Annotated in this window: 49 protein-coding genes and 1 tRNA gene (1 of these 50 running past the window's edge); 24 read left to right on the top strand and 26 right to left on the bottom strand. The window is 62.4% G+C overall.

Translation table 11 applies throughout. The features are described from left to right. Positions 1-76 precede the first annotated feature (76 nt). Complete coding sequence (locus FJ527_RS17605) at positions 77-307, top strand: hypothetical protein (protein WP_246677732.1); 231 nt, start codon at positions 77-79, stop codon at positions 305-307. Positions 308-337: 30 nt separating this feature from the next. Here FJ527_RS17605 and FJ527_RS17600 read toward each other — a convergent pair whose 3' ends face one another. Both FJ527_RS17600 and FJ527_RS17595 read right to left on the bottom strand, forming a co-directional pair. Further along, positions 338-2,023 carry a hypothetical protein gene (locus FJ527_RS17600; protein WP_140823693.1) on the bottom strand — a complete coding sequence of 562 codons (1,686 nt, stop codon included), beginning with the start codon at positions 2,021-2,023 and terminating at the stop codon, positions 338-340. A gap of 134 nt (positions 2,024-2,157) precedes the next feature. After that, entirely contained in the window at positions 2,158-2,790 is a 633-nt protein-coding gene (locus tag FJ527_RS17595) for a hypothetical protein (protein ID WP_140823692.1), read from the bottom strand. A 515-nt stretch (positions 2,791-3,305) separates the two neighbouring features. Between FJ527_RS17595 and FJ527_RS17590 the strand changes: the two genes are divergently transcribed. The 3 genes from FJ527_RS17590 (at position 3,306) to FJ527_RS17580 (ending at position 5,058) form a co-directional block, all read left to right on the top strand. Then, positions 3,306-3,788 (top strand): YidB family protein, encoded by a 483-nt coding sequence (locus tag FJ527_RS17590; RefSeq protein WP_140823691.1) that lies wholly within the window; start codon positions 3,306-3,308, stop codon positions 3,786-3,788. A 9-nt stretch (positions 3,789-3,797) separates the two neighbouring features. Next, a complete protein-coding gene (locus FJ527_RS17585; protein ID WP_140823690.1) occupies positions 3,798-4,274 on the top strand; it encodes a hypothetical protein in 477 nt (158 codons plus the stop codon). Positions 4,275-4,791: 517 nt separating this feature from the next. Then, the gene (locus FJ527_RS17580) at positions 4,792-5,058 is read left to right on the top strand and encodes a hypothetical protein (RefSeq protein ID WP_140823689.1); all 267 of its coding nucleotides are present in this window, start codon (positions 4,792-4,794) and stop codon (positions 5,056-5,058) included. Between the two features lie 325 nt (positions 5,059-5,383). On the opposite strand, the gene FJ527_RS17575 is transcribed toward FJ527_RS17580, so the two are convergent. From FJ527_RS17575 to FJ527_RS17555, 4 genes are all read right to left on the bottom strand, one after another. Next, the gene (locus tag FJ527_RS17575) at positions 5,384-5,944 is read right to left on the bottom strand and encodes an EF-hand domain-containing protein (RefSeq protein WP_140823688.1); all 561 of its coding nucleotides are present in this window, start codon (positions 5,942-5,944) and stop codon (positions 5,384-5,386) included. A 380-nt stretch (positions 5,945-6,324) separates the two neighbouring features. Then, positions 6,325-6,398: transfer RNA gene (locus FJ527_RS17565), tRNA-Gln, on the bottom strand. After that, on the bottom strand, positions 6,384-6,572 hold the full coding sequence (locus FJ527_RS17560; protein ID WP_140823687.1) for a hypothetical protein: 189 nt from the start codon (positions 6,570-6,572) through the stop codon (positions 6,384-6,386). Before FJ527_RS17560 ends, FJ527_RS17565 begins: the two co-directional genes overlap by 15 nt. Before the next feature lie 3 nt (positions 6,573-6,575). Then, positions 6,576-7,508, bottom strand: coding sequence for a lysylphosphatidylglycerol synthase domain-containing protein (locus FJ527_RS17555; RefSeq protein ID WP_140823686.1), 933 nt, complete (start codon positions 7,506-7,508; stop codon positions 6,576-6,578). Positions 7,509-7,860: 352 nt separating this feature from the next. Between FJ527_RS17555 and FJ527_RS17550 the strand changes: the two genes are divergently transcribed. Beyond that, the gene (locus tag FJ527_RS17550; protein WP_140823702.1) at positions 7,861-9,222 is read left to right on the top strand and encodes a Ppx/GppA phosphatase family protein; all 1,362 of its coding nucleotides are present in this window, start codon (positions 7,861-7,863) and stop codon (positions 9,220-9,222) included. 25 nt (positions 9,223-9,247) lie between these two features. After that, positions 9,248-10,045 (top strand): RlmE family RNA methyltransferase, encoded by a 798-nt coding sequence (locus FJ527_RS17545; protein WP_140720818.1) that lies wholly within the window; start codon positions 9,248-9,250, stop codon positions 10,043-10,045. A gap of 112 nt (positions 10,046-10,157) precedes the next feature. On the opposite strand, the gene FJ527_RS17540 is transcribed toward FJ527_RS17545, so the two are convergent. Continuing rightward, the gene (locus FJ527_RS17540; RefSeq protein WP_140823685.1) at positions 10,158-11,579 is read right to left on the bottom strand and encodes an MFS transporter; all 1,422 of its coding nucleotides are present in this window, start codon (positions 11,577-11,579) and stop codon (positions 10,158-10,160) included. 239 nt (positions 11,580-11,818) lie between these two features. Between FJ527_RS17540 and FJ527_RS17535 the strand changes: the two genes are divergently transcribed. The 5 genes from FJ527_RS17535 (at position 11,819) to FJ527_RS17515 (ending at position 15,172) form a co-directional block, all read left to right on the top strand. Next, on the top strand, positions 11,819-12,064 hold the full coding sequence (locus FJ527_RS17535) for a type II toxin-antitoxin system prevent-host-death family antitoxin (RefSeq protein WP_140823684.1): 246 nt from the start codon (positions 11,819-11,821) through the stop codon (positions 12,062-12,064). Next, on the top strand, positions 12,061-12,516 hold the full coding sequence (locus FJ527_RS17530) for a PIN domain-containing protein (protein WP_140823683.1): 456 nt from the start codon (positions 12,061-12,063) through the stop codon (positions 12,514-12,516). Before FJ527_RS17535 ends, FJ527_RS17530 begins: the two co-directional genes overlap by 4 nt. A 134-nt stretch (positions 12,517-12,650) precedes the next feature. After that, entirely contained in the window at positions 12,651-14,153 is a 1,503-nt protein-coding gene (gene guaB / locus FJ527_RS17525; protein WP_015318286.1) for an IMP dehydrogenase, read from the top strand. Between the two features lie 31 nt (positions 14,154-14,184). After that, positions 14,185-14,727 carry a hypothetical protein gene (locus FJ527_RS17520; protein WP_181166380.1) on the top strand — a complete coding sequence of 181 codons (543 nt, stop codon included), beginning with the start codon at positions 14,185-14,187 and terminating at the stop codon, positions 14,725-14,727. A gap of 25 nt (positions 14,728-14,752) precedes the next feature. Next, positions 14,753-15,172 (top strand): MAPEG family protein, encoded by a 420-nt coding sequence (locus tag FJ527_RS17515; protein ID WP_140617086.1) that lies wholly within the window; start codon positions 14,753-14,755, stop codon positions 15,170-15,172. 45 nt (positions 15,173-15,217) lie between these two features. On the opposite strand, the gene rnd is transcribed toward FJ527_RS17515, so the two are convergent. The 3 genes from rnd to FJ527_RS17500 form a co-directional block, all read right to left on the bottom strand. Next, complete coding sequence (gene rnd / locus FJ527_RS17510; RefSeq protein WP_140823682.1) at positions 15,218-16,369, bottom strand: ribonuclease D; 1,152 nt, start codon at positions 16,367-16,369, stop codon at positions 15,218-15,220. 75 nt (positions 16,370-16,444) lie between these two features. Beyond that, positions 16,445-17,689, bottom strand: coding sequence for an MFS transporter (locus FJ527_RS17505; protein WP_140718265.1), 1,245 nt, complete (start codon positions 17,687-17,689; stop codon positions 16,445-16,447). 162 nt (positions 17,690-17,851) lie between these two features. Continuing rightward, positions 17,852-18,226 carry an avidin/streptavidin family protein gene (locus FJ527_RS17500; protein WP_140823681.1) on the bottom strand — a complete coding sequence of 125 codons (375 nt, stop codon included), beginning with the start codon at positions 18,224-18,226 and terminating at the stop codon, positions 17,852-17,854. A 222-nt stretch (positions 18,227-18,448) separates the two neighbouring features. On the opposite strand from FJ527_RS17500, the gene aspS reads away from it, so the two are divergent. Further along, entirely contained in the window at positions 18,449-20,236 is a 1,788-nt protein-coding gene (gene aspS / locus FJ527_RS17495; protein WP_041163861.1) for an aspartate--tRNA ligase, read from the top strand. A 228-nt stretch (positions 20,237-20,464) separates the two neighbouring features. On the opposite strand, the gene FJ527_RS17490 is transcribed toward aspS, so the two are convergent. After that, complete coding sequence (locus tag FJ527_RS17490) at positions 20,465-21,655, bottom strand: hypothetical protein (RefSeq protein ID WP_140823680.1); 1,191 nt, start codon at positions 21,653-21,655, stop codon at positions 20,465-20,467. A gap of 331 nt (positions 21,656-21,986) precedes the next feature. Here FJ527_RS17490 and parC point away from each other — a divergent pair, with 331 nt between their 5' ends. Next, positions 21,987-24,239, top strand: coding sequence for a DNA topoisomerase IV subunit A (parC, locus tag FJ527_RS17485; RefSeq protein ID WP_140617081.1), 2,253 nt, complete (start codon positions 21,987-21,989; stop codon positions 24,237-24,239). Positions 24,240-24,504: 265 nt separating this feature from the next. After that, positions 24,505-25,713 (top strand): AI-2E family transporter, encoded by a 1,209-nt coding sequence (locus tag FJ527_RS17480; RefSeq protein WP_015318277.1) that lies wholly within the window; start codon positions 24,505-24,507, stop codon positions 25,711-25,713. 9 nt (positions 25,714-25,722) lie between these two features. Here the strand turns inward: FJ527_RS17480 and FJ527_RS17475 are convergent, their stop codons facing one another. From FJ527_RS17475 to FJ527_RS17465, 3 genes are all read right to left on the bottom strand, one after another. Beyond that, positions 25,723-26,619, bottom strand: a complete 897-nt coding sequence (locus FJ527_RS17475; protein WP_041163860.1) for a DMT family transporter — start codon at positions 26,617-26,619, stop codon at positions 25,723-25,725. A gap of 131 nt (positions 26,620-26,750) precedes the next feature. Beyond that, on the bottom strand, positions 26,751-27,509 hold the full coding sequence (locus FJ527_RS17470; protein WP_015318275.1) for an arginyltransferase: 759 nt from the start codon (positions 27,507-27,509) through the stop codon (positions 26,751-26,753). 139 nt (positions 27,510-27,648) lie between these two features. Continuing rightward, entirely contained in the window at positions 27,649-28,119 is a 471-nt protein-coding gene (locus FJ527_RS17465) for an RDD family protein (RefSeq protein WP_015318274.1), read from the bottom strand. A 202-nt stretch (positions 28,120-28,321) separates the two neighbouring features. Between FJ527_RS17465 and sthA the strand changes: the two genes are divergently transcribed. Beyond that, positions 28,322-29,710 (top strand): Si-specific NAD(P)(+) transhydrogenase, encoded by a 1,389-nt coding sequence (sthA, locus tag FJ527_RS17460; protein ID WP_015318273.1) that lies wholly within the window; start codon positions 28,322-28,324, stop codon positions 29,708-29,710. Between the two features lies 1 nt (position 29,711). Here the strand turns inward: sthA and FJ527_RS17455 are convergent, their stop codons facing one another. The 5 genes from FJ527_RS17455 to FJ527_RS17435 form a co-directional block, all read right to left on the bottom strand. Next, positions 29,712-30,821: a hypothetical protein gene (locus FJ527_RS17455; protein WP_140823679.1), complete on the bottom strand. Its 1,110-nt coding sequence runs from the start codon at positions 30,819-30,821 to the stop codon at positions 29,712-29,714. Then, positions 30,821-31,438, bottom strand: coding sequence for a 5-bromo-4-chloroindolyl phosphate hydrolysis family protein (locus FJ527_RS17450; RefSeq protein WP_140823678.1), 618 nt, complete (start codon positions 31,436-31,438; stop codon positions 30,821-30,823). Before FJ527_RS17450 ends, FJ527_RS17455 begins: the two co-directional genes overlap by 1 nt. 11 nt (positions 31,439-31,449) lie before the next feature. Beyond that, positions 31,450-32,979 carry a substrate-binding domain-containing protein gene (locus FJ527_RS17445; RefSeq protein ID WP_246677733.1) on the bottom strand — a complete coding sequence of 510 codons (1,530 nt, stop codon included), beginning with the start codon at positions 32,977-32,979 and terminating at the stop codon, positions 31,450-31,452. 53 nt (positions 32,980-33,032) lie between these two features. Beyond that, a complete protein-coding gene (locus FJ527_RS17440) occupies positions 33,033-34,112 on the bottom strand; it encodes a toxic anion resistance protein (protein WP_140617075.1) in 1,080 nt (359 codons plus the stop codon). 134 nt (positions 34,113-34,246) lie between these two features. Beyond that, the gene (locus FJ527_RS17435) at positions 34,247-35,410 is read right to left on the bottom strand and encodes a TCR/Tet family MFS transporter (protein ID WP_140787701.1); all 1,164 of its coding nucleotides are present in this window, start codon (positions 35,408-35,410) and stop codon (positions 34,247-34,249) included. A 112-nt stretch (positions 35,411-35,522) separates the two neighbouring features. On the opposite strand from FJ527_RS17435, the gene FJ527_RS17430 reads away from it, so the two are divergent. Beyond that, entirely contained in the window at positions 35,523-36,143 is a 621-nt protein-coding gene (locus FJ527_RS17430; RefSeq protein WP_140617074.1) for a TetR/AcrR family transcriptional regulator C-terminal domain-containing protein, read from the top strand. 27 nt (positions 36,144-36,170) lie between these two features. On the opposite strand, the gene FJ527_RS17425 is transcribed toward FJ527_RS17430, so the two are convergent. Next, entirely contained in the window at positions 36,171-36,830 is a 660-nt protein-coding gene (locus FJ527_RS17425; RefSeq protein ID WP_140823676.1) for an alpha/beta hydrolase, read from the bottom strand. Between the two features lie 201 nt (positions 36,831-37,031). On the opposite strand from FJ527_RS17425, the gene FJ527_RS17420 reads away from it, so the two are divergent. After that, positions 37,032-38,228, top strand: coding sequence for an OpgC family protein (locus tag FJ527_RS17420; protein ID WP_140823675.1), 1,197 nt, complete (start codon positions 37,032-37,034; stop codon positions 38,226-38,228). Between the two features lie 18 nt (positions 38,229-38,246). Here FJ527_RS17420 and FJ527_RS17415 read toward each other — a convergent pair whose 3' ends face one another. After that, complete coding sequence (locus FJ527_RS17415) at positions 38,247-39,323, bottom strand: substrate-binding domain-containing protein (RefSeq protein ID WP_015318270.1); 1,077 nt, start codon at positions 39,321-39,323, stop codon at positions 38,247-38,249. Positions 39,324-39,487: 164 nt separating this feature from the next. On the opposite strand from FJ527_RS17415, the gene FJ527_RS29320 reads away from it, so the two are divergent. Both FJ527_RS29320 and FJ527_RS29315 read left to right on the top strand, forming a co-directional pair. After that, on the top strand, positions 39,488-39,631 hold the full coding sequence (locus FJ527_RS29320; RefSeq protein ID WP_015318269.1) for a hypothetical protein: 144 nt from the start codon (positions 39,488-39,490) through the stop codon (positions 39,629-39,631). 59 nt (positions 39,632-39,690) lie between these two features. After that, a complete protein-coding gene (locus FJ527_RS29315; protein ID WP_015318268.1) occupies positions 39,691-39,840 on the top strand; it encodes a hypothetical protein in 150 nt (49 codons plus the stop codon). Positions 39,841-39,855: 15 nt separating this feature from the next. On the opposite strand, the gene FJ527_RS17410 is transcribed toward FJ527_RS29315, so the two are convergent. Continuing rightward, complete coding sequence (locus tag FJ527_RS17410; RefSeq protein ID WP_015318267.1) at positions 39,856-40,218, bottom strand: DUF423 domain-containing protein; 363 nt, start codon at positions 40,216-40,218, stop codon at positions 39,856-39,858. A 32-nt stretch (positions 40,219-40,250) separates the two neighbouring features. Then, positions 40,251-41,504, bottom strand: a complete 1,254-nt coding sequence (locus FJ527_RS17405) for an MFS transporter (protein ID WP_140823674.1) — start codon at positions 41,502-41,504, stop codon at positions 40,251-40,253. Positions 41,505-41,618: 114 nt separating this feature from the next. On the opposite strand from FJ527_RS17405, the gene FJ527_RS17400 reads away from it, so the two are divergent. Both FJ527_RS17400 and FJ527_RS17395 read left to right on the top strand, forming a co-directional pair. Continuing rightward, positions 41,619-42,284 carry a GntR family transcriptional regulator gene (locus FJ527_RS17400; protein WP_015318265.1) on the top strand — a complete coding sequence of 222 codons (666 nt, stop codon included), beginning with the start codon at positions 41,619-41,621 and terminating at the stop codon, positions 42,282-42,284. A 103-nt stretch (positions 42,285-42,387) separates the two neighbouring features. Further along, entirely contained in the window at positions 42,388-42,648 is a 261-nt protein-coding gene (locus FJ527_RS17395; RefSeq protein ID WP_015318264.1) for a DUF982 domain-containing protein, read from the top strand. 67 nt (positions 42,649-42,715) lie between these two features. On the opposite strand, the gene FJ527_RS17390 is transcribed toward FJ527_RS17395, so the two are convergent. Further along, positions 42,716-42,856, bottom strand: coding sequence for a hypothetical protein (locus tag FJ527_RS17390; protein WP_140823673.1), 141 nt, complete (start codon positions 42,854-42,856; stop codon positions 42,716-42,718). A 198-nt stretch (positions 42,857-43,054) separates the two neighbouring features. On the opposite strand from FJ527_RS17390, the gene FJ527_RS17385 reads away from it, so the two are divergent. Together FJ527_RS17385 and FJ527_RS17380 are read left to right on the top strand one after the other, a co-directional pair. Continuing rightward, entirely contained in the window at positions 43,055-44,026 is a 972-nt protein-coding gene (locus tag FJ527_RS17385; RefSeq protein ID WP_140617068.1) for a glycosyl transferase family 90, read from the top strand. Positions 44,027-44,163: 137 nt separating this feature from the next. Then, positions 44,164-45,135, top strand: a complete 972-nt coding sequence (locus tag FJ527_RS17380) for a glycosyl transferase family 90 (RefSeq protein WP_140823672.1) — start codon at positions 44,164-44,166, stop codon at positions 45,133-45,135. 24 nt (positions 45,136-45,159) lie between these two features. Here FJ527_RS17380 and FJ527_RS17375 read toward each other — a convergent pair whose 3' ends face one another. Next, positions 45,160-46,203, bottom strand: a complete 1,044-nt coding sequence (locus FJ527_RS17375) for an aldo/keto reductase (protein WP_140823671.1) — start codon at positions 46,201-46,203, stop codon at positions 45,160-45,162. Positions 46,204-46,485: 282 nt separating this feature from the next. Between FJ527_RS17375 and ppk2 the strand changes: the two genes are divergently transcribed. Further along, the gene (gene ppk2, locus FJ527_RS17370; RefSeq protein ID WP_015318259.1) at positions 46,486-47,406 is read left to right on the top strand and encodes a polyphosphate kinase 2; all 921 of its coding nucleotides are present in this window, start codon (positions 46,486-46,488) and stop codon (positions 47,404-47,406) included. Between the two features lie 69 nt (positions 47,407-47,475). On the opposite strand, the gene FJ527_RS17365 is transcribed toward ppk2, so the two are convergent. Next, on the bottom strand, positions 47,476-47,982 hold the 3' portion of the coding sequence (locus FJ527_RS17365; protein WP_140661936.1) for a dihydrofolate reductase family protein. The gene runs 138 nt beyond the window's last position; the window shows 507 of its 645 coding nt (coding positions 139-645); the start codon falls outside the window, past its right edge; the stop codon is at positions 47,476-47,478.

Genomic DNA, 47,982 nt, shown 5'->3' with positions numbered 1-47,982 from the left:
AACGATCGAGCCTGAAGAATGCGGCAACTACTTCGCGAATGCTGGATACGCTGCCATCAAAACATGAAAGACTCTAGTGGATATCGCGCCAACCTCGAAAATCACATTCTCCTGGGTCTCGGTTGATTCCCACGGTGCCGCGCCGGAAAACTATACGATCGACAAGGTCGACCTCGACGTAGGAGCCAACAATCAGGCTGATTCACAGCTCAGCAAACCCACGGCGGGATGGCCGGAGGGCACCTATCGGGTTGATTTGGCCATTGATGGAACGGTTGCTGAATCGGTGCCCTTCAGCATTCCATGATTGAACTGCCCGGGAAGGGTGCGATGGGCATCAAGGACAACAGCTGAGTGCCGATTGCACGCCCGTCCGGCACAGGCACGATGAGCTGATCGGCACATCGGCCTTGGCCAGCGCCGTGGCGAGTTTTGCCTGCAGTGCAGGCAGCTCTTGGCTCTCGCCGCGCCGCCCCAAACATTCCACCAGCCCGTGCAGCGCCCAGACATTGTCCGGGTGCCGGGCGCAGCGCTGCACATTGCCGCTCAGGCCGAGATCGTCGCGATAGACCTGCTCGGCCTCTTGCGCGTGGCCCTGGTCGAGAAGCAGCGCCGCCAGCGCATGGCGCGGCGGGTGCATCCATGCCCAGGGCTCGGTGTAGGACAGATTGTCGTCCAGCTCGACCGCTTGCCTGAGATGGCCATAGGCCTGCTCGTGCCGGCCCTGATGGTAGGCAAGCTCGCCGTCGAGCAAGGCGGCACCGACGGCGAGCGAGGCGCGGGCCGGGTTGCTGAGAAAACGCCGCTCGGCTGGAATGCCTTCGAGATGCTGGTGGAAGCGTTCACGCTCGCGCTCGGCGTCGGTGAATTGCCTCAGCGTCGCATGCGCCACGCCCTTGGCGTAATGCTGCATGGCCGCCGTCAGCACATAGAGGCCGGGCTCTTCGGTTGCCGGCTCGTCGATGATTTCCCGCCAGCGACCGAAGCGCACCAGCACGTGCGATTTCATCGCATGATAACCTTCCACGGTCCGGGTGAGTTTGGGCCGATCCTGGATGGCGACCACGTCACGCGTCACCAGGCTGCGCACCTTGTCGGCGGCCCACAGCGCCGGCTGGTACTGGCCCGACAACATGCAGGTGAACATCATCAGGTGCAGATCGTGGCAGCAGCCGAGCAGATAATAGGTCGGCTCATTGGCGTAGGCGATATAAAGGTCGTTGGCCCGAACCGCCTTTTCGCTGGCGAGCTTCGCCTTCTCATACTCGCCGCACAGCACATAGATATGCCCCGGCATGTGGTTCATGTGCCCGGCATCGGGGCACATCTCGCCGAGCAGATCGGCCGAGCGCATGCCGCGCTCCGGCTGGGTCGACATTTCCAGCAGATGGATGTGCAGGTGGACGATCGCCGGATGCTGGGCGGTGCCGGCCTCGTCTGCGAGCAGGATTGACCGCTCGCAAACCTCCAGCGCTTCGACGACGTCGGAATTCGGCGCCGGTTCACCGGTCTTGAGATTCCACAGGCGCCGCACCGTGCGCATCATCAGCGCCTCGACGAGAAGCGCCATCACATCGTGATCGTCGGGAAAGTTTTCATGGACCCGCCGCATTGCGGCGGCATAGGCGTCGTCCCATTGCTCGAATTCCTGTGGCATCACCCGGTGCGGTTTCTGGAAACGGCAGGCCAATGCCCCGATCAATTGTCTTTCGACCTCGCTGGCTGCAACCGCACTGGCGCGCGCGAGCTGGACATGCTCGAAGCAACGCTTCGTCGCGCTGTTTGCCTCGGCCTCGCCATGCTCCTTCCAGGTCAGATTGTAGAAGGGTCCGGCTGCATAGGCGATTCCCCAATGAACCATCGGGCAGTCCGGATCGGTCTCCAGTGCCTTCTCAAAGCACTTGATGCCTTCCTCATGGTTGAAGCCGTAGCACCAGTTAAGACCGATATCGAACCAGCGCTGGGTCTCGGTGGAGCGGGTGGAGATCGGGCGGCGGTAGGCGCCGAGATTGAAGCGATCCATGGGGTCTCATTCAAGTCTGGTTCGCCACGAGCCAAGCCCTGGCCAGATTCTTCGCGATCAATGTGTTCCGAAATTCGGAGCCGTGGCAAACACCATGGCTTTGGGGTGAATGTGAAGAGCGGCAGCGCGCCGTTCTAGTCGGTTGCCTCGGGAGCCGCTTCGTCTTGCCAGCCGCCTAACTCCGGCAGGTCGTCAAGCCAACTTTTCTCGGTCATTACGGCATCGCCGGCCCGCGGGGCGGCCTCGGTGGCGTTTTGAATCAGCCAGTCCACCCACTTCCGATAGGCAACCGGGTCCATCCGGGGCGGCAGCACCTTGGCCTTGAGCAGCATCCTCTTGCGGAAGCTGGTTTGCCTGCGCAGTTTGGTCGTCGTGAACTTGATAGCCTTGCCTTGGTATTCAACCGTCCAGCGGTCGCCCCCATAACCGACAAGCCTTTCTACGGCGAAACCGGCATCGACCGGTCTCTCCCGCCAGGGAAGCTCGATGGCGTTCCTCCTCAGATCGATGGCCCATCGCCTGTAGTTGGCCCCGGGACGCTGGGGCGGCAGCACGCCGGCCTGTTCGAGCATCTTCCGTCGGAAGGTAGGCTGCTTCTTGAGCTGGCCGGTCGTCAGCTCGATGCGATGTCCACGGAATTCGACATGCCAGCGGATCCTCCCATTGCCGACATACTTCACCAGCCTGTCGATAAAGAACTCGCCATCGGCAAGCATCACGCAGCCTTGGCTGATGCTTTCGACGATGAACTCGGTGTCAGTGACCATCAGGCGGCCTTATGCAGGATTCGTTCGCGAAGCGTAGCGACAGCGATGTGCCGGATTTATGCACCAGAAAAGTGTTCCGGTTCCGATTTTCGCTAAGTGACCATTTTCATTGAAAAATGCTTGGCTGGGGTTCCTGGAAGCTTTTCAAACTTTCTGGGTCGCGCCTCAGCCTGAATTGCGGGTGCTTATGGACAAAGTAGGATACTAGATTCGGGTTTGTGAGGCATCGACTTCCTGGCGCGTTTGCCCACCTCATGTGCACGTCCGGAGATATCCAAATGTGATTGGCAGCTTTGCGCCTCATCGGCCACTCAGCATCCCGTCGCACTGCCTGAAAGCGGACGTAGTCCGCAACAGCTTGTAAGTCGCCTGCTCGACAGAGATCTGACCTATCAGTGTCCGCACTGCGAAGCCAAGCTCGGTCGATTTCCAAGCTCTGCCTAAGGTTTGGTGGCCAATGCGGAACTTTTGGCAGGCCGAGAGCTTCTCCAAGCTCGAGACCACAGGAGGAACGAGTGGCCAATCTTGGAAGACTTGCGATCGCTATGCTGGGGGTCTTGGCTTATCAAAACCGCGACAAGATCGCAGAGATGATCCGTGGAGCGGGAGAGCGCGATGCAAACAATCCGCAAGGGGGGATACTGGACCAGGTGTCCAGGGGCGTTGCCGGCACCGCGGTTGGCGATATTCTCGACCGTTTTAAAAATGCAGGTGCTGGCCCGAAGGTGGACTCATGGGTTGGCACCGGGCCGAACGAGCCGATCGAGCCTCATGAGGTGGAAAAGGCTATTGACGCGCAGACGCTGGAGGCACTTTCAACGCAGACTGGCCTCTCGCGCGAGGAGCTCATTGCGAGGATCACCAGGGATCTGCCGGACGCCGTTAACCAGATGACCCCAAACGGCAAGCTGCCAGCAGATCACCGAACGAACGACTCGGTCGAGCCGACCCTACTAGACGACGTGCCACGGACCGGGAGCGGGACGCCGAAGCAATAGGAACAGGCTATGAGATATGGTCCCCATATTCTGCTGAGTTTACTTGTCACCATGGTGCCCACGTCGCTGCTCGGTGCTCAGGGATGGCAGGGCTTCGGGATCAAACATCTCGGCTTCGTGTTCGATGTCCCCCCGGGGTTTGTACTTACCCAGCGCTCCGACCAAGGGGCAGCCTTCGAGGGCAAAAACAAAGCGTTTCTCGCAGTATGGGGGGCGCAACTCGGCAAGGCGAGTTTTCGCACCGAGATAGAGCATCGCATGGCAGTGAATGAGCACGACGGCTGGAGGTTGACCTATAAGCGAGTGACGCCGCAATGGGCCAGCTATTCTGGGCTGAAGGACGGTCAGATACTGTATGTCCGGGCCGTCAAAGTCTGCGGCGGCCGCGCGGCATTGTTTACGGCCACCTATAGTCGTGACGAAAAGCTCCCCTACGATCCGATTGTCGTTCGCATGGTAAGATCGCTGAAGGCCGATGGTTGTTAACCAAGCAGTATACGACACGGCTGGATGGCGCTGCTTGCATGTCCTGCTGGTAGGGCATCGCATCGATCTCCAGAGGCCAGTCCGATCAAAGCAACGTCAACGGTTCGACGCCTCCTGGTTGTCCACTTGAGAGTCACGGCCCTGCACGCGACCGCTCGCCGGCGAGGCCCTTCGCTGCCGGCATCCGTCGAGACGGGTACACGTAAGCACGGCATCGAAGCTCTAGGAACAAAGTGGTTCCGCTAATGTTGGGAGAAAAATTAGCGGAGACTAATATGAAATTCTTACCCGTTCTGGAACCCTGCGACACCTGGGCGGTATTCGACACTACGACCGACGAACCGGCCGAGTTTGCAGGTGAGTGCCTCATTGGTCTGACAAAGGCCGCCGCTATTTGGCTCGCGGCAAGAGCCAGCGATGATGAAAGAAGAAACCGTTGCCGGCATGCATCGAGCATCAGCGTACTGGGTAGCGGTAGGTTTCTTCATCAGCAACCGCGTGAACAGTCGTGGGGGTGATGAGTGATGAGGCCATGGCCGCCGTATTGGCCTCACGTGATGATGAAGTGCAGGTCCTCGGTGTATTCGACGCAGCGAACAAGAAAGAAGCCTCCCTTGAACTTCGCCGTCTTGGAGAGGCAGTTCACTTTTTGGCAAACGCGTCGGTATTGGGCTACGACGTTCGTTCTGCGATAATCTTTCATGAAGTTGCGGGAGCACCATGCTTGAGGGCGAAGCAATGTGAGCAACTTTGGGCGAAACACGGCGCGCTACTGGTAAAGTAACACTGCAGTTCTTGATGGAAGGCTTGTCGGTGACGGGCTGGTCCGACTGTGTCTGCGAGTCCTAACGGCTGGCCCGGCCTCGCTCGATCCGGCTGCTTTACGGATGACCGCCTTGAACGGATCCATGTGAGGACATCTGGCCGGATGCCCCGATCAACTTGACCTCAGGTCACTGGATGGGCGATCGGGAACCGGCAGCGGCTCGGGGGAGAACGCGCCGACGGCGGTATTGCCTCTCCCCAAAGCGCCTCATGGCGCCTGTGGCGTTCGCCAAACTCCGAGCCGCTTTTTGACTAGCCGGATTTCAAGCTAAGACACTAGCCAATCACCGCATTTCTTCACGACCGCCAGAGCCATGCGAGAAGGACTGGATTTCATCCATGTCGATCTTCCCGTCACCGTTCTGGTCGATTGCAGAGAAGATTCTGCCGACAGCCTCCTGGACCTCGTTCTCGGACAGCGATCCGTCACCATCCGTGTCCAGAAGCGCCAGTACAAGTCGCATCCCGGTGCCGCGCATCATGCGAGGACCATGATTTCCGACCATTCCATGCTCACCGGCCGGGCCGCCATTGCGGTGCCGCTGCCAACCGTCTCCATGACGGGAAGCTTCCTCTTGACGGTTGTCACCCTCCTCTTGCCGATTGTTACCTTCGTTAGAGCTCCGATCCTGTTGCATTCTCTCCTGGACGGCTTGCTCAATCATCTGGCGAATCATTTCATGCGTCGGCCCACCCGTCTGTCCGCTCACATCCGGCAGTTGCCCAGTTCCGGGCTGTTGGGTCGCCGGGGTTGGTGCAGGTGTTCCGTTCGTCTGGGCGAGCGCGGGGAAGGCCGCGAACATCAAAGCGGCGGCCGCGGTGGTCGTGCAGCGTGGAAATCTCATGACATGCTCCATTGGTTGGTCGTGGTCTGCCTCAAGCTGATTGGCTGGCCCCCAACTTGGAGTTCATTCCGATTGTTCCTCCCTGGAGATCGGGTCACGATGAAGTTACACGACCATGGAGTACGGGCTTCAACATACTGTGCCGACAGCAGCCGCACGTCATGGCCACGTGCAGTCAATTCTCGCCCAACAACGCAATGAGCTGCAGGCTTCGATCCCGACCAGGTAGCGTGGCAGGCCCTCGAAGAATGGCAGCACGCGCCCACGCGTCAGCTTCCTGCGAACGACAATCTCACCTCGTGGACTTGCAGGATCGGCAGCTGCGGCGGCCTCATGCGAGCCGGCCGGGGCGAAACTGAAAAACAACGATTAAAGAGGTGTGGCTGGGGAACCTGGATTCGAACCAGGACTAACGGAGTCAGAGTCCGTGGGTCTACCGTTAACCTATTCCCCAGCAGGCGTGACAATCACCGCAAAAGTGAAAACCGCGCGGGCCGAACGGCTGAGCCGCTTGAGCGCTGCCTTGTAGCCGCCAGTGGAAAATAGTCAAGTCTGCTTTGCGGTTCAATTGCCAGGTTTCATCACCGGTTCCGAACACCAGCTTTTCCGGTGGCGTGCGAACCTCCAAGCCTCAGCTCTCCTTGCGGCTGAACTGCGAGCGTTCGAAGAACAGCACGATGCCCAGGCCCAGAAACAGCGGGACGATGAGATAAAACAGCCGGAACACCAGCAGCGCCGCCACCACGCCGACCGGATCCATCTCGGAAAGCCCGGCCAGGAACACCACCTCGAACACACCGAGGCCGCCTGGCGCGTGCGAGATCTGGGCGACCGAGAAGGAGACCAGGAAGACGCCCAGCACGACGAAATAGCCGGGATTGTGCACCTCGGGCAGGGCGAAGAAGATGATCGCCGCGGCCGCGAGCAGCTCGATTGGGCCGATCAGCAACTGCCTGGCGACGATCGGCAGCGCCGGATAGTGCAACTGAAACCCGGCGATCCTCAGCGGGCGCAGGTGCAGCCAACTGCCGAATACATAGGCTGCGATGAGGACCAGCATCGCAATGCCTGCCGCCTCCGACAGGCCGTGATGGGCAATGCCGGAAAAGCGGTCGATGATCCGCGGCTCGAACACCAGCACAAGGCCGGAGGCCAGTAACGTCGACAGCACGAAGGTTATCCAGCAGATCGCCACCAGCACGCCGACTTCCTGGCCGGTCAGCCCCCTTGTGCCGTAGGCACGGTAGCGGATGACGGCGCCGGAGAACACCGAGCCGCCGATATTGTGCGACAGCGCGTAGGTGGTGAAGGAGCAGAGTGTCACGAACAGCCATGACACTTTCTTGCCAATATGCAGCAGCGCGACGTGATCGTAGCCGGCGAGCGCGGCATAGGCGACGACCGAGCTCAAGCCTGCCAGCATCCAGCCACGAGTTGGAATGGCCGCCAGCCCGTCCCAGACGTCGTCGAGCGAGATGCCGCGCAATTCATGCCAGAGCAGCAGCAGGGAGAAGATCACCGCGCCGATGCCGACGACCGGCCAGAAATAGCGTTTCCAGTTCATTGCCCGACTGCCATGCGTTGCGTATCCGCTTCCTTTCCGTCGAGAGGCCGTCCGCCCCGGATTCCCCATTCATTTCAGAAATGCCTCATTGAAGCCGGCTATTCAACCGCGAACCCTTGTCGCGCCTGATGCCATTCTTGTTTGCCTTGCGCCGCGACGGTGTTGCGCTACCAGCCCAGCCTTGCCGGTACATTACGCCAGTGCAAAAACAAGCCCGCGCACCCGGTCGGCAAAATTCAGCGTGCGGCTCTTGGTGATCGGGCACGGCACTGTTAGTCTGGCGACAACTTGAAACATGCCAAAGCGCCTGCTGCGTCCGTCACCGGTTCGCGCGGCGCCGGAAGGAACGACAGTGGAAGACCGCGACACCGGCGCAGGCGCGCCGGAGGTGGGCGCGTCCAGCGCTTCCCTGGGGCCATCAGGCCCGGGGACAGCCGGTTGGCAGCAACGCCGCCCGACGGAGCCTCGCTCCGTGAATGGGCAGGCTGGCGACGCGACCCAGAAGGGCAAGCTCAAGAAACGGCGCAAGCGAAGGCGTGGGCGCAAGGTTTTTGCGCGCGACGAGGCGCGCCCAGGGGACAATCTATCGCCGGTGCAAGGCAAGGCTCATGTCGCGGCGGTGGATTTGAAGCCGGTTGCCGCTGTCACAATCTCGCCCGCCGTTGCAATGCCGCGTCCCGAGCAAGGCCACCGCCGGCCCCCGGTGCACGAGCTTCCCGTCTTCGCCGCGCTCGACCTCGGCACCAACAACTGCCGGCTGCTGGTCGCCGTTCCCACGCGTCACGGCCAGTTTCGCGTCATCGATGCCTTCTCGCGCATCGTCAGGCTGGGCGAGGGGCTCACCGCCAATGGCCGGCTCGGCCAGCCGGCGATGGACCGCGCGGTCGAGGCGCTGAAGGTCTGCGGCGATAAATTGCGCGGTCGCAAGATCAGGAAGGCAAGGCTGATCGCCACCGAAGCCTGCCGAACAGCCGAAAACGGCGTGGAGTTCCTCGATCGCGTCGAACGCGAAGCCGGCCTGAAGCTCGAGATCATCGACCGCCAGACCGAAGCCCGTCTCGCGGTTTCCGGCTGCGGTTCGCTGGTCGAGCGCGACACGCAGGGCGTCGTCCTGTTCGACATCGGTGGCGGGTCTTCCGAGATCGCGCTGATCGATCTCACCGGCCGCCGTTCGCCGCGGCTGGCCAATCACATCGTCTCGTGGACCTCGCTGCCGGTCGGCGTCGTCTCGTTGGCGGAACGCTTTGGCGGCCGCACCGTGACGCGCGAGATATTCACCGCCATGGTCGACGACGTCGCCGGCAGGCTGGCCGCTTTCGATGGCCGCGATCGGTTGAGCCATCTCAAGGCCAGCCCGAATTTCCATCTGCTGGGCACTTCGGGCACGGTGACGACGCTGGCCGGCGTCCATCTCGACCTCGAACGCTACGACCGCCGACGGGTCGACGGCCTATGGATGGACCGCGACAGCGTCGACCGCATGGTGGAGAAACTGGTCGGCTGGGACTTCCAGCAGCGCTGCGCCAACCCCTGCATCGGCGCCGACCGCGCCGATCTCGTGCTGGCCGGTTGTGCCATCCTCGAAGCGATCCGCGCCGTCTGGCCCTCGGAGAGGCTGCGCGTCGCCGACCGGGGCTTGCGCGAAGGAATATTGAGTGAGCTGATGGCCGATGACGGCGTCTGGCGCAATGACGGGCGTGCCAGGGCATCATGATCATGCTCAAACAAGAAATCAGGCAATGACGAAGAAACCGGAAAAGCCAGGGTCCGCCAGCATTCGCGTGCTGAAGACGCGGATCAAGAAGAAAAGCGGTCTGAAGGAATCGTCGCGCCGCTGGCTGCAGCGCCACATCAACGATCCGTATGTCCAGCGCTCCAAGGCCGACGGCTATCGCTCGCGCGCGGCCTACAAGCTGATCGAGATCGACGACAAGCACCACCTCTTGAAGCCCGGCATGAAAGTAATCGATCTGGGTGCCGCCCCCGGCGGCTGGTGCCAGGTCGCGGCCGCGCGCACGAAATCGACGGCCGAAAACCCGCATGTCGTCGGCATCGATTATCTCGAAATGGACGCCGTGCCCGGTGCGCCGGTGCTGCTGATGGATTTCCTGGACGCCGACGCGCCGCAAAGGCTGGCCGAGGCGCTGGGCGGGGATCCGGATGTCGTGCTGTCCGACATGGCGGCGCCGACCACCGGCCACAAGCGGACCGACCATATCCGCACCATGCATCTGTGCGAGGTGGCGGCCGATTTCGCGCTCTCGGTCCTCAAGCCGGGCGGCCATTTCCTCGCCAAGACCTTCCAGGGCGGCGCCGAAAATGAGTTGCTCTCGATGCTCAAGAAGAATTTCCGCTCCGTCCATCACGTCAAGCCGCCGGCCTCACGCGATGAATCGGTGGAGCTCTATCTGTTGGCCAAGGATTTTAAGGGGCGAGAGTCCGGTCCGCCGCCAGGCGGATCGGAACGTCCAGTGGACGTTCCGAAGGACTCGAGCGCCCCGAGCCATAGCGAAGGGCCGGGGGACGCCGACGGCTGAAAGGCCAGCTCCCCGCAGGTCCGCCAGGCGGATCGGAACGTCCAGTGGACGTTCCGAAGGACTCGAGCGCCCGGAGCCATGGCGCGGCTGATCGCTCTACGGCGACTTTGCCTCACTCTCCCGGCGATCTGACGGGTTCCAGCGTCTTCGGCGTCGTCAGCCGGCCATGGCCGGAGACGGCGTTACCGGCGTCGGGCGCCATCCGCATGAACGACAGCGACGCCGCCGCCGACACCGCCGCCACGATGAAGAAGGCGGTATGGAAGTCGCGCAGCGTCAGCGGGCCGCCATGGATCGAGGTCGAGACTTCCAGAATGCCGCCGGCGAGCGCCACGCCGAGCGCGATCGAGAGCTGCTGGAACACCGCCGTGATCGGCGTTGCCTTGCTGGTATTCTCGGCCGACACCTCGGCATAGGAGAGCGCGTTGACGCCGGTGAAGAACATCGAGCGGATAAAGCCGCCGACCAGCAATATGGCCAGCATCAGCGCATAAGGTGTTTCAGGGGTGAAGAGGCCGTAGATGGCGATCGATGCGGCAGCGACCAGCGAGCCGACGATCAGCACGCGGCGAAAGCCGACAACGCGGAAGATCAGCGCGGTGACGAATTTCATGCCGATGGCGCCGATCGCCGAGACAAAGGTGATCATGCCGGACTGGAATGGTGTCAGCCCGAAACCGATCTGGAACATCAGCGGCAAAAGGAACGGCACGGCGCCGATGCCGATGCGAAACAGCGAGCCGCCAAGCACCGACGACCGGAACACCTGGTTACGGAAGAGTTCGAGCGCCAGCAGCGGATTTTTGGCGCGGCGCGCATGCATGAGATAGAGCGCGCCCGACAGCAGTCCCACGGCGATCGTGATGAAGCCGGTCGCCGGCGGCAGATAAGGCAGGCTGACCACCGACAGGCCAAAGACGACGCCTGAAGCGGCCAGCCCGCTCAGGACGAAACCGACGAAATCGAGCGGCGGCGTCTCGGTTGCCTCGGTTTCCGGCAGGAAGCGAGTGGCAAGCCAAATGCCGATCAGGCCGATCGGGACGTTGATCAGAAAGATCCAGTGCCAGGTGAAGTAGGTGGTGATGAAGCCGCCGATCGGCGGACCCACCAGCGGCCCGACCAGCGCGGGAACGGTCAGCCACGACATGGCGGCGACCAGTTCGCTCTTGGGCGTGGCGCGCACCAGAACCAGGCGCCCGACCGGGGTCATCATGGCGCCGCCAATGCCTTGCAGGAAACGCGCGACTACGAAGGCGGGCAGCGAACCGGAGAGGGCGCACGCCACCGAACCGGCAATGAACACTGCAATCGCGGCACGAAAGATGGTCTTGGCGCCGAAGCGGTCGGCCATCCAGCCGCTGATTGGAATGAAGATCGCCAGCGACACCAGATAGGCCGTCAGCGCCAGTTTGAGCGCGATCGGGCTGGTGTGGATGTCGATGGCGATCGCCGGCAGCGATGTCGCGATGACGGTCGAATCCATGTTTTCCATGAAGAGAGCGACCGCCAATATGAGCGGAATGGTGCGGTTCACAAGACGCGTCCGGACTGATTCTCTGTCGTCGGCTGGGGCAAGCCGGCACGCAGGGCGGTTATCACGGCCAGAGGGTGATGTCGTGTTAAATTGCTGTCACTTTTGTGCGACTGCAAGGATGCGGCCTTTCGCTTTGGCATGCCCCATGCCGGCAGAGATCCCTGCCAGGCAAGGGACACCTTGCATGGAACGACACACATCATTATTGTAGTGAATATAACTACTATGGGGACATTGCCATGGAGAAAGGTGTTTCGGCGGCCGACGCCAATCGCAGGTTTTCTCTCCTACTGCGCGGCGTTCGCGAAGGACAAAGCTACGTGGTGACCAGTCACGGGCGTCCGGTCGCTCGGATCGTGCCCGCGGATCATCAGGAGGGTGTGGCTGCCCGATCGCGCACGGCGTTGTTGTCGCGCCTTGAGCGCCAGCCTGTCATGAATGCCGGGCAGTGGACGCGCGATGAGCTTTATGAGGACGAGCGTTGAAGATCGCGCTCGATACGAATATCCTTGCTTGCGCGGAAGGGGTGAACGGTGCGGAGAAGCGCGACATCGTTCTCGAATTGCTGCGCGATCTCCGGCAAGATGACGCGGTTATTCCTGTTCAGGTTCTTGGTGAACTCTTCAACGTTTTGATCCGCAAAGCAGGAAGACCGCCCCTGGAGGCACGGAATGCCCTTCTGAGCTGGAGCGACGCATTTTCCGTTGCCGCGACGACGCAAGACGTGATGATGATGGCCGCTGATCTGGCTACCGATCATCGACTCAGCATTTGGGACTCGGTCATTCTCTCCACGGCCTCGCAAGCTGGCTGTCGGCTGCTGGTCTCGGAAGATCTGCAAGACGGCTTCACATGGGGCGCGGTCACTGTCGTCAGTCCTTTCGCAGCGCCGCGTCACCCATTGCTTGATGCTCTAGCGGGGAAGTCTGGCGACTAGAACGCGGAACGACGCAACGATCGGCTTTTCATCCGTCCCGCGACGTGTTACCAGCCACCGCCAATCCTGAAAGGGAATAACGAGTCGGCGCTGTCCATCCGGTCCAGCGCTTTTTCGCATTCAAAGGGCTGGCCATGGCAAAAATCATCGAAACGTCCACCGGCGCACTGGCGCTGACCTTTGACGACGTGCTTTTGCAGCCTGGTCATTCCGAGGTCATGCCCGGCCAGACCGACATCCGCACTCGCATCGCCGGCGACATCGACCTCAACGTGCCGATCCTGTCGGCGGCGATGGACACGGTCACCGAGGCAAGGCTTGCCATCGCCATGGCGCAGGCCGGCGGCATCGGCGTCATCCATCGCAATTTCTCGCCCGCCGAACAGGCCGAGCAGGTGCGGCAGGTCAAGAAATTCGAATCCGGCATGGTGGTCAACCCGGTCACGATCGGGCCCGACGCCACGCTCGCCGACGCATTGTCGCTGATGCGCACCTATTCGATCTCGGGCATTCCGGTGGTCGAGAATGGCGGCGCCGGTGGCCACAAGACCGGCCGGCTGGTCGGCATCCTGACCAACCGCGATGTGCGCTTCGCTTCCGATCCGGCGCAAAAGGTCTACGAATTGATGACCCGTGAGAACCTGATCACGGTCAAGGAGAACGTCGACCAGGACGAGGCCAAGCGGCTTCTGCACCAGCACCGCATCGAGAAGCTGGTGGTGGTCGACAAAACGGGCAATTGCGTCGGGCTGATCACCGTCAAGGACATCGAGAAGTCGCAACTCAACCCGCACGCCACCAAGGATGCGCAGGGGCGCCTGCGCGCCGCGGCCGCCACCAGTGTCGGTGATGACGGCTTCGAGCGCGCCGAGCGTCTTATCGAGGCCGGCGTCGATCTTTTGGTGATCGACACAGCGCACGGCCACTCGCAGCGTGTGCTGGACGCGGTGACGCGGGCGAAGAAGCTTTCCAATTCCGTGCGCATCCTGGCCGGCAACGTCGCCACCGCGGAAGGCACACGGGCGCTGATCGACGCCGGCGCCGACGCCGTCAAGGTCGGCATTGGCCCGGGCTCCATCTGCACCACCCGCATTGTGGCTGGGGTCGGCGTTCCGCAGCTTTCGGCCATCATGTCGGCGGTCGAGACAGCGCACAAATCAGGCGCCTCGGTGATCGCCGACGGCGGCATCAAATATTCCGGCGATCTCGCCAAGGCACTCGCCGCCGGCGCCAGCGCCGCCATGATCGGCTCGCTGCTTGCCGGAACCGACGAAAGCCCGGGCGAGGTCTATCTGCACCAGGGCCGCTCCTTCAAGGCCTATCGCGGCATGGGCTCGGTCGGCGCCATGGCGCGGGGCTCCGCCGATCGCTACTTCCAGGCCGAGGTGCGCGACACGCTGAAACTGGTGCCGGAAGGCATTGAAGGGCAGGTTCCCTATAAAGGACCTGTGTCTGGCGTGCTGCACCAGCTTGCGGGCGGGCTGAAAGCCGCTATGGGTTATGTTGGTGGCCGCGACCTTGCCGATTTCCGCGACCGCGCCACCTTTGTGCGCATATCCAACGCCGGACTTCGTGAAAGCCACGCCCATGACGTCACGATTACCCGCGAAAGCCCCAACTATCCCGGCGGAGCCTGATTCTTCCGGGCTTTGGGCGAACTTGACCGCCATGGTGCTGCGCTTGTCGCGTCATGTGGGGGCGCTCTGCTTCCTCTCGGTGGCGGTTTTTGTCGCCATGACGGGGATGGAGTTCTTCTATTTTCGTCGACTGAGCGGGGGCCTGGCTTCGCTCGACATGCGTTATTTCGGATTCACGCCCGACGAAGGCATGGCCTGGCTGACGGCGCTTGGCCGGCGCGGCAGCGAGATCATCCTGGTCTGGCACTACCTGACCTTCGATCTTCTGTTTCCGGCGCTGTTGTCGCTGACGCTGGTCAGCCTGATCCTGGCAACTGGCCGGCACCTGAAGAATTTCCGCGTGCTGCCGGCGCAGATGCAGGCGGTCTTCGCGCTGATCCTGGTGCTGCCCTATACGCTCGCCGACTACGCCCAGAACATCGCCGTGGCGCGCCTTCTGTCCGATTTCCTCTACGCCAACCCGGACTCGCTGTCCTTTGCCTCGGCGTTGATCGTCACCAAATTCGCGCTTCTCGCCGTCCCGGTCATCGTCATTGCCGCTTTCTGGCTGGCAGGCCAAAGACGTCGGAGTTGAAGCGGAGCAGGGCAGGGGCGGCTTCATGAACCAGACCACGATCTTCTGGCCTGTGCTGGCTCATGTGCTGCTGATCTACATCGTCTATATCGTCATGGGCCGGCGCCGCTATGTTGCTGTCAAGTCGGGTGAAGCCAAGGTCGGCCAGTACAAGGTTCGTTCGACCGAGCCGGCCTCTACTGTCACCGTCGCGAACAATTTGATCAACCAATTCGAACTGCCGGTGCTTTTTTACGTGCTGTGCCTGACACTGCACATGACCAACGGCGTCAATTACATCACCCTCGCACTGATGTGGATTTTTGTCGCGTCGCGCTATTTTCACGCCTGGTTTCACCTGACCAGCAACAAGCTGCTGGTGCGCAACCGCTCCTTCGTGCTGGGCGCGGTGGTGCTGGCGCTGGGCTGGATCTGGCTGGCCCTGCACTTGCTCGCGATCGTATGAGCTGCGCCAATCACATTCTCCAAAAGGGAAGGGAAAGGCCGGCGCTTATAAATCGAACACCGCGATCTTGCGATTGTCGAACTTGATGCCGATCTCGCCGCGTACCAGCTTCAGCGCGTGTTCGCCGAACACGGCGCGCCGCCATCCTTGCAGCGCAGGCACATCGGCATCCTCGCCCTCGGCGGCGATGCGATCGATGTCATCGCTGGAGGCCAGCACCTTCGAGGCGACGCCCTGTTTTTCGGCGACGATCCTGAGCAGGACCTTCAACAGTTCCGCGGCCGCATTCGAGCCCTCGGGCGGCTGGAAGTTTTTCGGCAGCTTCGGCATCTGCTCCTTGGGCAGGGCGAGCGCGGTGTTGACCGCGCCGAGCAATGCCGTCGCTGTCGAGGAGCGTTCCCAGCCTTTTGGCGTGGTGCGCAGCTTGGCAAGGGCTGCCGCATCGCGCGGTCCTTGCTGCGCGATCTCGTAGATCGCGTCGTCCTTGAGCACACGGCCGCGCGGCACGTCGCGCTCGCGCGCCTCGCGTTCGCGCCACGCCGCCACGGCCTGCACGATCGCCAGCTCCTGGGGCTTGCGAAGCCGCATCTTCAGCCGCTTCCAGGCATCCTCGGGGTGCGGATCGTAGGTCTCGCGCGAGGTCAGGACATCCATCTCCTCATTCAACCAGTGAGCGCGGTTTTCCCGCGCCAGCTCGGCGTTGAGGTGCTGATAGACCTCGATCAGATGGGTGACGTCTGCCAGCGCGTAGTCGAGCTGCTTGTCGGACAGCGGCCGATGGCGCCAGTCGGTGAAGCGCGACGACTTGTCGAGCCGCGCCCCGGTGATGCGCTGTACCAGCTGATCGTAGGAAACGCTGTCGCCGAAGCCGCAGACCATCGCCGCCACCTGGGTATCGAACACGGGGTGCGGAACGAGGTCGCCGAGATGGACGATGATTTCGATGTCCTGGCGCGCCGCATGGAAGACTTTGACCACCGCCTCGTTGGCCATCAGCCTGAAGAAGGGAGCCAGGTCGATGTCAGGTGACAGCGGATCGATCAGCGCGGTCACGCCGGGCGCGGCCATCTGGATCAGGCACAGGATTGGCCAGAAGGTCGTTTCGCGGATGAATTCGGTGTCGACGGTGACGAAATCCGACTTTTCGAAAGCGGCGAGAACGGTCTCGAGTTCTTTCTGGGTGGTGATGACGTGCATCAAATCGCTTTTGGCAGGAGTAGGGTCTTCCTAGATTTCAGCCGGGAAGGCTTTCGTCAAGCTGTGGCGCCACCGTCACGGTCCTTCCGGACTGTCTGGATCGCTATTTCTCCTCGCCAGCCGTGCGAAAATGGTCGACGTGCGCAACAGCGCCGTGAAGCGGCTGCGCTTGCCTGCCGGTACTCCAGAGCGTGCCTGCATGCGGTAGAGGATGACGGCGATGAAGATCGCGTAGACCACGGCGCTGAAGACGAACAGCGCGCTTGGCCCGAAATACTGCATCGCGGTCGAGGCCGCGAAAGGGCCGCCAATTGCGCCGAAGGAATAGAACAGCATCAGGGCGGCGTTGATCAGCACGAACTCGCCGGCATCCGCGCGGTCGTTGGAATGTGCCGCCGACAGCGAATACAGCGGCATGGCGAAACAGCCGAAGATAAAGATGATGATGAAGTTGAGCAGCGGGTTGCTGCCGGCGATGAACACCAGCGCCAGAGCCGAAAGCATCGCGCAGCAGGTCGTCATCAGCAGCACCCGGCGCCGATCCCAGCGGTCGGAGAGGTAACCGAGCGGATACTGGATGATGGCGCCGCCGAAAATACCGACGCTGACGAAGGTGACGACATCCCCGACCGACATGCCGATCTGCTCCGCATAGACCGGCGACAAGGTGCGAAAGGCACTGTTGGTGACGCCGACGGCGATGCAGCCAAAGCAGCCCAGAGGCGAAATCCGCCAGACGCGGGCCAGATCGAGCTTGACCTCTTCCGGCGGCGTCGGGTTGGAGCGGTCGCCGAGCGAGACCGGCACCAACGACAGCGTGATCATGATCGACATGATTGCGAAGATGGTGAAGCCACCGGCGCCGAAGACGGGAATCAGGAACTGGGCTGATGTCACCGATCCGGTATCGACCATCCGGTAGATCGCCAGCACGCGGGCGCGGTCGCGGTTGGTGACGCCGGAATTCAGCCAGCTTTCGACGATGGTGAACAATCCGGCGAAACAGAAGCCGCCGGCAAAGCGCACCGCGCACCACATCACCGGATCGACAACCAGCACGAGCAGCAAGGTGCCGACGGAGGCGATCGCCGCCAGCGCCGAAAACGCCCTGATATGGCCCACAGCCTTCATGATGCGGGTGATGGCCAGGCAGCCGAGCAGGAAGCCGGCGAAATAGAAGGTGCCCATCAGGCCGATGTCGGAAGCCGAAAACCCTTCCTGCGCGCCACGCAGCGCGATCAGCGTGCTCTGCAGCCCATTGCCGCCGAGGAGGATGCCTGCGGCGAGAAGAAGCGGGATCAGGGGACGGATGGAGGACATAAGGAATACAGCCGCTCATCGTTGATCCTTTTTGGACCATCGTCTCCGTCGATGCCAGCGGCATTTGCCAATAAAAAGGCGGCAAGGCCTCGGCCCGATTCAGCTCGGCGGATGAAACAGATGTCGATGGCGACCGGCAGCGCCGGTTAATCGGTCAGAGTATCAATCGACGCGCTCAAAAGTGTCTAGGCTGGTCCCGAAGGCGCGCCATGTTCCAACCGTGGTCAGCTTTGCGGGCTCACCCTCGGCATCGGCTGAAAGAGCCAGGCCAGCCACTGTGTGCCATAACATCTCGATCTTGCCGTCTCGAAAAATGCCGGTATAGCTGACCGCCGCCGGCCCCGTCTTTCCTGACGCCGCGGAAGTAAAGCCGATCACATCCCCATGAGCGGCCCCGTGAAGAGGCACTTCCATCCCGGAAAAGCTGCTGTCGGGCAACGCTGTCTTGAAGACACCGCGGATCAAACCCTCACTATCGTCCTCGATAATTACAACCGAACCGTATTGATTGCGCCAAGTGCCCTTCCAGGAAAACATGTTTGCCTCCTCTCAGCCCATCATGCGCTAACGCGACAGGCGGTTCACCGTTCCGCCACATGACCGGCCATAAATTGAAAGCCGAAGTTCCAAGCTGAGAGATCGCCCCTTCGTCCCTTTGCCTTGACAAACCATGCCTCTCATGCGCTTTTCGCGCAAATTTTGGGCCGGGCTGCGATGCTTTGGCCCGCAACTCACAATCCCGGACTTTTATCCATGACCATGCACCGTTACCGCAGCCATACCTGTGCCCAGTTGCGAAAGAGCGACGTCGGCAATTCCGTTCGCCTGTCGGGTTGGGTGCATCGCGTGCGCGACCATGGCGGCCTGCTGTTCATCGACCTGCGCGACCATTACGGCCTGACCCAGATCGTCGCCGATCCCGATTCGCCTGCCTTCAAGATCGCCGAGACCTTGCGCGGCGAATGGGTGATCCGCGTCGATGGCGAGGTCAAGGCGCGCTTGCCCGAGACCACGAACGCCAATTTGCCGACCGGCGAGATCGAGATTTTCGCCCGCGAGATCGAGGTGTTGTCGGCGGCCAAGGAATTGCCGCTGCCGGTGTTCGGCGAGCCCGATTATCCCGAGGACATCAGGCTGAAATACCGCTTCCTCGACCTGCGCCGCGAGACACTGCACAAGAACATCGTGGCGCGCACGAAGATCATCGCCGAGATGCGCAAGCGCATGGGCGAGGTCGGCTTCACCGAATTCTCGACGCCGATCCTGACCGCCTCGTCGCCGGAAGGCGCGCGCGACTTCCTGGTGCCGTCGCGCATCCATCCCGGCACCTTCTACGCGCTGCCGCAGGCGCCGCAGCAATACAAGCAGCTGATCATGGTGTCGGGCTTCGACCGCTATTTCCAGATCGCGCCCTGCTTCCGTGACGAGGACCCGCGCGCCGACCGCTTGCCCGGCGAATTCTACCAGCTCGACCTCGAAATGAGTTTCGTCGAGCAGGACGACGTGCTGTCGACCATGGAACCGGTGATGCGCGGCGTCTTCGAGACCTTCGCCAACGGCAAGCCGGTGACGCAGAAATTCCAGCGCATCCCCTATGATGTCGCCATGCGCAAATACGGCTCCGACAAGCCGGACTTGCGCAACCCGATCGAGATGCAAGCCGTCTCCGACCATTTTCGCGATTCCGGCTTCAAGGTGTTCGCCAACATCCTGGCCAACGATCCGAAGGCCGAGGTGTGGGGCATTCCGGCAAAGACCGGCGGCAGCCGCGCCTTTTGCGACCGCATGAATAGCTGGGCGCAAGGCGAGGGCCAGCCGGGGCTGGGCTACATCTTCTGGCGCAAGGAAGGCGACAAGCTCGAAGGCGCCGGCCCGCTCGCCAAGAACATCGGCGAGGAACGTACCGAGGCGATCCGCCTGCAGCTCGGCCTTGCCGACGGCGACGCCGCTTTCTTTGTCGCCGGTGATCCGAAGAAGTTCGTTTCGTTCGCCGGCGCGGCGCGCACCCGTGCCGGCGAGGAGCTGAACCTCGTCGACCGCGAACGCTTCGAACTGTGCTGGATCGTCGACTTCCCGTTCTTCGAATGGAACGAGGAGGAGAAGAAGATCGACTTCGCCCACAACCCGTTCTCGATGCCGCAGGGTGGCATCGACGCGCTGAACGGCGAGGATCTGCTCGGCATCAAGGCCTTCCAGTACGACATGGTCTGCAACGGTTTCGAGATCGCCAGCGGCGGTATACGCAACCATTTGCCCGAAACCATGGTCAAGGCGTTCGAGACGGTCGGGCTCGACCGCGCCACGGTCGAGGAACGCTTTGGCGGCCTCTACCGTGCCTTCCAGTATGGCGCGCCGCCGCATGGCGGCATGGCCGCCGGCGTCGACCGCGTCGTCATGCTGCTGGTCGGGGCGAAGAACCTGCGCGAGATCACCATGTTCCCGATGAACCAGCAGGCTTACGACCTGTTGATGAACGCGCCGTCGGAAGCCTCGCCGCAGCAGCTTCGCGATTTGGCGCTGCGGGTAGCGCCGGTGAAGAAGGACTGACGGGTGCAACTGCCATTTCTCCCCGTCACTATACGGGGAGAAATGTCCGGCAGGACAATGAGGGGCAGCGCGGATGCTGGGGATTTGCGAGCGATCGTAGCAGCCGAGGCCTTCTGACTGGCAATCGTTTCAGACTGGAATTCATATTCGCAAGCGTCGGCGCTGCCCCTCATCCGCCTGCCGGCACCTTCTCCCCGTATAGTGACGGGGAGAAGGCAGCTAATTCGATCAGTCCTCGTTCGCCTTGACGGTCACGCCGAGCGTCTTCGGCAAGTCGAGCGGGTTGGACATGGCGCCCGCCATGATCAGCGCGAACGGCACCGATGCCGGCGGCTCGGCCGAGATTTCGAGGCTCTTCGGATCGTCGAGATATTTGCTGACCGCCGCCGTAACCTGGGCCGTCAGCTCGGGATTGTTGAGCTGCGCCATGCCGAACGGCACGATTGCCTTGGCCTGGTTGGCGATGTCCTTGGCCGACATGCCCTGCTGCTTGCCGACATAGTCCAGCACCTTGCCGGTCAGCGAATCGTCGTCGAAGCGGATCGATGCGCTGTTGAACGAAAGCTGCTGCAACAGGCCGAGCATGGCCATGCCTTGCGCCGAATTGTCGGCGCCTTCCGGCTGTGCGGCCATCTTCTTCTGCATTTCCTGCAGCGACTTGATGAAGTCGATCGTGTAGCCGCCGAGGTCGAAGGTCATGCCGAGCGTGCCGGCATTCTCGACGGATATGTCGTATTTCGACAGCTCCATCTTGCCGTCCGACGGCTGCCAGGTGCCGGCCATTTCAAGATTGCCCGAAATGTTCTGGTAGCCGAGCGCGTTGATGACCTCCTTGGACTTGGGGTCCTCGACCAGCGAGAGATCGGCCGTGAATTTCTCCGTGTTGGCGGTGAATTCCATCGCCTTGCCGTCGGCGGGCGGCGTGATCTGGATGGCAAGCCCGTCCATCGAAAAAGCGGTCTTGTCGGCGACCTTGACCGTCATGTTCGAGAGTTCAGCGGATTTGTACATCATCAGCGAGCCAAGCGGGCTGGTGGAGCCGTCGGCCGGCACCGTCATGTCGTGGATGACGAAGGGGCTGAGATCCAGGGTGACGCCGTCCTTGCTGTGTTCGAAGGCCGAGGTCGATACAGTGCCGATATCATAGCCGCCATTGGCTTCGGTGATGTTCTCGAGCTTGACGTCGCCGATCGTCAGCGCTTCCTTTTCCGCGGCCGGTTTCACGGACACGCCCTGCAGCACCATGCTGGTGTTGTCGCCGGTCACGCCGGTCCAGGAGATGTCGACGCCCTGGGCGGAGAGTGCTGCCTTCAGCCGGTCCGCGACCGCCGCGTCCTGGGCAAGGGCCGCATTCAGCGGCAGCGTGAGCAAGAATGTCGAAAGTGCGAATTTCCGGAGAGTTGAGCGGTTGATTGTCATCGCAAGGTCCCTGAGAGTGTCCTGAAATTATTTTTCAATTCGTTGCGCCATCACCATTCCGTGACGAACTGGACGGGAAAAAGGCGTGTCCCGGCACAATGGTCGAAAATCGCGCTGAAAGGCAAACCCGATCCGACCGCTATTGGAGAATGCAGTGAATTTGGCATGAAGGTCGAGCCGCCAGCGTGCTTCGCAATAGATGCGGCATGTAACAGATTGATGTTGGCCGGCAAGCTCGACCTTGCGGTTTTCTGTTGCAGAATTGCGCGCAAATCGACTGGCCCGGTGCGCGCCTCTTGCCGCGAATCACCCGCTCGGCTAGGTGCAGCCCATGGGAAAAAGGCTTTTGCCGCCTGACAATGGCGGCGGCGATCATATCGAACCGGTCGACCTGAAGAAGGCGCTGGAAGAGCGCTATCTCGCCTATGCTTTGTCGACCATCATGCACCGGGCGCTCCCGGATGTGCGCGACGGACTGAAGCCGGTCCATCGCCGCATCATGCACGCCATGCGCCTGTTGCGCCTCAACCCCGACCAGGGGTTCGCCAAATGCGCTCGTATCGTCGGCGAGGTGATGGGCAAGTTCCACCCGCATGGCGACCAGTCGATCTATGATGCGCTGGTGCGGCTGGCGCAGGATTTTTCGATGCGCTACCCCTTGGTCGACGGCCAGGGCAATTTCGGCAACATCGACGGCGATAACGCCGCCGCCATGCGCTACACCGAAGCGCGTATGACCGACGTGGCCACCGATCTGCTTGCCGGCATCACCGAGGACGCGGTCGACTATCGGCCGACCTACAATGAAGAAGACGAGGAGCCGGTCGTGCTCCCCGGTGCCTTCCCCAATCTCTTGGCCAACGGCTCGTCCGGCATCGCGGTTGGCATGGCGACCTCGATCCCGCCGCACAATGCCGCAGAGCTTTGCGACGCGGCGCTGCATCTGATCGAGCATCGCGATGCGCCGGTGGCGAAGCTGATGGATTTCGTCCAGGGCCCGGATTTTCCGACCGGCGGCATCATCGTCGACAGCCGTGCCTCGATCCTCGAAGCCTATGAGACCGGCCGCGGCGGGTTTCGCGTGCGGTCGAAATGGAACCAGGAAGACCAGGGCAGGGGCACCTGGAGCATTGTCGTTACCGAAATCCCCTATGGGGTGCAGAAGGCGCGGCTGATCGAGAAGATCGCCGAGCTGTTGATGGCCCGCAAGCTGCCGCTGCTCGAGGATATCAGGGACGAAAGCGCCGAGGACATCCGCGTCGTGCTGGTGCCGAAGAGCCGTTCGGTCGACCCAGGCATCCTGATGGAATCGCTGTTCAAGCTGACCGAGCTCGAAAGCCGTTTCCCGCTCAACATGAATGTGCTGTCGCGCGGCAAGGTGCCCAACGTGCTGTCGCTGAAGGGCGTGCTGCAGGAATGGCTGGACCACCGCCGCGACGTCCTCATCCGTCGCTCGAAATTTCGCCTCGGCGAGATCGAGAGGCGGCTGGAAATCCTTGCCGGCTACCTGATCGCCTATCTCAACATCGACGAGGTGATCAGGATCATCCGCGAGGAGGATGAGCCCAAGCAGGTCATGATGGCCCGCTGGTCGCTCACCGACACCCAGGCCGAAGCGATCCTCAACATGCGGCTGCGCGCCTTGCGCAAGCTGGAAGAATTCGAGATCCGCAAGGAATTCGACGGCCTGACCGCGGAGAAGAAGCAGATCGAGGCACTGCTGGCGTCCGATGCCAAGCAGTGGTCGACCATCAAGTGGGAAGTCACTCAGGTTCGCGACAAGTTCGGTCCGGAGACCGAGATCGGCAAGCGCCGCACGCAGTTCGCCGACGCGCCCGAGCACGACCTGACCGATATCGCGCACGCCATGATCGAGCGCGAGCCGGTCACCGTGGTGGTTTCGGAAAAAGGCTGGCTGCGGGCGATGAAGGGCCATCTGGCCGATTTTTCGACGCTGACCTTCAAGGAGGGCGACAGCCTCAAGCTCGCCTTCCATGCCCAGACGACGGACAAGGTTCTGGTCTTCACGACCGGCGGCAAGTTCTACACGATCGGCGCCGACCGGCTGCCGGGCGGCCGCGGCCATGGCGAGCCGATCCGCATCATCGTCGACATGGACAATGACCAGGACATCGTCACCGCCTTCGTCCACGATCCCAAGCGCAAGCTGCTGCTCGCCTCTTTCGACGCCAACGGCTTCATCGTTCCCGAGGAAGAGGTGGTCGCCAACACCCGCAAGGGCAAGCAGGTGATGAACGTCAAGGCGCCGGACGAGGCCAAGCGCTGCGTGCCGGTCACCGGCGATCACCTGGCCATCGTTGGCGAGAACCGCAAGATGCTGGTGTTCGCGCTCTCGGAAATTCCGGAGATGGGTCGCGGCAAGGGTGTGCGGCTGCAGAAATACAAGGACGGCGGCCTGCTCGACCTCAAGCCGTTCACGCTGGAGACCGGTCTCTCCTGGCAGGATTCGGCCGACCGTACCTTCACCCGGTCGCGCGAGGAATTGGCTGAATGGATCGGCGCCCGGGCGTCGGCGGGACGGATGGTGCCTAAGGGATTCCCAAGGACTGGGAAGTTCGGCTAGAAGCTGCCGATCTCCTCCCTCGTGGGGGAAATGGCCGGCTGGCCAGAGGAGGCGCTGTCCCGCCAGCGCATCAAATGGCTGGCTACACCTCTCGCAGTTCTCGGTCCTTAAGGTCAGATCAGGGTTCACGCCCCCCTCTGTCCTGCAGGAGATTCCCCACGAGCGGGGAGATTGGCAGCTGCGCCATCACCATTTGGAGTATCGTCACGATTGCTGCACTATATCGGTGCATAACTGACCGGATGGGCCGGGGAGAACAGGGCGTTTGAAGGAAGCAAAGATCCAGAAGCCGGAACGGCAGCAGCGCCTCTTCGGGCTGTCCACACCGCTTCGTTCGGCCGTCATACCGCCGCTCTCGGCGGCGCGCTGGCTGCTGGTGCTGATCGTTGCCGCCGGCGTCTATTTTTTCCACGGCTTCCTGTTCCCGGTGCTGGCCGCCCTCGTTATCGCCTTCGCCAGCTGGCCGCTCTACCGACGGCTGCTGGTCGGCGTCGGCGGCAACCGAACCATCGCCGCCACATTTGCCATCCTGTTCATCCTGGCCTTCCTGGTGATACCGATCGCACTTGCCGGCACCTACGCCATCAACGAGGTGCGCGAATGGGTCGGCTGGGCGATAGAGACCAACCGCCACGGTGCGGTGACGCCGCACTGGATCGCCACCCTGCCTGTGGTGGGTGAGTGGCTGAACGAGCAGTGGACGACCAATCTCGGCCATCCCGGCGGCATCGGCGAACTGATCCAGCTGGTCAGCGGCGCCAATATAGGCAGCATCTACCGCGGTGCGCTCGCCGCCGGCGGCAGCGCTTTCAGCCTCTTTCTGACGCTGCTGTTCATGATGATCGCCCTGTTTTTCGCCTATCGCGACGGCGAGAATTTCGCCGGCCAGATCGACCGCCTCGGCGAGCGCATCCTGCCCACCCGCTGGGAACGGATCTCGCGCGTCGTGCCGGCGACCATTTCCTCGACCGTGACCGGCATGACGGTAATCGCCATCGGCGAGGGACTGGTGCTGGGCATCGCCTACTGGCTGGCTGGTGTGCCGTCGCCGGTGACGCTCGGCGCGCTGACCGGCGTCATGGCGCTCATCCCCGGCGGTGCGCCATTGTCCTTCACATTGGTCTCGATCTACCTCGCCGCCAGCGGCTCACCGATGGCCGGCCTGGCGCTGTTCATCTGGGGCACGGTCGAGTTGTTCGTCGTCGACAAGACGTTGCGCCCCAAGCTCGTCGGCGGCCCGATAAAACTGCCCTTCCTGCCGACCTTTTTCGGTTTGATCGGCGGCGTCAAGACCATGGGTTTTCTCGGCCTGTTCATCGGCCCGGTGCTGATGGCGCTGCTGGTCGCGATCTGGCGCGAGTGGCTGCGCGAGGTGGAACTGGCCGACGAGATCGTGCCGCCGAATGAAATCGAAGCCGGTCCACAAATCGAGGTCCTGCCCGAACCCAGCGTGGTCAAGAAAGCCAGCGCCTGAATCTCCACTCTACGCCGGATGGTGTACCGCGAGGTCGCCGCGGCGCTTGCGCCCATCATGCAACTGCCAGAGCGAATGGGCGACGAGCGTGACGATCAGGATGCCGCCGCCGATTAGGCTGTTGCGGGTCGGCGTCTCGGCAAAGATCATCCACACCCAGATCGGCGCCAGCACGGTTTCGAGCAGGTAGAACATCGCCACTTCCGGTCCTGAAATGTATTTCGGCCCGGCGGCGAGGCAGAAGAACGAGATGGGCATAATGACGGCGCCGTTGAAGATGATCCACCATGGCGCGTTTACGTGAAAGCCTTCGCCGCTCACCATGAAGGCCGCCAGCCCAAGCGGCAGAAGGACGCCGATCAGCGAGGTGAATCCCATGTCTTTGCCGCTGGCTCGCGAGAGGGTGATGGCCACCGCGATGAAGAAAGCCGAGCACAGCGCCATGAAATCACCGAACAGCTTGCCGCTGCCAACCGAACCGCCGACGATGACCAGCACGCCGAGGATCATGACCAGCATGGCCGCGATCGTCACCGCTCCCGGCCTTTCCCGTAGGAATATCCAGGACAAGAGTGCGGCGAAGACGGTGTTGAAGGCCAGGATGAACACCAGGTCGGCGGTCGAGGTGTGGAAGACCGCGGTAACGAAGGTGATCGAGGTCAGCCCATAGCATATCGCCACGATCAGCCCGGACCAGCCGGGGATAAGCGGCGGGACATTCCGGCTCAGCGCGCGCCAGACCGACCAGATGATCATCGCGGCGATGAAGGTGGTTCCGGTTCGCAGCAAAAGGATGGTCCACGCGCCGCCATCCGCAAGGCGGATCAACGGTATGTCGACGGTCAGTATCAGTCCGCCGATGGCGGTTATCAGAAGGCCCTTCTGGTGATCATGGTGAGAGGACATGCAGGAACTTTCGCAATTGAATTGCAGGCGGCCGGTCGGCGCAAGCGCGCACTCTCTCCAGCCGAGCGGCTGAAAGACCAGCATCCCCTGCCTTGAAACAGTTTAAGCGTGGATCGGGGGAAAACTCAGCGTCAGACCGCTTCGTTGGTATAGCGCTCCCAGCCTTTTGGGCCGAGATGCTCCTGCGGCATGAAGCGCATCTTATAATTCATCTTGCGCGAACCATTGACCCAGTAGCCCAGGTAGACATGGGGCAGCCCCATCGCCTTGGCACGGGCGATATGGTCGAGAATCATGAACGTGCCGAGCGAGCGGCTTTCGAAATCGGGATTGAAATAGGAATAAACCATCGACAAGCCGTCGGCCATCTTGTCGGTGAGCGCCACCGCTATGAGTTCACCTTGGCCTTTGCCGGTGATGAAGGTGTCGGGTCCGCGCCGCCGGTATTCGATCACCTTGGTGTCGACATGGGTATCCTCGACCATCATGGCGTAGTCGAGCACCGTCATGTCGGACATGCCGCCGCGGCGGTGGCGGGCATCGAGATAGCCGCGAAACAGTGAATATTGTTCGGTCGAGGGCTCGGCGTTGTGCATGGCGCCGACGAGGTCGGAATTGTGCTGCAGCACACGCTTCATGTTGCGGCTGGCGGTGAACTCCTGTGCCAGGATACGCACCGACACACAGGCGCGGCAGGTCTCGCAGGCTGGTCTGTAGGCGATGTTCTGCGAGCGCCGGAAGCCGCCTTGCGTGAGCAGGTCGTTCATCTCCGAGGCCTTGTCGCCGACCAGATGCGTGAACACCTTGCGCTCGAACTGGCCGTCGAGATAGGGGCACGGCGACGGCGCGGTCAGGAAGAACTGCGGCGACTGGGTCGGGTGCTGCGTCATCGAGCCTTGGAAACACTCCTTCGAATCGCTCTACCTTTGGCTCCGGCGGCGAAAAATTCAACAGGATTGTGAAGGTGTGGGCAACTCAACACCTTCACATTTGCGCTCAAGGGGGCTGCGGCTTTGCTTCAGGGCGGTTTCAGCGGCCGGTGCGGCTGACGACAGTGCCGAGCAAAAGATCGTGCAGCGTGCGCTTGCGGTCCGAGAACAGGGTCACCAGCAGGACCAGCGGCGACAGGATGACGTTGCCGGCCCAGAACAATACGGAATGGACGACCGCGGTCAGCCCGTCGATGCGGGTGCCGTCGAGACGGTCGAGGCGGATGCCCATCATCTTCATGCCCGTGGTGGCCTGGTCGGCGCTGCCCAACGTGTTCCAGATGTAGAGGATGGCGACTGCCGGCACCAGGACGCCGAACAGCATCCAGCCCAGGCCGAGGGTCAAGAGCCCGAGGAAGAACACCAGGATGGCCACCGGAATGCTCAGCAGGCCAACGATGAGATAGTCGAGCACGAAAGCCAGAATGCGCCTTGTGCGCACGCCTTCAAAAGCCCTGACATCGTCGAGCCGGGTGTTGATGATTTCGCCGTCGAGAACGCGAGCGTTCATGTCATTTCCTCGTAACAGGGGCCTGCTTAGCCTGCGCCACCGCACCAGAAATGGTGAAGGCTCATGGTGGAATCAAGATCGGACCGTTTCGCCGCGGCGCCAGGCGGGACAGAATGGGCTGAGGGTCCGAAGCGGTTGAATTTGCAGCACGGATGGCGTTAGCTTGCTGCGGCGCAACAAGACGCCGAGGGGACGGGGCAATATGGACTACGACATGCTGGTCATCGGCAGCGGCCCTTCCGGCCGCCGCGCTGCCGTGCAATCGGCCAAACTCGGCAAATCGGTGCTGGTGGTCGACCGGGGCCGGCGCCTTGGCGGCGTCTCGGTGCACACCGGCACCATTCCTTCCAAAACGCTGCGCGAAACGGTGCTCAACCTCTCGGGCTGGCGCGAGCGCGGCTTCTATGGACGCGGCTATCGGGTCAAGCAGGATATCTCGGTCGGCGACCTGATCGAGCGCCTGCACAAGACGCTCGACCATGAGGTCGAGGTGCTGCAGCACCAGTTCATGCGCAACACGGTCAAAAGCGCGCGCGCGGCGGTGAAATTTCTGGGCTCCAACAAGGTCAGCCTGACATCGGACAATGGCGACTACAGCGAAGTCGGTTTCGCCAACGCACTGATCGCCGTGGGCACCAGGCCGCATCGGCCGGCCGACGTGCCCTTCGACAAGACCCGTGTCTTCGACAGCGACGAAATGCTTGAACTCGACCGCCTGCCACGCACGCTGACGGTGATCGGCGCCGGCGTCATCGGCGTCGAATACGCCACGATCTTTTCCGCGCTCGACGTACCGGTGACGCTGGTCGAGCCGCGCAACTCCATCCTCGATTTCGTCGACCGGGAGATCGTCGACGATTTCATCCACCAGATGCGCGACCGCGGCATGACGATAAGACTGGGCAGCGCGGTCAAGGAAATCCGCTCCAAGCCGGATGCCGCCGAAGTGGAACTGGCCGATGGCCGCACCATCCGCTCCGAAGTCGTGCTCTACGCCGCCGGCCGCACCGGCAATGTCGGCAGCCTCGGCCTCGACGTGGTCGGCATCGAAGCCGACTCCAGGGGCCGCATCAAGGTCGATCCCCAGACTTTCCAGACCAGCGTGCCCAACATCTACGCGGCCGGCGACGTCATCGGTTTTCCAAGCCTCGCCTCGACCTCCATGGAGCAGGGCAGGGTGGCCGCCTGCCATGCTTTTGGCGTGACCCTGCCCGCGCCGCCGGAGACCTTCCCCTACGGCATCTACGCGGTACCGGAGATATCGACGGTCGGCCAGTCCGAGGAGCAGGTGCGCCAAAGCGGCGGCGCCTATGAGGTTGGCGTCGCGCGCTTCCGTGAGACGTCGCGCGGCCACATCATGGGCGTCGACACCGGCTTCCTGAAGCTGTTGTTCTCGATCGAGACGCGGCGCCTGCTCGGCGCGCACATTGTCGGCGAGGGCGCCACCGAACTCATTCATATCGGCCAAGCGGTGATCAATCTCGGCGGCACGGTCGACTTCTTCGTCAACAACACCTTCAACTATCCGACGCTGGCGGAAGCCTACAAGATCGCCGGCCTCGACGCCTGGAACAGGATGGGAAGAGGGTAGATCAGCCTTCCAACTGCGACAGCAGCGCCAGCATCACGTCGGCAGAGGGCATCGGCAGCACCGCCTCGATTTCCGCCGGCCGCACGCCGGCGATCGCGGCATCGGCGCCGCCGCTGACGGTGCCGAGCGGCCCGCGAAAACCGTGTTTCGACCAGGCAAGCTCTTGCAGCTTTGGGCTGGTCAGCGCCTCCAGCAGCCTGTCGACCGCGGGGTCGACGACGATCAGCGGATGCGCCGAATAGACGGTTGGCCTGGGGTAGAGAATCTCGGGCTTGGCGCCCATGCCGGCCCGCACCCTTTGCCAGCGCGCGGGATCGGCGAGCGCCCATTCCACCAGTTGGTTCTCATAACCCACCACCATCGGCTCGGCGCCGAGACCGCCGGCGATGTACTGGTCGAACAGCTTTCCCGACGAGGACGACTTCAGCCCCATGCTGCGGAAGATCGCCTTGGCCTGGTCGCCGTGCTGGGCAAGCAGTTCCTGGGTCGCCACGTCGCCGCTCATCAAGCTGAGCACCAGGCCGGCGAACATGAAACCGGAGTTGGAGCGGTTGGGATCGGTGGAGACGATGCGGGCGCGGCCATAAAGCTCGTCAATGCCGAGATCGGCCCAGTTCTTGCCGGCCAGAATGGCCTCGAGCAAGGCCTTGAGATCGAGCTGGTTGTAGCCGCCCTTGGCGGCGACCGTGACCAGCCCACTCTTCTTCAGCCCTTCGACTACAGGTCCCCAGGTGTAGACGACGATCGGGGAGTTGAGCACGACCTGGTCGTTGCGGATCGAGACACCGCTCTTGCGCGCGAGGTCGACCATGATCGAGGAAGAGGGCCACAGGAATTGCGGTTTTTGGGTGAGCAATGCCGGCTCGCGCACCATCTCCACGGAACCGGCGACACGCGCATCGAGTTCCAGCCCGTAGCCGCCAAGCGCATGCACGACGTCCGGATCGGCCAGGAATGCCTGCTTCTCGCCGCCGATGAAGCCGAACAGATGCGCTTTGTTGCCAAGATAGCCACGGAACTCGGGACGATCCTTCAGCGTCAAATAGCCGCCGGTGCCGGCAGCGGCGGCACCCAGCAGACCCAGTCCGAAAGCGCGGCGCGAAATGGCCATCAGCGTCCGATATCCTCTTTCAACGACTCCTGAATGAGTCGCAGGTCGACGTCGAGCGTGCCGAGTTCGCTGTCGGCCAGGCTGTCGGCGTAATGCACGAAGGCGTCCTGAAGCTTGGTGATGACGGCGCCGACATTGGCGAGCCGGACCTGGCTGGGTGCACGCCGGTTCGCCAGCGTCGCGTAGCCTTCCGCCACTTCCGCCGCCTGCGGCAGGTAGTAGGTGAGGAAACGCCGCACCGAGGGCGCGGTTTCCGGCTTCGTCTCGACTTTCGAAATCACGTCGGCGGCGATGTCGGACAGGTTCTTCACCTTGGCCTTCATGTCCTTGTCGGCGATCGAACCGGCCGTTGCCGACAGCCGGTCCGCGGCTGGCTGCGCTTGCGCCAGGAGTTCGCGGGCGAAGGCCACTTTGCTGCCGCTGAGCGTGCTGAGGTCGAGCCCTTCGAAAAGCTGTCGCGGCGCCAGCACGAACACCAGTCCGGCAAAGACGAGGGCCGCGATGATGGCCGACACCAGGAACGGGAACTGGGTCAGAAAACCCAAGCCGACAAGCAGCACCGCAGATATCACGCCCGCCGCGATCCAGTTCCAGTCATTGCCGAACAAGCCACGCATCCCGGCAGGCTCTAATTGTAGCCGCGCGCGGCGCGGAAGGCGCCGGCCAGATCGCCGCTGCCATCGAAGACCCGTGCCGACGTCGCCTTGGCGAGACTGTCGAGCTGGCTCTTGTCGGCGTCGCCGAAGGTAACGCCGAAGACCGGCACGCGCACGGCGGCGTTGCGCCAGTGAGCGAGAAACAGGTCCGCGCCGCCATCGGTGCGGCCATCGGTCATGATGACGATGGCCGGGAGGTATTTCGAAAGGTCCGCCGTGGCAACGATCTTCTGCAGGGCCTGGTCGGCACAGGCATACATATCGGTGCCGCCGCCGGCGCGTTGCTGGGCAACGTCCGCCAGCAGCTCGCTCTGGCCCGCCGAGTCGCCTTTCGCCTCGAATGTGTCGCGCACGACAGCGTCGAAAGGCAGCACGAAGATGCGGTCGGACGGCGTCCATTGCACCAGCACCTCGCTTGCCTTTTCCGGCGTGAACAGGAATTGCGCGGCGGCCTGCAACTGTTTCTCGCCCTGGTCTTCCATCGAGCCGGAAAAATCGAAGCACAGCGCCGTCAGCGAAGGCTTGCGCAAGGCCTCCTGGTAGAGGTCGAGCGCCTTGCGGATCACGGCCGGCTCCGGCATGCGGATCGACGTCACCAGCTTGCCGGGATCAAAATTCCAATCCGGCTCGGCGGCGGCCTGGATGGCCGCGCCGCCGAGCGGCAGCCGCCGACCGGTATCGGCGATGCGTTTGCGTGCCGCGTCCGACTGCAGATAGGCGAGAAGGTCGGTGAAGAATTTTTCGACATCGGCTCCGCGTCCATGATCGATGAAACCCAGCGGCGAGTCGCCGACAGCGACGCCGTCGGCCGGATAGATGGCATAGAGCGGCTCGTTGCCCATCTGCTTGAGTTTGTCGTTGGTCTCCTTCAGCGTCGCCTCGTAGTTCCACATCGCGTCGTAGACGGTGCCCTTGCCGGCGCTGTCGACGTAGAGATCGGCGAGCCAGCCCGACGAACCGGACGAGCGCTCGACGCCTTGCAGCAAGGCACTTACCGCATCGTGCACGGCGGGATTGTCGAGGTCGCCCGGCTCGATCACCTGCTTGCCGCCGAGCGCGCTGGACAGCATGGCGAGATAGGCGCTGGCGCCCGAATTGGACTGCGTCGCCGACGTCATCAGGAATTTCAGCTTGCCGTCCTTCACTGCGGCCAGGATGTCCTTCATGAAGACCGGCTTGCCGACCCAGCCGAGTTCGGTGGCCTTGGATTTGCGCACGCCCAGAATCACCGGCATCTGCGCGATCGACGTCAGGTTGCGCACCTTGCGGCCGCTGTCGAACAGGTCGACCCAGACACTGGAGGCCGGCCAAACCGCATCCTTGTCGAGGCCGCCAGGCTTTTGCAGTCCGAGCCCGATGTCGAGCGAGCCTTGATAGGAAATGGTGCAGGTCGCGCCTTGCTTGGCGCAGAATTCCTGGACGATCGGCTCCAGCACCGTATTCTCGGAGCCGGAGACGATCGAGAATTTGACTTGGCTGGAATTGCAGGCCGTCAAAAACATCGCGAAGGCGAGCAGCAGAACGGACGTCAGCGTCTTCGGCATGGCGGTTCCGATCAGGACTGGGTCAGCGCTTTCTTCAAGTCGATCGTCATCTGGTCCATCTGTTTTTCGGCGTCGGCCCGCTTCTGGCGGCCCTCCTGCTGGACTTTCAGCACGCCTTGTACCGTGTCTATGAGATCGCGATTGGCCTGCGCCAGCGTCTCGACGTCGACGATGCCGCGCTGCGCCTGTTCCTCGACCGAAATCGCCTGGTCCTTCATCATTTTCGACGTTTGGCGGATCATCTCGTTGGTTGCGTCGGTCACGGTCTTTTGCAGTTCGAGCGCCGACTTCTGGTTGGTCAGCCCAAGCAGGATGACCATCTTCTGCTTCCATGCCGGCACGGTCAGCGCCGAGGTTGCTTGCAAATTCTCGATCAGCGTCTCGTCGCCCGACTGGACGATGCGGATCTGCGGCAATTGCTGGATGCCGAGCTGGCGCGCCTGCACCAGGTAGAAGATCCGCTTTTCCAGGCGGTCGAGCGCCTGCACGGCGTCCTGATAGGTTTGCGCCTCCAGCGTGCCTCCAGTGTCGCCGCTAGCGGTATCCGCCGCGGCCTTCAGCTTCGGCAACTCGTTGGCGCGGTAGTCATCGACGAATTTCTTGCCGGCCTGCACATAGGCATCGAGCTTGAGGATGGAGCCCTTGGTCTGCTCATGGAGGTCGTCGAGCACGGCAATGTCGCGCCGCAGCGTGTCCTTGTGACGGTCGAGTTCAAGGCCGATGCGATCGATCTGTCCCGCCACGTCCTCGTATTTCTCCTTGAAGCGCTCGAGCCGCGCCTTGAACGAGGAGAACAGGCCGCTGAGGAAACCCTGGTCCTTGAGCGAGGCCGGATCGAGATTCTTGGCCTTCATGATGATGTCGGTCAGGAGATCGCCGGTGTCGCCGAGGTCCCGGTTGCGCAACTGGGACAATATCTTGTCGGCATAGTCGCTGACTGCCTGCTGGGCACGGTCGCCATAGACAGAAATGCCGGCACGGTCTCTGACGTCGATCGTGCTTTCGATTCTGGCGATGTCGGACGGATCGGCTACGATTGCCGGCAATGTCGAAGTGTCGTCGAGCAGAGTGATGCTGTTCTTGTCGGCCATGCAGACTTCCCCTCGGTAACAGCATCTCGATAGGTAATCTGTGACAGTGATATGTCGCCGCTGTGGAAAACGGTAGTCCGAGGCCGTTTTCGGCGGTGAACAGTGCCGTCTTCCGGCCTAGCGTCAAGAAATATCTATTCGGCGGCCTCCCGCACGGCTGGAGATGACCCGGTTCGCAGGAGCAATGGCAGGCACAGCACATAAAGCGCCGCCCCCGCGATCCAGACTGTGCCGGGAAAGACGGTGCGCGTGCGGAAATAGAGCATGGCGATGATGAAGGGCCCGAACACCGAGACCAGGCTGGTCATGCTGGTGAGCACGCCCTGCAGCCGTCCCTGATGGTCGGCGCCGACGCGTGAGGTCAACAGCGACTGCAATGCCGGAGCTCCGATCCCGCCGAGACAGAACAGCGGCAGCAGGGCGAAGGCCATCCAGCCCTGCCAGGCCAGCGCTATCGATATATAGGCCGTGCTGTCGGCGAGGATGGCGATGATCAGCGCTGCTTTCTCGCCCCAGCGCTCGGTGATCGGCCCGGCAACAAAACCCTGGGCTCCAGCATGGAAGAGCCCGAACAGCGCCAACGAGATGCCGACGGTGAACAGGTCCCAGGCGAATTTGCCTTGGACATAGAGCACCCAGATGGTGCCGCCGACTTCGCCGACCAGGGCAAGAACGGCGAAGGCACCAAGCAGCGGCAAAAGGGCCGGGAAAGTCAGCGCCCAACGCAACGGCGCCAGCGGGTTGAAAGACGGCATTTCGCTTGCGCCGCCCGCGCGCTTCGGTTCCGGCAGCAGGAAGAAAGCCAGTACCAGGTTGATCCCGTTGAGTGCTGCCGCAACCAGGAAGGGCGTGCGTAGCCAAACGTCACCAAGCAGGCCACCGAGCGCCGGACCGGCTATGAAGCCGACGCCAAAGGCGGCGTTGAGATGGCCAAAACCCCGAGCACGACGATCCTGGCTGCTGATATCTGCCATGTAGGCGGAAGCTATCGCCATGCTGGCGCCGGTGACGCCCGCGATCAGCCGGCCAACGAACAGCAGCGGCAGTGTTGGCGCGAAGGCCATGAACAGATAGTCCGCCATCGATCCCGTGAGCGAGACGAGCAAGACCGGCCGACGGCCGTAGCGGTCGGACAGGGCGCCGAGCAGCGGCGAAAAAAGCACCTGCATGGCGGCGTAGGCCGACAGGAAGGCGCCAAAAATCCAGCCGATATCGTCGACATGGCCGACCGTGCGCAGCAAGCCCGGCAGCACCGGCATCATCAGCCCGACGCCCACGGCGTCCAGTGCCATCGCCATCAGGACGACGAGATAAGCTCTTTTCACGATCGGACTCAGGAATTTATCGTTGATAAGGAAGGTTTATCACTGATAAATTCACGGCGCAAGCTGGAGGACCAGACGGATTCGCATGAAACTGGACAAGACGATGATCGTCGACGAAGCGCTAGGCTTGCTCAACGAGGTTGGCATCGATGCGCTGTCGACCCGCCTTTTGGCGCAGCGGCTCAAGGTGCAGCAGCCGGCACTCTACTGGCATTTCAGGAGCAAGCGCGCCTTGCTTGACGCGATGAACGAAGAGATCTTGCGGCGCGGCCATCGGCATCGAACACCACGGCTCGGCGAGACCTGGCAGGATTTCGTGCGCAAGAATGCCCGCAGCTTTCGCAGCGCCCTGATTGCCTATCGCGACGGCGCGCGTGTCCACGCCGGCACGGAAGCGGATCCGCAAGAGCTCGGGCACTTCGAGCGGCTGCTGGAATTCCTGGCGGGCGAGGGCATGGCGGCGATTCCAGCCATGGAATTGCTGATGACGGTCGGCCGCTACACGGTCGGCTGTGTCACAGAGGAGCAAGCCGAATATCCGTCAGGTCCGGGGCGTGGCGAAGCGCTGGATGCCGCGGCGCATGATCATCCGCTCTTGCGCGAAGCCTTGGTGCACTACCGTGCCGGCGGACACGAGGCGCTGTTTGAAAGCGGGCTCGCCCTGCTGATCGCCGGGGCAGAAGTTCGAATGGTGGCCGAACGCTGATTGGGCAGCGAGCGGTCGCAAAGGCGGTCAGCCTCCCTGTGCCGCTCCGGCCAGCCATCGCTCGACAATCGCGGCGTCCGGGTCGCCGATTTCGTGGCCTGATGGAACGATCCGGGCGTCGATCTCGCTACCGTGCCGGCTGAGCAGCGTCACCAGCGCCAACGCGAAAGGCCCGTAGGTCTCGTCCGCCGCCCCGGCAATGATCAGCGTCCGTGTGCCCATGAGGTCCGTTGAAGGCACCTTGTCGAGCACCGGCATTGGCCTCAGCAGCGCCGCGCTCCGGACAATGCCGGGATGGAGCAGCATCAGGCTCGAAACCAGATTGGCGCCGTTCGAATAGCCAATGAATGTCGCGTGGGCGAGATCGAGCCCATGGCGCGCGGCGACTTCGCTTGCGAATGCCGCGAAGGCGGCGGTTTCGACACGGATGCTTTGCTGGCCGAAGCGCGTCGGCGTGATTCGCTCGAACCAGCGAAAACCGTCCTCCTGCGGGATGCGGCCCCGTACCGCGATCAGGGTGGCGTCGGGCGCGATGCGCCTCGCCAGCGGCACCATGCTTGTCTCGTCGATACCCGATCCATGCACCAGGAACAGGAACGCGCGGCCGCTTTTGCCGGCACCGAGGAGGCGATAGGGAAAGGCTAGATCCAGCATCAGAGGGCTATTTTCGACACTGGCGCCAGTCATACCACATCCCATTGATTATATGAGGTTTCGCTCAATTTGCCGGCTTCAAAACGCAATATTTTCATGCTCCGCGAAAGTTGATTGAACCAGGCTCATTCCGGCCCGTTTCTGCGCCGATACACTCCCTGTGGGAGAAATCGAAGCGGTGCGTCGGGGGTCGCATTGCTGGACATGAACAACCAGCTTTGAGGCCTTTTGTCGATGACTACCCCTGTTTCGCCAGATCGCGATTTGCGTATCTTGGAACGCGACACGCGTATCGATGTGCTGCGCGCGCTGGCACTGCTCACCATCTTCGTCGACCATGTGCCGGGCACGGCTTTCGAGACCCTGACCTACAAGAATTTCGGTTTTTCGGACGCGGCCGAGGCGTTCGTGCTGATATCAGGCATTTCGGTCGCACTCGCCTACGGCACAAAGTTCCGGCCGGGTGGCCGGCTTCTGGCGACCTTGAAAATGTGGCGGCGGGCCGGCGTGCTCTACGTCGCCCACATCGTCACGACGATGGTGGTGATGGCCCTGTTCTGCGCCGTGGCGGTGTTTGCCAAGCGGCCGGAACTGCTGACGCTCATCAACATCGAGCCCTTGATGAAAAACACGCCGCAAGTGCTGGTCGGCATCGTCACGCTCGGCCATCAGCTCGGCTATAACAATATCCTGCCGGTCTATGCGGCGCTGCTTTTGATGGCGCCGGCGTTCGTCCTGTTCGTCAGCTCCAGGCCCGTCGCGGCGCTTGTCGTGTCCGGCACGCTATGGCTGGTTGCCGGAATTTGGGAGATCGCTCCGCCCAATTACCCCGAGCCCGGTTTCTGGTTCCTCAACCCGTTGTCCTGGCAGTTCCTGTTCAACATCGGCCTTGCCGCCATGCTGCATGTCAGGCGCGGCGGTGTCATTCCGGTCAACCGCTGGCTTGTCGGCGCGGCCGCGACCTATGTGCTGGCGGCTCTGGTGTGGGTGCATAGCCCGCTCTGGGGACAGATAACGTGGTTCAACCTGCCGGTGGTGATCGGCGGCTTCGACAAGACCTTCCTGTCGTTGCCGCGGCTGTTGCACATCCTGGCGGTCAGCTACCTCGTCGTCGCCCTGCCGACGGTGTCAAACCTGTTCCGCACCAGCCCCGACCATCCGCTGGCCATACTGGGCAAAAGATCGCTGCCGGTCTTCATCGCCGGCACGGTGATCGCCATGGTCGCGCAGGTGATGAAGCTGATCAATCCGGGCGGGCTCGTCTATGACAGCCTGCTGATATCGGCCGGCATCGCCATGCAGTTCGCGCTCGCCTTCTATCTCGAATGGCTGTCGACCATCGGCGGTTCGGGCAAGGCCCGCACGGCCCAAACGGTTCCCGCGCCGGTTCGTGCGCCTTTGGGGACTGCCATGGCAAGAGCCAATCGGTAGGCGGTTCGGCCGTGCGGTTCAGCCGCGTGGCGAAGCCGTCGAGGCTCGCACGATCAGTTCGACCGGCAGTTGATGCCGGCTGACCGGCCCGTCGCTCTCCAGGATCGCCCTGACGGCAAGGCGGCCCATCTCGGCAATCGGCTGGGCGATCGTGGTCAATGGCGGCTCGGACACCGCTGCTTCCGGAACACCGTCGAAGCCGACGATGGAAACGTCGTCAGGCACGCTCAGCCCGCGTGCGCTCAGCCATTCGAGCGCCACCAGGGCTATTCTGTCCGACATGGCCAGAATGGCGGTGGGCGGCGTGTCGGAGGCGAAGATGGTCTCGAGCCCCGCCTTCGTGCTCGCCACGTCGTTGGCGGTCTCGTAGACAGGCACTTTGGTTATGTCGACGCCAACCCGCGAAAGCTCCCGGAGATAGCCGGTGAGGCGGTCGCGCGTTCCGGCATAGGTCGCCGCCCGAACCTGTTCGGCCGAAACAAGGCCCGTCCTGTTGTCGGCGAAGGGCAGGGCCATGACGGCGAAGCGGCGATGGCCGAGATCCGTGAGATGGCGGGCCGCCATGCCGGCGCCGGCGATGTTGTCGACTCCGATCGCGGCGACCGAGCCGTCCTCGGAGTCGAGGTCGAGCGCGACGAAGGGCAGCTTGCGCTCACGTGCCAACTCCACCAGGCGCGAGCCACCTTCGATGCAAAAGACGATGAAGCCGTCGACCAGAGCGCTCTGGATGTTCCAGGCAAGCTGCTCGTTGTTGGCGGCCGAGACCAGGGAAATGCCGGCTCCGGTCGCATCGCAAGCTTGCGAGATGCCCGCCATCATGACGCGCGCAAACGGATCGTCGAAGAAATAGGAGAGGGGCTCGGCGGTGGCCACGCCGATGGCGTTGACCTTGCCGGCCCGCAGCAGCCTGCCCTTTGGATCGGGGCCGCCATAACCCATTGCCTCGGCCGCGGCGCGAACCCGTTCGCGGACTTCCTCGCGCACGATCTCGGGGCGGCTGAATACGTTGGACGCGGTGCCGTGCGAAACACCGGCGGCCTTGGCGATGTCGGCCAGCCGTACGGGTCGTCGATTGCCTGCGGTGAGTGACGCCATTTGTGCGTGCCTCCTGACATCCATGTAGCACGTTCTTCCGCCGCATCTAGTATTTTCGTTGGATCGATTCAAATTTTGCTTGACCTGCGCCGGTTTCGATCCTAGATTTGAATCGATCCAAGTGGCAGCTTGTTCTGTTGAATAGCCAAAAAGGGAGGAGCGCCATGCATCCCGTCAACTACCTGTTCGCCGACATCTACCGCAACGACTGGAATATCGGGTCAGCCACCAACAAGGCTAGGCATCGTGGTGAGACGGGCCCATGGGTTCGCGATCTTCGCTTCTTGGTGGCGCGCAAGCGGAGCTGATCAAACCGGCTTTTTCGCGCCCGACGATTGGATCGATTCAAAGACAAGGAGGATGAGTCATGCATCCCATCAAGCATCTGTTCGAAGATATCTACCGCAACTACTGGGGCATCGCACCGGCCACCGAGCGACCGGAAGCGCGACGGCGGGTGAAACCTGCTGTTGGCGGCCGTGCCCTTTGGGTCCGCCCGGAACGCCGCCGGGATTGACCTCAAGCAATCATTTCAGGGTCGTGGACGTGCCACGGCCGAGATCGCTATCGCCAGCCAGCCTGCAATGAGCAGGGTGCCGCCGATCGGCGCCGACATCGGAAACAGCCTTGAGCCCCAGAAATCGCGGGCGAGAAGATCGCCCGCGAAGAGGAGCAGCCCGGCGAGCAGAACGAGGCTGGCGATGCGCAGCCAGCGGTTCGCGCCGATAAGGCCGATGGCGAGGAAGACCGGCGCATGCATCAGCAGGAACGACGCGGCGGTGCCGGTAAAGGCGCCGCCGCGGTGGGCGGCGGCCGCCGAAAGCGCCACCCCCGCCGCGCCGACGAGGCCGCCGGCAAGCACGAGGAGGCGGCTGCCGTTTGGATCGGGGTTCATGGCCGGCGTGCTCCTTCTTTCTTCAGCAAGCGTCAGGGCTTGCGCGCTTCCAGCGCCATATGCCGCGTCCGCCGCGACTGGACGATCCAGTTGTAGGCCGCCCCGAGCGCCATCAGCACCGACGTGCCGAGAAACACCGCCGGCATGCCGAAATGGCCGCCCACAAAACCGCCGGCCAGTGGCCCCGCGACCTGTCCGACATACTGCGCCGAGATCGCCAGGCCAAGCACGTTGCCGCCAACGCCGTCGGGGATGTTGTGCCTGATGACACTGGTGATGCAGGGCAGGAGGCCGCCCAGCGCCAGGCCCATCAGGAAACGCAGGCCGATAAGCTGCCAGCTATTGGTGACAAAAGCCTGCGGGATAAGCAGCAGCGCCGAAACCGCCAGTGCTCCCACGACAACGTTCCAGTGCCCGATCCGGTCCGCGAGCTTGCCGAGCCAAGACGCCGAGAGGATGGTGCCCAGCGCGGCGGCCGACATCACAACGCCGGCGACGAGCGTCACCCTGCTCCGGTCCTCGATGAGCTGCTGCACATAGACGGTGATGATCGGCTCGATCGACATTGTGGCGAAGGCGAGCAGCATGCCGGTGGTCAGCATGGCCACGACCGGGCGCTTGTCCGGGATCTGCGACCAGCCGCTTTTCGGTTTTGCCGCCGACACCGGTTTGGCTGGCTTCGGACGCGGGCTCTCCTTGATGAGGAAGGTCGTTGCCAGGAAGGCGAGGAAGATCACACCGCCTGACAAGAGGAAGGTGGCGCGAATGCCGATCACCGGCGGCAGCACGCCGCCCAACAGGGGACCGACCAGCGAGCCCGCCGTAATGCCCGCCGACAGCACGCCAAGCGCCCAGCCGGAACGCTCCTTCGGCGTCTGCATGGCCACCAGTATGGTTGAACCGGAGGAATAGCCGCCCGCGAAGCCGATCAGCAGGCGCAGCAGAACCAGTTGCCAGACCGTCTCGACCATGCCCGTCAGCGACATGCAGATCGCCATGCCGAAGGAGGCGCGCACCAGCATCACCTTGCGCCCGTAGCGGTCACCCAGGCGCCCCCATAGCGGCGCTACTGTGGCCGCGGCGAAGAAGGTGGCGCCATAAGCGACGCCGGACCACTGCACGATTGCCGCGTGGCCCTGTGCGCCGAGCTGTTCGACATAGAGCGGCAGGAATGGCAACAGCAGGGTCATGGCGATGAGCGTGCTGAACGAGCCCGCGAAACAGACCGCGAGATTGCGCCGCCAGTGAATGTTGTAGCCGCTTTGCTGCGTGTCTTCCTGCGTCATGCCCTGCCTGCCCGGTATCAGCCCTTGTTGCGGATACCATTTTGGGATACAAATTGGTCTCCGTCATGAACTTCACGCCGGCCGCTGTCAATGCGGCTTTGGAAAGGGCGCGCGATGTCGCAGATGCAGAATGTCGAACGGCAGCTTCGCGAGATGATCCTGGCGCTCGAGATCGGGCCGGGAGAGCGGCTGACCGAACGCTGGATCGAAAGCCAATTCGGCGCCTCGCGCACGCCTGTCAGGGCGGCGCTGCTGCGGCTGGAGACCGAGGGGCTGGTCGGCAGGGACGGGCGCGGCTGGACCGTTTCGCCCATCAATCTGGCCGAACTCGAGCAGGTTGCGGTCTATCGCGAGGCGGTCGAGATCGCGGCATTGCGGCTGACGTGCGGGCAAGCCGACAAGAGCGCCATCGATGTCATCGAGGCGATGCTCGATTCCTGCGACGAAAATACGCCGCGCGAGGAGTGGCATCGTGTCGGCATGGATTTTCACATCGAGCTGGCGCGGCTCTCCGGCAACGAATTCCTGTTCCGGGCGGTTCGTGACGCGATGACGCGTCTGTCGCGCGCCCGCTGGCTGGAAGTGCGTGACGAGACGGCCCTTGGCCGTGCCTGGGTCGAACATCGCGCCATTCTTGCCGCGACACGCCTCGGTCAGGCTGATGAAGCCGCGCGGCTGCTGTCGGCCCACATCGTCGGCAGCCGTGATCGGCTGGTGACGTCGCTTGCCAACGACCGACGTGGCCTTCGCGCCAGGGGATTTGCCGTCGTCGCCGCTTAGTGCGGTCCATGCGCTGCGGCGCGCTGGCCGGAAAAACAGACGGGTCTGACGTGAAGCGCACTTTCGGCCTCGCTTCAAGGAAGCCGATGGCGTAAGAGCGGCGATGGAAAACAACCGGTTTGAAACACCTGTGACCGTCAAATCCGTCACGGCGGGAAGCACTCAGCTCTTGCGTTCGGCAAGGGAGGCTTCCGATTACCTCCTCAACAACTGGCCCGGCAAGCGCAGCCCCAAGCATCGTGCGGCGCTGCAGGCCTGTCACGACGCGCTCGCCGGCGACAAGCCGGCGATGAATGCCAGGCGCGCTTTCATCGCCGCGGCGCGGGAAGTGGATGTCTTCATCAGCGACAAGGCGCCAGCCTGATATTAGCTCGCGGTTTGGGCTGACAATTGGATTTGAGGCTCGGCCCGCATTAGCGGGCCGGATGCCGTTAATCCTTCGTTTCGGTCTCAGTCTCAGGCTTCGTACGTTCGCGCGCGGCAACCTTGGCCGCCAGCTTTTCAGCCTTCTTGGCCGCTTTCTGGCGGTCGCGCTCCTTGCGTTCCTGATCGTAGTTTGGTGCTCGCGCCATGTCGGCTCCTTTTTGTGACTGCCTTGCGGCCCTGAGCCTGCCTAGGAGCATTAGCCGTCAAACACAACAGCCGAAGCGATAATGCGTGGCTGCTGGCATCGAAGAGATGCGGGCGCTTGCCAGATCGGCGCCACAATGATGTAGGACATGCGGGCGCCATGGATTGAGAACCGCCCGTTTGTTTTGATCAAGTGACCGATGGCCACAATTTCGCGGACCGCAGCAAAAATTTTCTATTATGCGAGAAACGTCGCGCGCGATGTCGCTCCGCAAGCGTTGTTTCGTGCCCGGCTGGCTGGCCGTCTCGAAAGGGCCAGGCTTTCCGGTGAGGCGGCGCGCCGCAGGCTGAATTACTACAACAAGTTGCAGGATGGTTTCGCGCCAAGCGCCGATGCCATGCGCATCGGCAAACTGCCCTTCACGCCGACCATGTACTATTACGACCTCAAGGAGTTCGCCCGCTACTTCGATCCCGGCCTGCTCATCGACCTGGAATTCGGCGACGTCAGGAATGTCCCCAAGGTGCCTTCGATCGTCAAGGACCGGCCAATCTGTGCTGACGACAAGAACGCGATCATCATGAAACTCGACAAGTTTCGTCATTTCCAGATGCCGGCTGACGCCATGTCGTTCGCCGACAAGCTGCCGTCCGTTGTCTGGCGCGGTGATCTCAACAATCCGATCAGGACAAGATTTCTGAACGCTGTGCGCGACCTGCCGTTCTGCGATGCCGGTTCGCACAAGCCGAACGCACCGCCCGAATACGCCAGGCCTTTTCTCAGCATCAGCCAGCACCAGCGCTATCGCTACATCGTCTCGCTCGAGGGCAACGACGTGGCGACCAATCTCAAATGGATCATGAATTCGAAGTCGCTCTGCATGATGCCGCCGCCGACCTATGAGACCTGGTTTGCGGAGCGGCAGCTCGAAGCCAACGTCCACTATGTGCCGCTCGCGGCGGATTTCTCGAACCTTGAGGACCACGTCGCCTATTTCGAGCGGAATCCGGCGGAGGCGGAGCGCATCATCGCGGCTGCGAACGCCTATTGCCGGACATTCGACGACGAACAGACCGAGCAGACGATCTCCCTGCTGGTGCTCTACAAATACTTCGTGCTGTCGGGCCAGATCAAACCGGATGCCGAGGTGTGGCGCTACATAACGGGCTAGTTGCGGCGCTCGGTCGAGGCCGCCAGCCGCATTCGGGCGCTATCGGAATGCGTGGCTGGATGGTAGGGCAATCATGCTGCGGGAACCATCCCGACCTTCACTTGTTCAACCGCGTTTATCTTTGATCAAAAGAGTCCATGGCCACCCTCCAACGAACGACGGCAAAGGTCTTCTACTATGCGCGGAACGTCATGCGCGATATCGCGCCCCAGGCGATCTTCCGGCGGCGATTGGCCAGCCGCCTGCAGCAGGCCAGGCTCTCGGACGAGGCCGTGCGCCGGCGACTGAATCACTACAACAAGCTGCAGGACGCTTTTACACCAGGCCCGGATGCTGTGCGCATCGACAAGATACCGTTTGAACCGAGCATGTACTATTACGACCTGAAGGAATTTGCCCGCTATTTCGATCCATCATTGCTCATCGACCTGAAGTTCGGTGATGTCATCGGCGTGCCCAAGCTGCCGACCCTCGTCAAGGACCGGCCGATCCGCGCCGACAACGGCAATGCCGTCGTCATGAAGTTCAACAAATTCCGCCACTTCCACATGCCCCTCGATACCGTCGCCTTCGCCGACAAGCGCCCTGCCGTGGTCTGGCGCGGCGACCTCAACAACCCGATCAGGACACGGTTCCTGGATGTCGCGCGCGACTTGCCGTTCTGCGATGCCGGTTCGCACAAGCGCAGCGCACCGGCTAAGTACAGCAAGCCTTTCCTCAGCATCAGCCAGCACCTGCGCTATCGCTACATCGTCTCGCTGGAGGGCAATGACGTGGCGACCAACCTCAAATGGATCATGAATTCCAACTCGCTCTGTCTGATGCCGCCGCCGACCTACGAAACATGGTTTGGCGAGAGCCAGCTCGAGGCCGGTGTCCACTATGCGCCGCTCGACCCGGATTTTGCCGATCTCGGCGAAAAAGTGCGCTATTTCGAAGCGCACCCGGCCGCGGCGGAGCGCATCATCGCCGCAGCCAATGCCTATTGCCGCAAATTCTCCAATGAACGGGACGAGCATGCGATCTCCTTGCTCGTCCTCTACAAATATTTCGTGCTCGGCGGCCAGATCGAACCCGATCCCGAACTCTGGCGGTTTATCGGCGGCTAGCTCTTGCTCTCTGCCTGACGCTGATCAGATATCGCTGCGGTCGAGAACCAGGTCGGCTGGGCCGAAGCGATCCTTCGCTGTCAGTTGCTGGTGCCAGTAGGGGTAGAGCAGAGCCGGCCGGCTGACCGCGTCGAGGCGCTGGCGTTCTTCGGTGCCGAGCTTCAGGGCCGCCGCCGCAAGGTTGTCCTTGAGCTGAACGTCATTGCGGGCACCGATCACCAGCGAGGAGACGGCAGGGCGTCCGAGCAGCCAGGCGAGCGCCACCTGCGCCGCCGAGACGCCACGATCCTTGCCGATCTCGACCAGCACATCGACAATCCGCCACAGCCGGTCCTCGTCGCGGATCGGCGGCTCGGACCAGCCGGCAAGCTGGCGAGCGGTCGGGCTGTCGCGGCGGTATTTGCCCGACAGCAGGCCGCCGGCGAGCGGGCTCCAGACCAAAACGCCCAGCCCTTGGTCGACCGAGATCGGCAAGAGCTCGTACTCGGCCTCGCGCGCTTCCAGCGTATAGTGGATCTGCTGGGTGACGAAGCGTTGCTGGTGACGGCTGTCGCTGATGGAAAGCGCCTTCATCACCTGCCAGCCGGAATAGTTGGAGCAGCCGATGTAGCGCACCTTGCCCCGGCTGACCAAACTGTCGAGCGCGGCAACGGTCTCCTCGAGCGGAGTGAGGCCGTCCCATTGGTGGACGAAATAGATGTCGATGACATCGGTCTTCAAGCGCTTCAGGCTGCTCTCGCATTCACGGATCAGATGATGGCGCGACAGGCCCTCGTCGTTCGGGCCCTTGCCGATCCGCATCCGCGCCTTGGACGCGATCAGCACATCGTTCTTGCGCTTGCCGCCGAGAGCTTCGCCTATGATCTCTTCGGAGAGGCCGTTGGAATAGACATTGGCGGTGTCGATGAGGTTGATGCCGGCATCGATGCACATATCGATCATCCGCTTGGCTTCGGCGAGATCGCTGTTGCCGACCGCGGCGAAGGGCCCGGCGCCGCCGAATGTCATGGTGCCAAGCGTCAGTGTCGAAACCTTCAGGCCGGAACGGCCAAGGGTGCGGTATTCCATGTCAGATCCTCACGATTTTGTTGAAGAGGCGTGCCGGCAAGGCAGGCCTGGAAGGCGACCGCGCATTTGTAGGACAATTCGGCCGGCTTGTCGCCATGCGACGACGGTCGATCGATCAGACATCGCGGAATTTGCAACGTCGGCAATTGCGCCTGTGCTGCAATAAAACCGTCACCGCCGGCCTATATTGAAGTCGGCTCAGGTGTTTCCATTCCCGGCCGCCGGCCAGCAATTTGGAGCGCCCAGTGGTAACCGACAGGGCTTGCAAGCGGAGCAGTTGATATGACCGAGCTGAAACAGAATTCCCCTGCCAAGGACTGGCTTGAAGCCGAGCTCGCCGACACGCTCGACGAGGACTATGAGCTCGAAATGTCGGAGCCGGCCCTCTCGATGGAGATCGCCAAGATCTACAAGAACTCGCATCCGCCTTCGATCGATCGCATGCAGTATTTTCGCGACCTGATCAGCCTCCAGTCCGAATTGATCAAGCTGCAATCCTGGGTCGCCTACCACAAGAAGAAACTGGTGGTGATATTCGAGGGCCGCGACTCCGCTGGCAAGGGCGGCGTCATCAAGCGCATCACACAGCGGCTCAATCCGCGTATCTGCCGCGTCGTGGCGCTTCCGGCTCCGACCGAACGCGAGAAGTCGCAATGGTATTTCCAGCGCTATGTCCCGCATTTGCCGGCAGGCGGCGAGATCGTTTTGCTCGACCGCTCCTGGTACAACCGCTCCGGCGTCGAACGGGTAATGGGTTTTGCCAGCCCCGAGCAGGTCGAGGAGTTCTTCCATGACGTGCCGGAGTTCGAGCGCATGCTGGTGCGCTCGGGCATCACCGTGGTCAAATATTGGTTCTCGATCACCGACGAGGAACAGCAAATGCGCTTCCTGATGCGGATCCACGACCCGATGAAACAGTGGAAGCTGTCGCCGATGGACCTGCAGTCGCGGGTGCGCTGGGAACACTACACCAAGGCCAAGGAGGAGACCTTCGCCCGCACCAACATTCCCGAGGCGCCCTGGTTCATCGTCGAGGGTAACGACAAGAAGCGCGCGCGGCTGAACTGCATCGACCATCTGCTCAAGCAGCTGCCGTATGAAGAGGTGCCGCACGAGGAGATCACGCTGCCGGAGCGCGTCTTCAACCCGGAATACGAGCGCCAGGTGCTGCCGCGCGAGCTTTACGTGCCGGAGAAGTATTGAGCGAGAGTTTTGTCTTTCTCCCCGTATAGTGACGGGGAGAAATGGGCTTTCGTCGAGGGTTTCTCCACCTTACGCCCGTTTGATGACGACGTGCGTGGCCAGTGCCGTCGCAACCTGTTCGCTGCACTGGTAGCCAAGATTCAGCATGTCGAGGCCCGCAAAAAGGTTCTCGCCTCTGCCAAGCAGCACCGGCGAGATCGCCACGTGCATGTCGTCGATCAGCTTTTCCTGCAGATACTGCCGGATGGTGGAGATGCCGCCGCCGACCCGCACATCCTTGCCTGACGCGGCGGCTTTGGCCTGTTCGAGAGCCGAATGGATGCCGTCGGTTACGAAATAAAAAGTCGTGCCGCCTTCCATCACGATGGGATCGCGCTTGTAATGCGTCAGCACGAAGGTCGGGACGTGATAGGGCGGATTGTCGCCCCACCAGCCCTTCCAGCTGTCGTCAGGCCACTCGCCCCGGATCGGCCCGAACATGTTGCGGCCGAGGATCCAGGCGCCGACATTCTCGAAGCTGCGCGCCGCAAAGTCTTCGTCAACGCCTGTCTCGCCGCCTTCCTGGCCAAACATCTT

The sequence above is a fragment of the Mesorhizobium sp. B2-4-18 genome (assembly GCF_006441385.1).
Taxonomy (GTDB): domain Bacteria; phylum Pseudomonadota; class Alphaproteobacteria; order Rhizobiales; family Rhizobiaceae; genus Mesorhizobium; species Mesorhizobium australicum.
This window is presented reverse-complemented; position numbering and strand designations above follow the sequence as displayed.

Excerpts from the sequence above, each read along its gene's own strand:
- FJ527_RS17600 (WP_140823693.1), bottom strand. The coding sequence starts at position 2,023 with ATGGATCGCTTCAATCTCGGCGCCTACCGCCGCCCGATCTCCACCCGC.
- FJ527_RS17595 (WP_140823692.1), bottom strand. The coding sequence starts at position 2,790 with ATGGTCACTGACACCGAGTTCATCGTCGAAAGCATCAGCCAAGGCTGC.
- FJ527_RS17585 (WP_140823690.1), top strand. The coding sequence starts at position 3,798 with ATGAGATATGGTCCCCATATTCTGCTGAGTTTACTTGTCACCATGGTG.
- FJ527_RS17580 (WP_140823689.1), top strand. The coding sequence starts at position 4,792 with ATGAGTGATGAGGCCATGGCCGCCGTATTGGCCTCACGTGATGATGAA.
- FJ527_RS17575 (WP_140823688.1), bottom strand. The coding sequence starts at position 5,944 with ATGAGATTTCCACGCTGCACGACCACCGCGGCCGCCGCTTTGATGTTC.
- FJ527_RS17555 (WP_140823686.1), bottom strand. The coding sequence starts at position 7,508 with ATGAACTGGAAACGCTATTTCTGGCCGGTCGTCGGCATCGGCGCGGTG.
- FJ527_RS17545 (WP_140720818.1), top strand. The coding sequence starts at position 9,248 with ATGACGAAGAAACCGGAAAAGCCAGGGTCCGCCAGCATTCGCGTGCTG.
- FJ527_RS17535 (WP_140823684.1), top strand. The coding sequence starts at position 11,819 with ATGGAGAAAGGTGTTTCGGCGGCCGACGCCAATCGCAGGTTTTCTCTC.
- guaB (WP_015318286.1), top strand. The coding sequence starts at position 12,651 with ATGGCAAAAATCATCGAAACGTCCACCGGCGCACTGGCGCTGACCTTT.
- FJ527_RS17520 (WP_181166380.1), top strand. The coding sequence starts at position 14,185 with ATGGTGCTGCGCTTGTCGCGTCATGTGGGGGCGCTCTGCTTCCTCTCG.
- FJ527_RS17515 (WP_140617086.1), top strand. The coding sequence starts at position 14,753 with ATGAACCAGACCACGATCTTCTGGCCTGTGCTGGCTCATGTGCTGCTG.
- rnd (WP_140823682.1), bottom strand. The coding sequence starts at position 16,369 with ATGCACGTCATCACCACCCAGAAAGAACTCGAGACCGTTCTCGCCGCT.
- FJ527_RS17505 (WP_140718265.1), bottom strand. The coding sequence starts at position 17,689 with ATGTCCTCCATCCGTCCCCTGATCCCGCTTCTTCTCGCCGCAGGCATC.
- FJ527_RS17500 (WP_140823681.1), bottom strand. The coding sequence starts at position 18,226 with ATGTTTTCCTGGAAGGGCACTTGGCGCAATCAATACGGTTCGGTTGTA.
- aspS (WP_041163861.1), top strand. The coding sequence starts at position 18,449 with ATGCACCGTTACCGCAGCCATACCTGTGCCCAGTTGCGAAAGAGCGAC.
- FJ527_RS17490 (WP_140823680.1), bottom strand. The coding sequence starts at position 21,655 with ATGACAATCAACCGCTCAACTCTCCGGAAATTCGCACTTTCGACATTC.
- parC (WP_140617081.1), top strand. The coding sequence starts at position 21,987 with ATGGGAAAAAGGCTTTTGCCGCCTGACAATGGCGGCGGCGATCATATC.
- FJ527_RS17475 (WP_041163860.1), bottom strand. The coding sequence starts at position 26,619 with ATGTCCTCTCACCATGATCACCAGAAGGGCCTTCTGATAACCGCCATC.
- FJ527_RS17470 (WP_015318275.1), bottom strand. The coding sequence starts at position 27,509 with ATGACGCAGCACCCGACCCAGTCGCCGCAGTTCTTCCTGACCGCGCCG.
- FJ527_RS17465 (WP_015318274.1), bottom strand. The coding sequence starts at position 28,119 with ATGAACGCTCGCGTTCTCGACGGCGAAATCATCAACACCCGGCTCGAC.
- sthA (WP_015318273.1), top strand. The coding sequence starts at position 28,322 with ATGGACTACGACATGCTGGTCATCGGCAGCGGCCCTTCCGGCCGCCGC.
- FJ527_RS17455 (WP_140823679.1), bottom strand. The coding sequence starts at position 30,821 with ATGGCCATTTCGCGCCGCGCTTTCGGACTGGGTCTGCTGGGTGCCGCC.
- FJ527_RS17450 (WP_140823678.1), bottom strand. The coding sequence starts at position 31,438 with ATGCGTGGCTTGTTCGGCAATGACTGGAACTGGATCGCGGCGGGCGTG.
- FJ527_RS17445 (WP_246677733.1), bottom strand. The coding sequence starts at position 32,979 with ATGTTTTTGACGGCCTGCAATTCCAGCCAAGTCAAATTCTCGATCGTC.
- FJ527_RS17440 (WP_140617075.1), bottom strand. The coding sequence starts at position 34,112 with ATGGCCGACAAGAACAGCATCACTCTGCTCGACGACACTTCGACATTG.
- FJ527_RS17435 (WP_140787701.1), bottom strand. The coding sequence starts at position 35,410 with ATGGCGATGGCACTGGACGCCGTGGGCGTCGGGCTGATGATGCCGGTG.
- FJ527_RS17430 (WP_140617074.1), top strand. The coding sequence starts at position 35,523 with ATGAAACTGGACAAGACGATGATCGTCGACGAAGCGCTAGGCTTGCTC.
- FJ527_RS17425 (WP_140823676.1), bottom strand. The coding sequence starts at position 36,830 with ATGACTGGCGCCAGTGTCGAAAATAGCCCTCTGATGCTGGATCTAGCC.
- FJ527_RS17420 (WP_140823675.1), top strand. The coding sequence starts at position 37,032 with ATGACTACCCCTGTTTCGCCAGATCGCGATTTGCGTATCTTGGAACGC.
- FJ527_RS17415 (WP_015318270.1), bottom strand. The coding sequence starts at position 39,323 with ATGGCGTCACTCACCGCAGGCAATCGACGACCCGTACGGCTGGCCGAC.
- FJ527_RS29320 (WP_015318269.1), top strand. The coding sequence starts at position 39,488 with ATGCATCCCGTCAACTACCTGTTCGCCGACATCTACCGCAACGACTGG.
- FJ527_RS29315 (WP_015318268.1), top strand. The coding sequence starts at position 39,691 with ATGCATCCCATCAAGCATCTGTTCGAAGATATCTACCGCAACTACTGG.
- FJ527_RS17410 (WP_015318267.1), bottom strand. The coding sequence starts at position 40,218 with ATGAACCCCGATCCAAACGGCAGCCGCCTCCTCGTGCTTGCCGGCGGC.
- FJ527_RS17405 (WP_140823674.1), bottom strand. The coding sequence starts at position 41,504 with ATGACGCAGGAAGACACGCAGCAAAGCGGCTACAACATTCACTGGCGG.
- FJ527_RS17400 (WP_015318265.1), top strand. The coding sequence starts at position 41,619 with ATGTCGCAGATGCAGAATGTCGAACGGCAGCTTCGCGAGATGATCCTG.
- FJ527_RS17395 (WP_015318264.1), top strand. The coding sequence starts at position 42,388 with ATGGAAAACAACCGGTTTGAAACACCTGTGACCGTCAAATCCGTCACG.
- FJ527_RS17390 (WP_140823673.1), bottom strand. The coding sequence starts at position 42,856 with ATGGCGCGAGCACCAAACTACGATCAGGAACGCAAGGAGCGCGACCGC.
- FJ527_RS17385 (WP_140617068.1), top strand. The coding sequence starts at position 43,055 with ATGGCCACAATTTCGCGGACCGCAGCAAAAATTTTCTATTATGCGAGA.
- FJ527_RS17380 (WP_140823672.1), top strand. The coding sequence starts at position 44,164 with ATGGCCACCCTCCAACGAACGACGGCAAAGGTCTTCTACTATGCGCGG.
- FJ527_RS17375 (WP_140823671.1), bottom strand. The coding sequence starts at position 46,203 with ATGGAATACCGCACCCTTGGCCGTTCCGGCCTGAAGGTTTCGACACTG.
- ppk2 (WP_015318259.1), top strand. The coding sequence starts at position 46,486 with ATGACCGAGCTGAAACAGAATTCCCCTGCCAAGGACTGGCTTGAAGCC.